The organism is Alkalihalobacterium sp. APHAB7 (assembly GCF_048323755.1).
Taxonomy (GTDB): Bacteria; Bacillota; Bacilli; order Bacillales; family Bacillaceae_F; genus Alkalihalobacterium.
On sequence record NZ_JBLWFS010000021.1, the window covers coordinates 1 to 57,671 of the forward strand.

At 36.3% G+C, this 57,671-nt stretch carries 35 protein-coding genes and 2 pseudogenes (1 of these 37 running past the window's edge); 6 read left to right on the plus strand and 31 right to left on the minus strand.

Going from position 1 to position 57,671, the window contains the following annotated elements; translation table 11 throughout:
• The 5 genes from ACNSTQ_RS17125 to ACNSTQ_RS17145 form a co-directional block, all read right to left on the minus strand.
• On the minus strand, window positions 1-525 hold a 525-nt coding region (locus tag ACNSTQ_RS17125), incomplete at its 3' end, for a sulfatase-like hydrolase/transferase (RefSeq protein WP_418201041.1).
• Between the two features lie 578 nt (window positions 526-1,103).
• Window positions 1,104-1,502: a hypothetical protein gene (locus ACNSTQ_RS17130; RefSeq protein ID WP_418201042.1), complete on the minus strand. Its 399-nt coding sequence runs from the start codon at window positions 1,500-1,502 to the stop codon at window positions 1,104-1,106.
• 152 nt (window positions 1,503-1,654) lie between these two features.
• Entirely contained in the window at window positions 1,655-2,035 is a 381-nt protein-coding gene (locus ACNSTQ_RS17135; protein WP_418201043.1) for an SH3 domain-containing protein, read from the minus strand.
• Between the two features lie 502 nt (window positions 2,036-2,537).
• Window positions 2,538-6,887, minus strand: coding sequence for an AAA domain-containing protein (locus ACNSTQ_RS17140; protein WP_418201044.1), 4,350 nt, complete (start codon window positions 6,885-6,887; stop codon window positions 2,538-2,540).
• Between the two features lie 368 nt (window positions 6,888-7,255).
• A complete protein-coding gene (locus tag ACNSTQ_RS17145) occupies window positions 7,256-7,753 on the minus strand; it encodes a hypothetical protein (protein WP_418201045.1) in 498 nt (165 codons plus the stop codon).
• 729 nt (window positions 7,754-8,482) lie between these two features.
• Between ACNSTQ_RS17145 and ACNSTQ_RS17150 the strand changes: the two genes are divergently transcribed.
• The 3 genes from ACNSTQ_RS17150 to ACNSTQ_RS17160 all read left to right on the plus strand — a co-directional run bounded on the left by ACNSTQ_RS17150 (window position 8,483) and on the right by ACNSTQ_RS17160 (window position 10,533).
• Window positions 8,483-8,695: a helix-turn-helix domain-containing protein gene (locus tag ACNSTQ_RS17150; RefSeq protein WP_418201091.1), complete on the plus strand. Its 213-nt coding sequence runs from the start codon at window positions 8,483-8,485 to the stop codon at window positions 8,693-8,695.
• 162 nt (window positions 8,696-8,857) lie between these two features.
• Complete coding sequence (locus ACNSTQ_RS17155) at window positions 8,858-9,340, plus strand: competence protein ComK (protein WP_418201046.1); 483 nt, start codon at window positions 8,858-8,860, stop codon at window positions 9,338-9,340.
• Window positions 9,341-9,453: 113 nt separating this feature from the next.
• On the plus strand, window positions 9,454-10,533 hold the full coding sequence (locus tag ACNSTQ_RS17160; protein WP_418201047.1) for a hypothetical protein: 1,080 nt from the start codon (window positions 9,454-9,456) through the stop codon (window positions 10,531-10,533).
• A 608-nt stretch (window positions 10,534-11,141) separates the two neighbouring features.
• Here the strand turns inward: ACNSTQ_RS17160 and ACNSTQ_RS17165 are convergent.
• From ACNSTQ_RS17165 to ACNSTQ_RS17190, 6 genes are all read right to left on the minus strand, one after another.
• Window positions 11,142-12,263, minus strand: coding sequence for an ATP-dependent nuclease (locus ACNSTQ_RS17165; protein WP_418201048.1), 1,122 nt, complete (start codon window positions 12,261-12,263; stop codon window positions 11,142-11,144).
• A complete protein-coding gene (locus tag ACNSTQ_RS17170) occupies window positions 12,232-13,017 on the minus strand; it encodes an AAA family ATPase (protein WP_418201049.1) in 786 nt (261 codons plus the stop codon). The genes ACNSTQ_RS17165 and ACNSTQ_RS17170 overlap by 32 nt, the downstream gene beginning before the upstream one ends.
• Window positions 13,007-14,605, minus strand: a complete 1,599-nt coding sequence (locus ACNSTQ_RS17175; protein WP_418201050.1) for an ATP-binding protein — start codon at window positions 14,603-14,605, stop codon at window positions 13,007-13,009. Before ACNSTQ_RS17175 ends, ACNSTQ_RS17170 begins: the two co-directional genes overlap by 11 nt.
• A 184-nt stretch (window positions 14,606-14,789) precedes the next feature.
• Window positions 14,790-16,403, minus strand: a complete 1,614-nt coding sequence (locus ACNSTQ_RS17180) for a hypothetical protein (protein WP_418201051.1) — start codon at window positions 16,401-16,403, stop codon at window positions 14,790-14,792.
• Between the two features lie 639 nt (window positions 16,404-17,042).
• Complete coding sequence (locus tag ACNSTQ_RS17185; RefSeq protein WP_418201052.1) at window positions 17,043-18,365, minus strand: LlaJI family restriction endonuclease; 1,323 nt, start codon at window positions 18,363-18,365, stop codon at window positions 17,043-17,045.
• 29 nt (window positions 18,366-18,394) lie between these two features.
• Window positions 18,395-20,032, minus strand: coding sequence for an AAA family ATPase (locus ACNSTQ_RS17190; RefSeq protein WP_418201053.1), 1,638 nt, complete (start codon window positions 20,030-20,032; stop codon window positions 18,395-18,397).
• Window positions 20,033-20,213: 181 nt separating this feature from the next.
• On the opposite strand from ACNSTQ_RS17190, the gene dcm reads away from it, so the two are divergent.
• Entirely contained in the window at window positions 20,214-21,383 is a 1,170-nt protein-coding gene (gene dcm / locus ACNSTQ_RS17195; protein ID WP_418201054.1) for a DNA (cytosine-5-)-methyltransferase, read from the plus strand.
• Between the two features lie 49 nt (window positions 21,384-21,432).
• On the opposite strand, the gene ACNSTQ_RS17200 is transcribed toward dcm, so the two are convergent.
• The 13 genes and pseudogenes from ACNSTQ_RS17200 to ACNSTQ_RS17260 form a co-directional block, all read right to left on the minus strand.
• Window positions 21,433-24,180, minus strand: coding sequence for a sigma-70 family RNA polymerase sigma factor (locus tag ACNSTQ_RS17200; protein ID WP_418201055.1), 2,748 nt, complete (start codon window positions 24,178-24,180; stop codon window positions 21,433-21,435).
• Window positions 24,181-24,201: 21 nt separating this feature from the next.
• Complete coding sequence (drmB, locus tag ACNSTQ_RS17205; RefSeq protein WP_418201056.1) at window positions 24,202-25,899, minus strand: DrmB family protein; 1,698 nt, start codon at window positions 25,897-25,899, stop codon at window positions 24,202-24,204.
• A complete protein-coding gene (drmA, locus tag ACNSTQ_RS17210; RefSeq protein ID WP_418201057.1) occupies window positions 25,896-29,420 on the minus strand; it encodes a DISARM system helicase DrmA in 3,525 nt (1,174 codons plus the stop codon). The genes drmB and drmA overlap by 4 nt, the downstream gene beginning before the upstream one ends.
• A 456-nt stretch (window positions 29,421-29,876) precedes the next feature.
• Window positions 29,877-31,151 (minus strand): McrC family protein, encoded by a 1,275-nt coding sequence (locus ACNSTQ_RS17215; protein ID WP_418201058.1) that lies wholly within the window; start codon window positions 31,149-31,151, stop codon window positions 29,877-29,879.
• 1 nt (window position 31,152) lies between these two features.
• Window positions 31,153-33,435: an AAA family ATPase gene (locus ACNSTQ_RS17220; RefSeq protein ID WP_418201059.1), complete on the minus strand. Its 2,283-nt coding sequence runs from the start codon at window positions 33,433-33,435 to the stop codon at window positions 31,153-31,155.
• A 147-nt stretch (window positions 33,436-33,582) separates the two neighbouring features.
• Entirely contained in the window at window positions 33,583-35,949 is a 2,367-nt protein-coding gene (locus tag ACNSTQ_RS17225; RefSeq protein ID WP_418201060.1) for an HNH endonuclease, read from the minus strand.
• Between the two features lie 277 nt (window positions 35,950-36,226).
• Entirely contained in the window at window positions 36,227-36,991 is a 765-nt protein-coding gene (locus ACNSTQ_RS17230) for a DUF6339 family protein (protein WP_418201061.1), read from the minus strand.
• 2 nt (window positions 36,992-36,993) lie between these two features.
• Window positions 36,994-37,839 (minus strand): hypothetical protein, encoded by an 846-nt coding sequence (locus ACNSTQ_RS17235; RefSeq protein ID WP_418201062.1) that lies wholly within the window; start codon window positions 37,837-37,839, stop codon window positions 36,994-36,996.
• Window positions 37,829-39,772 (minus strand): hypothetical protein, encoded by a 1,944-nt coding sequence (locus ACNSTQ_RS17240; protein ID WP_418201063.1) that lies wholly within the window; start codon window positions 39,770-39,772, stop codon window positions 37,829-37,831. The genes ACNSTQ_RS17235 and ACNSTQ_RS17240 overlap by 11 nt, the downstream gene beginning before the upstream one ends.
• A 175-nt stretch (window positions 39,773-39,947) precedes the next feature.
• Window positions 39,948-41,612: a DUF262 domain-containing protein gene (locus ACNSTQ_RS17245; RefSeq protein WP_418201064.1), complete on the minus strand. Its 1,665-nt coding sequence runs from the start codon at window positions 41,610-41,612 to the stop codon at window positions 39,948-39,950.
• A 127-nt stretch (window positions 41,613-41,739) separates the two neighbouring features.
• Complete coding sequence (locus ACNSTQ_RS17250) at window positions 41,740-44,109, minus strand: DEAD/DEAH box helicase family protein (RefSeq protein ID WP_418201092.1); 2,370 nt, start codon at window positions 44,107-44,109, stop codon at window positions 41,740-41,742.
• Window positions 44,102-44,428 (minus strand): phosphoribosyl-ATP pyrophosphohydrolase, encoded by a 327-nt coding sequence (locus ACNSTQ_RS17255; protein ID WP_418201065.1) that lies wholly within the window; start codon window positions 44,426-44,428, stop codon window positions 44,102-44,104. Before ACNSTQ_RS17255 ends, ACNSTQ_RS17250 begins: the two co-directional genes overlap by 8 nt.
• A gap of 334 nt (window positions 44,429-44,762) precedes the next feature.
• Window positions 44,763-45,491 (minus strand): annotated as a pseudogene (locus ACNSTQ_RS17260) (Fic family protein).
• A gap of 489 nt (window positions 45,492-45,980) precedes the next feature.
• Here ACNSTQ_RS17260 and ACNSTQ_RS17265 point away from each other — a divergent pair.
• Window positions 45,981-46,352, plus strand: a pseudogene (locus ACNSTQ_RS17265) (PD-(D/E)XK nuclease family transposase); the annotation flags it as partial.
• Between the two features lie 38 nt (window positions 46,353-46,390).
• Window positions 46,391-46,555: a hypothetical protein gene (locus ACNSTQ_RS17270; protein WP_418201066.1), complete on the plus strand. Its 165-nt coding sequence runs from the start codon at window positions 46,391-46,393 to the stop codon at window positions 46,553-46,555.
• Window positions 46,556-46,873: 318 nt separating this feature from the next.
• Here ACNSTQ_RS17270 and ACNSTQ_RS17275 read toward each other — a convergent pair whose 3' ends face one another.
• The 7 genes from ACNSTQ_RS17275 to ACNSTQ_RS17305 all read right to left on the minus strand — a co-directional run.
• Complete coding sequence (locus ACNSTQ_RS17275; RefSeq protein ID WP_418201067.1) at window positions 46,874-48,259, minus strand: M20/M25/M40 family metallo-hydrolase; 1,386 nt, start codon at window positions 48,257-48,259, stop codon at window positions 46,874-46,876.
• Between the two features lie 64 nt (window positions 48,260-48,323).
• Window positions 48,324-49,361 (minus strand): hypothetical protein, encoded by a 1,038-nt coding sequence (locus ACNSTQ_RS17280; protein WP_418201068.1) that lies wholly within the window; start codon window positions 49,359-49,361, stop codon window positions 48,324-48,326.
• 317 nt (window positions 49,362-49,678) lie between these two features.
• Entirely contained in the window at window positions 49,679-50,131 is a 453-nt protein-coding gene (locus ACNSTQ_RS17285; RefSeq protein WP_418201069.1) for a hypothetical protein, read from the minus strand.
• A 3-nt stretch (window positions 50,132-50,134) separates the two neighbouring features.
• Entirely contained in the window at window positions 50,135-52,159 is a 2,025-nt protein-coding gene (locus tag ACNSTQ_RS17290; RefSeq protein WP_418201070.1) for an AAA family ATPase, read from the minus strand.
• The gene (locus ACNSTQ_RS17295) at window positions 52,156-52,329 is read right to left on the minus strand and encodes a hypothetical protein (protein ID WP_418201071.1); all 174 of its coding nucleotides are present in this window, start codon (window positions 52,327-52,329) and stop codon (window positions 52,156-52,158) included. Before ACNSTQ_RS17295 ends, ACNSTQ_RS17290 begins: the two co-directional genes overlap by 4 nt.
• Entirely contained in the window at window positions 52,330-54,354 is a 2,025-nt protein-coding gene (locus tag ACNSTQ_RS17300; RefSeq protein WP_418201072.1) for a DEAD/DEAH box helicase family protein, read from the minus strand.
• A 3-nt stretch (window positions 54,355-54,357) separates the two neighbouring features.
• Window positions 54,358-57,671 carry the 3' portion of a sigma factor-like helix-turn-helix DNA-binding protein gene (locus ACNSTQ_RS17305; protein WP_418201073.1) on the minus strand. Its footprint extends 694 nt past the window's final position, so only the last 3,314 of its 4,008 coding nucleotides appear in the window; the start codon falls outside the window, past its right edge; it ends in the stop codon at window positions 54,358-54,360.

Below are 57,671 nucleotides of genomic sequence, written 5' to 3' on the forward strand. Positions count from 1 at the left end.
GCCATAGGAATCTAGCCGATTTGCATGTAAATAAAGCTTTTGCTTTTCGGGATCCGGGACCCCAGTTGTTGGGTTATAACTTAACATTGCATTATGACTTGCTGGAACGATTAGGTCCTCATCAGAAACATGCCATTTCCCTTTCCAAAACGTTCGATAACCTGCAGAACGAAAATAGTCACCTAGGGTTGGGACTGTATTGTTATCAAGCCAGTATACATCTGAATCAAAAGCTCCTTTCGCTGCACCTGTTGTTTGAGTGACCCCATGTAGGGATGGATACTGGCCAGTGTAAAGTGTTGTTCTACTAGGTGAACAAGCTGTACTTCCAATATAATGATTTAAGAATGTCATACCGTTTTCTCGTAGAAGCTCCTGTGTCTTCAAATGAGTTTTACGCCATTCTTTTAGAGCTTCGTTTTCATAAGTGGTTGGAAACCGTTCCTCATCAACAAGGATAATAAGAAAATTTGGTCTTTTATTATTTTCCGGAGAACGATCTCGGGGATATTTAGGTTTAATCATGTCACACCCTCCTATAGTACTAAAGTTATACTTCTGCTGTATCGTATGTAAGAGAACTGCAATATGACTGTATATCCTAAAAAAGAATTCTATATCCATAGCTGTACTCGTTCAACTAAGGTTTGATACGAAATCTACAGATTAACGCGTTTAGTAGCTTTTTCTACCAACTTTCCCCTTCCTATTTAAAACCTAAAGATGGCGATAGTTTTAATTACATGCCCACAGCTAGTATTAATCACACGGATCTAACGATTACATTATCGCGAACGTACCCAAAGTATTTGTTGTGTCACGAAGAGTAGGTTACTTTAAGTACAATACTTCACAAAGCAGATTATACTTTAACATAAATATCCAATTTAAAACTCATTAGGTCATTCCGAATCTCACTTTTTTGTTGCACAGTATGGGTCTACTACGAAATAAAGTGGTTCCCTCAAGGGGCTCATTCATTAATAACGCGGACGAAAAGGCGAACAAAAAAAGTGGCAAACGGCTCTTATTTTATAAGTGTGATTAAGGGTTAAAAATCTTGAAAGAGGGAGATTCGTTTTAAAGTCAAAAAAAAGCCTGTTTTAAGCAGGGGGGGTAATATAGTCCTGATCACGGATCCCTTCGATGACAAAATCTATTCGATATCTTCCTACCACTACTTGAGGAGTTACTTTGTAGCCACGGGCTAGGATCATTCGCAATACGTCTTTTTCAAATGGCGAATCGCATTTATCTTCAAGGTCTTCAAATTGTTCACTCGTACGATTTGGGATATTACAGTAACTTAATAGTCTGTATCTCAAATCATCAGGATTTAAATCTTCCAAATCTATCGAGTGATACAATCTCATTTGATTTTTTGCACGGCTAGCTGCGACATTAAATCGTTGTTTATCACTTGTTTTTGTCAGTGCCATGAAACGTCGTCTAGGAGCAACGATCATCGATAAAAAGATAATGTCGCGTTTAAAAAATGTCACTGTGACAACCCGATATTAATTCCCTTTTTTGTTGTACAAAAAAATGCGTTCCTGCTTTATTGCAGAAACGCTCCCGTTAGCAGAATAAGCCTCGGGAACCAAGACGACAAATCCTGCAATTGATCTTAAGAACTCTTTAGCAGCTCTTTTCGTTAGTGGTCGTTTACTTCTTTTACGTTTTCTTTAGGTACCCAACCTTCTTCTGAATTAGTTAGCCTTTTAACCCATATCCAACCATTAAGTTCCTTAGTTTTAATAAGCTGTTCATCAACATTAACCTCTAATTCTTTTGCAATATAATCCTCTAAGATCAATCCTTGCTTACCTTGAATATGAATAATTTGTTCGGGCACCCAACCCTCTAAATGTTTATCTTTAGTGTAACAATATATCCAGTTATTCCAACCTTCGTTACCTTCATACTTTTTGCTGATAATAACAGCCTGCCCTTTAAAAAGTCTAATTGGATTGGGATAGTTACTTATATGTTGTTTGGTTACTATATAAACATTTTTATATCTTTCATCTGCCATAATTGTCAGCCCCTTTATTTAACTTTCCTTTTAAAGCGGGGCCTGACCCTCAGTGCGGTAATACTTTACTGTACCGGGGGTCAGGCATTTTATAATAAGATACACAAGAACGTCTCTTGTGCTTCGGTCGTTTAGCGAAATAAAAGAAGCGAATGAAGTGTCCCCTTTGCTACAATTAGCAAAATAGTGACCTTCCATTGCTAAGGGGACTGAGAGGCCTCTATTTGTGAAAAATCGAAAATTTCACGATCGTAACGGACTGAGAGGCCCTTATCTAGCAAAATTGCGTTGGTTTTCACATGATTCATAGGAAATAAGGGCTTCTGAGTCCGCTAACACTTCTAGAATGGTAATTTTCATCAAAATAAGGGCCTCAGAGTCCGCTTAAAAATGTCACTGTGACAACCCGAGATTTGTCGAGAGGAACGAGGCAGTAATACTTTACTCTGTTTTACTACCGGTTTCGGTATACTTAAACTCCTGCCCTTCATTCTTTAACTCATTAAATAAGTCGGTCAACTGGTGCCTGATTAGAGGTGATCCCCATTTCATCTAACTTCTCCCACAAACTTTCCATCGCTTTTTCGCGGTTAAAATAGAATTCTCTACCTCGAACTCGCCAAAACTTCCAACCTGAGCGTTCAAGAGATTCTTGTCGTTGCATATCTTCCTCAAACTTTTCAGGGCCATGCCACCTCTCACCGTCACACTCTACAGCAAGTCGATCACGGATTCCTTCGATGACAAAATCGATTCGATATCTTCCTACCACTACTTGAGGAGTTACTTTGTAGCCTCGGGCTAGGATCATTCGCAATACGTCTTTTTCAAATGGCGAATCGCACTTATCTTCAAGGTCTTCAAATTGTTCACTCGTACGATTTGGATTTTTACAGTAACTTAATAGTCTGTATCTCAAATCATCAGGATTTAAGTCTTCCAAATCTAGCGAGTGATACAATCTCATTTGATTCTTTGCACGGCTCGCTGCGACATTAAAGCGTTGTTTATCACTTGTTTTTGTCAGTGCCATGAAACGTCGTCCAGGAGCAACGATCATCGATAAAAAGATAATGTCGCGTTCATCTCCTTGAAGAGTATATGAGTTACCACAAATCATTTTACGATCGACATACTCTTTTTCACCAAGGGTTTCTCGGATTCTAGACTCCAGCAGTTTCGCTTGTTTTTGGCCTTGAAGGGCAATAACCCCAAATGTTTGCCCCTTATACTTAGGATCTTTAACCATCTCTTTCATGTCTGCAACTATAGCGTCTATTTCTGGAACGTTAATATCCTTATCTTTTTCATCATTGTAGCCATCATTCACTTTAATAGCGGTAACTGGTGGATCCATCTTTTCTTCTTCTAACGGAAGCCGAAGCGGGATCATTTCACCACCATAACTTAGATCATTTGAGAATTGAATGATCTCAGGGACACACCGGAAATGTTCTCTTAACATGAGCTTTCCTTCTTTAGGGAAAGTTTGTTCAGCAATTTCATAAAGTGATATATTGCCGTCAAATAGATTTCCGTTCGGGATGCCATTAAGATACCTTCTCACCAATTCATGGACATCATCTAACTTTGTCCCGATATCAGTAGGACTGATTTGTTCATCATCCCCTACAACGATTACTTTTTTACCACGCATCAAAACGTTAATCGAAAACAGATCACATTGACTGCTTTCATCAAAGATGATGATATCAAATTTGTCATTGGTGACAGGGAAGTTTTCTAACACTTGGTTAACAGGCATGATCCAAACAGGAATAGCCGATTGGGCAGTTTTCATCTCATTCCGCGCATCTTTTAGATGTTGATGGGCGTATTTCCCTGTACCTTTACCAAATCGTTTAATATATGTTTTCCAAGCTGAGAGTGAACGTTTCTCACTTTCTGTGATTCGTTCAATTTGATTTTTCCAAGTCGATTGACTCACTATGTCTTGAATCAGCCTTTTCTGTTCTTTATGTTCTTCTTCGATTTGATTTTTAATTAGACCGACATTCATGTCTTTCGTTTCATCCAACCAAGTATGAAGTTTCTTTAATTCAAAAGCTTCTTCGTAATCTTCAGGAAAAGGAATGGTTTGCCCTACTGACATTTCAATCGATTTTCCTGTTAAAGGTAATAGACTCGCTAGGACATGTAAAATCTCATAAAATCGTTTTACATCCATTTGCAGTATTTCTAAATGGCCAAGTTTTTCTAATCGTTCACTCCATAAGACATCATCCTTGGTCTGAAACACAGTAATAAAGTCCTTCCATATCGGATGAGCACCTTCTTGATTTCCTGCCTTTGTAAGTTGTGCTCCTTCTTCATTAAACTGCTTTAGCCATTTCTCATATTCTACATATTGTAAAACGACTTCTAGCTCACCAGCTAACTGCTTATACGTTTCAACTGAGAATACATCGAGTTGAGACATTGTATATGGTTTGATTTCCTCTTTAAAGGATTCTATAGCATCTACTACTTTTAGTAAGACATCTAACTGTTGAATTTTTTGATCTAGGGCGTGCGGGAACCTTTCATCTTCAAGGTTAATCGTCTCCATTTGAACGTCCGTCATATTTCCATTAAAAACTCTCGCTGCCTCATCTCGTTTTTGTTGGTAACTTAAAAACTGTTCCAGCCGTTCAATGTCCTCAACTGTTCGGATCGACTCACCATTAAGAATTCTCGTTTCAAATAAATATTTGGTACGCTTTCCTTTGAACATAAAAAAGAGTGCATTTGGTTTCTTCCCTGACTGTAATCGCTCTTTTGCAATTAAAACATCTTCTGCCAGTTCTTGTCGTCCTTTATTAGGAAGATTTATTGTATGGGTTACAAGTGAATGATAGAGCTCAAACAACTCTTCATTTTTTGCCTTTAACTCAGAAAGTAATGTTCTCCAGCGTTCCTCTCTTTTACCACCTGCCATGCAATCATCTAAAATTAATTTGTACTCGCTATTGGAGAGAATACCCGCATTTTGATAGACTCCTTGAACATGTGTTAGTAAGCTTTTAATGACTTCCTCTTCAAGAGGAACGTTGTATTTCTGTTGTATTTGCCTTGTCGGTTCAACCGATTTCTCAAGCTCTTTCCCTTTTCTAATTAAATCTGTGAAAGAAGTAGCGCTGCGAATATCCTTTTCCACTTTTGGTAGAGCTTCTTTAACTAAGGATAAGTCCTCTTTTTGCAGTTTTCCTTTTAAGTGCCATAACTCTTTAAATTCAGGAGATGAAATCGGGAAACTCACATTCATTTCTACCTCATCGTATAACCACGTATAACTAATGGGCGATTCAGCCAAGCGCTTTGCTACATCATATTTGAAAAGTTTCTCACCTTTATATTCTAGAGGTGTTCCTTCTTTCTCGGCGTAGGTCCGCAAGTCATTTTTCAAACGAGCCTCATTTCGCTTACTTTGGTCAAGCAGGTCTTTATTTCTAGTCATTTCAGCCTCTAGCTTATGAACATCTAGTTCTCCTAACTTTTCACTTAAAGAGCGTATCGATTGCTCAATTTCTTGAAGAGATTCGCGCCCCCCACCTAAAACAGGCACACATAAGTCCCTAATATCTTTTGGAATTTTTGCTTTTAGGACTTTTAATGGACTCTCTTTCTGGCTCGTAATTAAGATCTTTTTACCTTGAGCAAGGAAATGCGACACTAAATTAGCGATCGTATGGGTTTTCCCCGTTCCCGGCGGTCCCTGGACCGATACCCCATAATTGTGCTCAATTCGATTGACGATTTCCTTTTGCTGCTCATTAGACTCCAGCGGAAAATACAGATCATTTGCTGAGAATTCTAGCCTGTCATTGTTTGCTTCAGAAGGGTCCCCCTCCTCTGCTTCTGACTGCTCACCGACAATGGCTTGGAGCGCTGGAGTCACCTCAAGGTCACCCTCTACAATTCCATTAATTATTTTTTCTAAATCATCCCGTAAAACTCGAACACTTTTTCTTCTTAATGAAAAGAAGCTTTCATCATAAATGGCGGGATGTTCATTTATTTCTATTTTAGAGTGGTCCTCAATAAATTTTCCGTTCGGGTCAAACAAGTGTATGTACTGAGTAAAAAAAGTATCAAGATTATCCAAAATCGAGGTGGTTTGAATACTTTCATTTAACTCATTTATTTTTTCTATGTTATTGAACCGGACACCAGAGAACATTTCACGTTCAACATTCGTAGCGACTTGTACTTGTTTAATAGAAATAATTCCTTTTTCTGCATCCAGTTCTAACTCCAATTTTGTTGTTAGTAAGGGGTATCGGATCGTTCCCACCTTTTCATCTGGATGTTGCCAACAAAAGAGCCCCCTAGCGAAGATAAATTCTAACGTTTCACCTTCTTTTTCTAATTGTTGAATGAGATCAAAGTACTGAACATAGAGATCATTCACTTTTTTCTTTTCTCGTAATCGTTCAGCCCAACTATTCCACTCATTTTCCCAACTTTCAAAAGCCGTGATCCTTTTTGGGTCTTCGGAAAAATCTATCGTTATTTCATTCTCATTTTCATCGAGTACTGTTTTCTCATTTAACCGCGTAACACTTCTCCGTTCATTTCGATAATCAAAATCGATCCAGCCACTTAATATCAGATCGGGCTGAGGAGGCGTTTCATCCTCTCGCGTAATGTCAGGACGATGAATTTCAAGAAACGTATCCTCATCCTCGCATTGATCAAATAAATAACAACCAGGTAGACTTTTAAATTCGGCGGTTGGCCAATTTTTTTCAAACTCTCTATAGTCTCTTGTTACTTTTCCTACTAAACTATTTAACGCCAGTAGGTATTCAAAGAAATTCTTTGCTTTCTGTTCCGTTCCATTTTGTGTCACATTCAAGCACCTCACAGTTACATCTATTACTCCATTTTACAACTTTATCCTTATGTTGGGAACTTTATGCTTTTTAAGGGTAAGAGTAGTATAAAATGTATCCAAACATTAATTAGTTTTAATTCAGTTATCGTGGAGTGTACTTAATGTAACTGGCAGTATTGTGGCAAAGAAAAACACTCATTATTTACTGCGAAGTAGACCGATACTGCGCAACTAATAAAAGTGAGATTTGGAAGAGTTTTTAGTTGGATATTTATGTTAAAATATAATTGAAATTTGTAAAATGTTAGTTGAATATCAAAACTTAGAGAGAAAATCCACATACTATTTAGAATAAATAATACGTGGATTTTTTATGTCCAATTTTACGGTTTTGGTAGTACTAGAAGTTGCGTCTGCATTGATGGAAGATGATCATGACATATAATATCAAAAATACCAGGTTTATCTGCTTCAAATTCAACTATTGTAAGCTCTCCTCGATTTACAACAAAATCAATATCATAGCCTGTAAGAGTAGAATGATGATGGTTTCCGTTTACACCAAAGATATGAAGTTCCACCTGCTCTCCTTCATAAGCAACAACTAACCCTGGTTCCCAGCGATATGTAGCAGCTTCCCAACGTCCATCTTCATCAGGCTCCTTTAAAATATAGCCTCCACCTTCTGGGAGCGGTGTGTCAGGGAAGGGAATGCTATTTGTTCCCCCTTTTGGCTCAATAGCAGTCATATGAATAATTCTTGTTTCTTTCTTTCCTTCCATTTTCGTAGTAGGTTCACTGCCACACCCAATTAAAGCTACAGATAATAATCCAAGAATAAATAAGAAACATAGCCTTTTCAAACGAATTACATTAAACATGAATAGTTCATCCTTTCCTCCACCTAATTATTTTTCCTTAATGCAACTTTATTGTACAAAGGAAAATATTAATAGTCAACTTATTTTTTCGAAGAAAAGAAAGCAGATAGATTTTTTGAGTAACATTTAGATACACACGGGAAGCTTGAACGAAAGAGTCGGAGCTGTGATAATGGCAGCTTCTTTTCCTTATTGCGCTATTGTTTGATATGAAAAAAATTGGTAGACAGATTGCTCAACATAGAAAGTCAAAGAAAGTTACACAGATGGGGTTAGCAGACCAGTTAGGCGTTAGTTATCAGGCTATTGGGAGCGAGGTGAAACGATGCCGGATATTTCAAAACTACCTGATCTAGCTAGAATATTTTGAGGTAAGCATTGATGAGATTCTTAATAATTCGGGGGTCTGTCCACCACTAGAGTAAAGTATTACCGTAGCGGGGGACAGGCCCCGCTTCTAGCTTGTAATACATCATTCACATATTTTCGTAAAATTTACAATTTCTTAACCAAACATGAACGATCGTTCATTCCATTCCAAACAGCATCGTTGCATAATAATAAAAGAAAATAAATTCGATACTTTTGAACTAATTTTGAGTTTTTTACATTTTCTTCCTCTACATGCACTATCGTTCATTCCGCTCCATTTAAACAAATTCAATAATTTGTTTAAAAAGGAGCTTTCACTTGAATAAAAATCCTATTCTGTATAACACGTTTGGAAAAGTGATTAAATTAATAAGAGAAACAAACAGGATGACACAACAGAAATTAGCTGAAGAGGCCGGCCTTTCGATACGATACATCATTGATATTGAAGGCGGTAAAAGAAACGTAACTATAGATGTACTCTATAATCTAGCAAGAGCACTCAATACTTCACCTAGTGCTATTCTCAATGAAGTAGATATAAGAATAAGAGAAGATTTGAAAAAATGAACCATGTGGAGTAGCGAGGATCTCCTACTCCCTCTCTTTTGTATAATTCATTTTTCTATAAAAGAATACTTTTTCTATAATTCAACATGCCGTTCATCGCAAACTGATTTTTACAAGTCAATATCCCCTTAAACAAAACCCCGAAAAAGGAGCCATCCAAAAATGACTAACATTATCCTCAATCATTACAAAATTAACAAAAACACCGCTGCCCTTCTCCCTGCCTATCACACCGACTATCAAACCACCGTCTGGGAAAACAACGGACAACGCTTTCATGTCAAAAAGACACCGCTTCAACTGATGAAAGCCGCTTGTTTAGAAGGCGGTGCCGATTTTGATGGCAGGCGAGCTGCGGTCACGCATAAAACAGGAATTACTTCAAAAGCTCCAATTCCAGTAGTCCCACAGGAGCAAGTGTACGCCTTCCCGACGCACTCACCGAAACTTCACGAATGCCACTGGCTCTTCTATCATCACATTCAAGCCATCCGTCGTCATCCCGAAATCCCAACTCATACATATATCATCTTCAAGGACGAGAGAGAACTGCTCCTGCAAGTGTCCTACCACACGATGGAACGGCAGCTGCAACGCACATCCTACTGCATCACCCGCTTCACTCCGTACCCGATCCACAACTAGAGCAACCGACTAGCCCCAGTACGACCCATCTCATCCTTAACACCTATCACCTATCTATCAAACTAATTACTAACTACTACCTACTATCCCCAAAACAATAAGGAGGCCTCCCCGTGAAATCCAGCCACAACGACACAATTACTATCAGCCAGTCTTTTCATTCGATCCAGCCCATTATTAAAACAATGAAACTACTTAGAACGCAAACCTTTCCGAAAAAGAAAACCTACCCAAACTCAGAACCAAACTTTACAAAAAATTTACATACGCACTCACCGTTTTCCACTCCTTCTCTGTATATACGTAATGACGGAACGATACAACGAGGGGGTTTTAAAATGAAATCAGGTCGTATTGAGCAATACAGATCATATAGTCAGTTTTCAACACTAGAAGAATTTAACGAATCTAACAAAATGGCACTGGACATCCACGGACACCATTTGACGAAAGGTGAACGAATTGCCTTTGATGTTCTCACTCGTTTTAGTGTAAAAGTACTGGGGGTTTGTAATGCACGTATTTGTAAATTAGTACAAGCCTGCCAAGATATAAAGGGTGGCATTTCTCGCTCTACGTTTGAACGAATGCTGAGAAAAGCCAGAACGTTGGGCATCATCTCGATCCTTCATACCGTACGAGAAACCGGCGGGTATTCACACAACGTCTACATTTTTAACCGCTTTGACACGCCCAACCACGAACAATTGACGTCGCGTAAAAACGACAAAAAACCTCAAATACCAACGGCTGATGAGCACAAAAAGGAGCCGGAAACTCATTTAGTTGAAACAAAAACATTAAAAGATAAAGATCTTCGTCAGAAACAGGTCAAAACGATCGATCAAATCAACATAAGCGATCTGGACCATTCGTTCGTTCCTGATCATATTCCTGCACCATTTGTGAAAGCCATCAAACCATTTTTTAACCGAGCTAAAGACATTTGTGGTCTATGGGATCGAGCCCAAATTGCCTATCGATCCGCTAAATTCCCAACCACTACTTCGATTGATTCGATGCTGCCAACCATTGTCCATGCCTTCAAACAAACCGTTTATCGGTATAAGCAAAAGCGGATTCAAACAGGTTTTGTGCCTTATTTTTATGGGACTGTGGCCAATTTGCTGACGGTGGAGAAACGAAAGATGATTGCTGAGGATACTCAGTGGGGATTGTGGTTGGAGGGATAATCTGTGTGTTGTTGTAGTATTAGAGATGACCACATTATCTTTCAAGCAATTCTTAAAGTGTAGAACCCTTCTTATTCTTCTAAGACGGAATTTTTGCATTTGGGATCATGCAGTTATCTCTTTCCGATCGGTTAGATTTATTTAAAGAGTGAAAAATTACAACAAAACTAGTTTAACGGTGAATTAAAACGTGGAAAGAACTACCTCCATCGATACTTGATATAATCTCGTAATTTGGTTTAATTCAAAAACCAGAGTGCCTTTAGAGAATAAGGCACTCTGAGATACTATTCGATACTGGTGGTCGGGGTCGATATAGGTCTTAAAATATTGATATTATAAGGTTCGGTTATGGTCGTGTGTAAAATTTGTGTAAAAATTTAAATTTGTTATGCAGGTGGACTGTATTTCACCTACTTTTTTAATACTCTTCTTGAATACTTATGTCTTGATATAAAAACGTAAAAATTGCTTTTGTTTCCCAACACAATATAAAAATTTATTAAATGCCACTACCAACATTTAAAGCACAATATGTATATTCGATTGATTAACCAACTTTTTTAAATTTCAACTAAGCTAACGATTAAAAATAAACATTAAAGAATTTAAAATCCGTTCGCTTTGATTATTAATTTTACAATTTCTTCAACTTTTTCTTTCAATTCATCATTAGGATGATCCCAATCCCAAGATAAAGTAACTTCCTTTGCGATAGCATTTTTGTTTTTGGACAAATCACTCGCTATTCTATTCAAATATTTAGCTTCAAGTTGTTCCCCACTCTCAAATCTATATAAAGATGAAAAATATTCATCAAATGAATCGTATTGATTAAATTCTCTTTCAGGAGAATCAACTTGAATAATATTTTTCTTTTCTCTTTTACCATCAATATCAACATAAACATATTTTCTGATAAATTTCTCGCTAAATATTACTTGCTTGAATAGTGCATGTGGTACATAATTCTCAATTTCCCTACCTTTAGTTACCCATGCTAAAAGGCTAGATTCACTAAATATACCTAATTCTTTCCTCTCTAGATTTATTCTTTCTATACTTTCAACTATATTAACCACTCTACTTTTTAATGAAGCATCCTCCTGTGCTTTGTCAGAATCACACACAACTACTGCATAACGGCTTGTACTTAACATGTCAATTTTTTCATCACCTAATATATCATAACTGGTTAAGTTAGCCCCGCCATACATTAAGAAGCTATAGTGCTTCCCCTCAATAAAATGTAATGAATTAGGTGTTAAATCTTCTATCCATTTCTTTATATAGATTCTATCACTAGGTCCCTCAACCCAAATGACTAAGTTAGTTTGTAATATTTGTGATGCTCTTATGCCTAGGTCATCCAATAGCGCATACTTTTGGATAATATTTTGACAAGGAACCATTATAGATGGGGAATTTCCTGAACGATAAACCTGATGTATGCTCCAATTATCATTAACTTGATCAATTAGTGATGAGGAATGAGTTGAAATAAAAAATCTATGATTGGAAAATCTATCTTCTATAATCTTAAGTAGTTGTATTAATGCGTCTGGATGAAGATTCCCTTCTGGTTCTTCGATAAAGATATTTAAACTTTTATTTCTGTTTAGGTACAAAAATGATAATAACATAAACAATTGTGATACTCCCGTGCCTAATTGGGTTAAATATGCACAAATTCTGTTATCACCTCGTTTCAAAAAAAAACCTAACCTCATCACGTGTTACATCTATTGAAACACTTTCTTCTAATAATATTGTTTTCAAACATTCTTCAATTAAATCTTTGTAATCCATATAGTCAGTAGCCATTGATTCATCATTATGCAACTCAATTATTTGTTCTATAATATCACTACCATCAAAGTCTGCTTCTTTTTTAGAAGCAGTTTCTCTATTATAATGCCTAATTGGATCAACAAAAATTAAACTTTCAAAAAACGCATTCCAATATTCTACCGTTTCATAAGGGTATCCAATCCCCTCTCTAGGATCAAGGTAACATTCATGCGATGAACAATATACCTTAGGTTTATTAGTCTCTTTCTCTAATAATGGAACTCCTTCTTTATTTAAGACTGATAAACAAGTTTTTGATTCTGATATATTGTGATTTGAAACTAAACGTATTGTTTCTAATTCATTATGAAGTGTAACCTCACCTAAAACTTGTTTACTTACTATGATATCCTCTAAGAGTAATTCACAGGAAATATCATCATTCAAATCAGCCCAAGTATCACGACTAGCAATTTGAATATCAAGGTTATTATATGAATCATAATCCATAGAATCATTTTGCACTTTATTTAATATAGTTTCTCTTAGAAAATATAAGTACTTAAATAAATTAGACTTGCCTGAATTATTAGGTCCGATGAATAAGTTTATATGCTTTAATCCATTAACAGAAATTCCATCCTCATTACTGTATGATCTCCAACCCTTTAAATATATTTCTTTAACTTTCATCAGAACTTCCTCTTTCTCTTGTAATCCATCCTGATACTATAGGTTCGGTTGTATAATTATTAGGCAGCCCTTGAGTCCATGATTCATGAAACTTTACATCATTACTTCTTGGCCATGGTGAAGGACTATCAAATAAAACTTTACCAGGTAAAAGAACCGCATCACCAGTAACTAACGCTTCCCGGTCCCTTAGTCCAGGTAAAACGTTTGATTGATTTCCAATTGTATCAGGTAATATCCTTTTGACCTTATTTTGGTCCAAATCACTTGTTAATCTCAGTGCAATAAAAGTACCACATTGGGAAAGTACTGTTGGTGAAACGTTCGATGGTCTTTGAGTTACTACTAATAAACTTAAGCCATACTTCCTACCTTCTTTGGCTATTTTTTCAATTCTCTCTAAGCATAGAGAATAGCTTGAAGACGACTCTTCAGGTATGTAAGAATGTGCTTCCTCTAGTACCAATGCAAGAGGTAAATTTTCAGGGTCCATGTCCCAGTACTTAAAATCAAAACAAAGTCTACCAAGAACACCAACACAAATTGATCTGACTTCTGCAGGTAACCCACTTAAATCTAAAACTGTTACGTATGTTTGTGTGTCTTCGATTATTCCTAAAAGTCTACTAAAATAATTTGAAAGTGAGAGTTGGTCTTCTTTAGTATTTTTAAGAAAGTAATACCTAGAATCATTATTAATACTTTGTAATTTCAATAAAAGTTTATTCCATGGATCTTGTTTTGAAGGCGTTAATGAACTAATTTCAGATTCTATTTTTTCAATTAATTTATCGATATCAAAAAACACGGGGCTGTCTACTGATATTTTATCTCTTAAGTTCTCACTCACAGTCTCTTGCTTTAGCTCTTCAATAAATGTTTTTATATTCATTTTTTGAGTTCCACCTGCATCTGGGTAATAAATCGCTAAAAATTCGTCTAAATCAAGAAACCAATAAGGCAAAGAAAATTCTGACCACTTTATAGAATTTACTCGATTAGACCACTGACCGCTGAATGCATTTTTATACTCATCATGAATGTCAAAAATCATAATTCTAGGATATGGGTAATCTCTCAGAATTGATTGTATTATTGTACTCAAAGTACTACTTTTACCACTTCCTGTTGTTCCTAAAATTGCAGCATGCCTTCCTAGTAATTTATCTAAATCTAAATATACATCACCTGCACCTCGCATAGAACGTTTACCAACTTTAAAAAACTTTTTATCTTCATTGTTAATCCCCATAATAGTGTTAATTTGTTCACCAGTTAAAAGATATGCTTCACATGCTATTGTTGGTAATTGTTCAACACCACGCGAAAATTTCTGTCTTTCATCTATACTTCCTACAACGGAAAGTTCCACCAATTTTATTTCTTCGTTTTTATTATTTTCCTCAATTGTTACTTTATTTACAATGCATATTGTATCCCCATGGAAATCTCCACAGTTAACAAATGATCCTACTTCAACATTTAAACGAGGAGAATCAATTTTAAGCTTTTCTGCTTTTATAACAATACTAATGCCATCCACACTTCTCACCTTACCAAAACCTTGTTCTCTGACTCTAAAACTCATCTTTTCACTCTCCTTTTTCGTAGTTTTACGTAATTAGAACAACCTATGTAAAATTATACAATAAAGGTTAATCATCAAAAGAAATTGCACTCTCTTTACAAAAAATCAAACAACCTCTAAAGGTGGGTTGGATAATGAAGGTGCCTGCCGTCAGAGGCATTGTCCTAAACCTTGAGCCCCCTAGTTATTCTTGAATACTTAATTCGATCTTTTTCTTTAATTCTGCTTTTATCGTTTTCTCATAAAACTCAATGAAATTTTTTATTGTATACTTAACAAGCTTATCATTTTGATTGAAAGAAATACCTTCACTTTTCATATAACTGATAACCTTCTGCAACGAAACAACTAGCGAATCATCTGATTGATTTTCTTTTATCCATTTTAAGATTACAGTCCGCCAAGCCTTTTTATCTCCATCGATATACAATTCACCTGAAATAGGCTGAGACAAAAGCAAGTCTCGAACCTTCTCTTTTTTCTTTTTATCGATGTTGTCCTCTGTTTTCTTATTGATAGTTACAGGAGGATTTTGTTGATAGATGTAATTACTATACTTGTAATACTTTTGAGAACGTTGGTTCCAATATTCAGGGTGTACTTCAATGGGCCTTAAGGCTGCTCTTTTAGCTCTTTCTTGCATTTCTCTTTCAACTTGTTCATCATCCAGCTCTTTAGCTTTCTGTCTTAGTTTTTGCATTTTTACTGCTTCGACTCTTAGTCTAGCCCTTTGCATTTCTTCCTCTTGTTTAATTCTTTCTTCCTCTACTCTAATTCTTTCTTGTTCTTCTCTTAACCGTTGTTGCTCTAACTCAAATTTTTGTTTCTTTTCAATTAGTACTTTTAAGAAATCATTTCTGAACTCATCCTCATTCTCATTTGAAAGCACAAAATGATTGTGATCAGCATTCATCGCTAATGCTCGAGCCAGAGGAATTTCAGATGATGATAGTTTATAAAAAGTGATATTTCGATCATTTTGTCCTATTGGTATGAAGCGAAAGATTGTGCATACCCTATTAAATACATCTACATAAGCAATATTTCTGCTATTAAACTCTTTAAAAGTAGACCCTGTAAATTGCGTGAAAAAGTCTAATAGTCCACCTTTCACATTTCGATCAAGGAATGTATCCCACTGGTAATCTTCATGTGTTTTACTAGTTATATAAGTTTCAGCAGTAAGTAGGGTTCCTTTATTCGTCTCTTCTATATATGAAAGCCAACTATAATCCACAAATGAAAAGGGCTTAAATCCTTCTTCCTTATAAGTTTTCATTCGTTTAGATAAATGGCGAGCGTAACTGCCTGAAGTTAACCCTTGGTCAATCGCTGTAAAATAATCAATCGCCCATCGTTCCTCAGAGTTAGGAAACTTTATGATAAAATCTGGAATAAATGAGAGCTTCTTTTTGTAATGGTATCCTCTCTCAATCTCAACATCGAAAAGCTTCAGCTCACCTTCTAAAATCTCTCGAAAGATTGTTAGACCGATATCTTTTTTAGATTTATCCTCCAGTTTAGAAACATGCTTATCGTAAGTCCTCGTGTTTTCAGAGTAAGAACATTCACTCTCATCATTGTGGCGAAAATAGAATGGTCTGCCTTCATCTTTAGTTAAATTCATATTTACTGGTTTGTTGCAACATAAACAAGTAAATGCACTCTTTTTTGAAAACACACGATAATTTGTTTCGAACCAGCGAACACTTTCCTGTCGATTTAAATGTTGTTGTTCTAGCTCTCTTCTTTTCAATTCAATGTTAAAGACTGAATTATGTAGATAGGCTGAGTCCAAGTCTCACACATCCCCTTCTAGTCCAATAGTATCTAAGAGTATTATAGCATTTTACAAGTATTATTTTTCCATTTTTAAATCAATATTGAAAAAGGTGAATTTTTAAACATAGAAGGATGAAGAAAATATGGGGATAAACATATCACTTTAAAAAGCACTAGTCCCTTATATCATGTAAAATTTTTAAAACACTTAGAAATCAACACTACTATTATTAAAGAAAAAAAGACTACTCATAATTTTTATATAAAAAATGTCACTGTACTGTGACAACCCGAGATTTGTCGAGAGTAACGAGGTCTGGGAGAAGGTAGGGTTGGGTCTGTTACTTCTTTCACTTCCTCTATGCAGTGGGAGTATTTTCAATGTTAACGAACTCAAACTATTTCAATATTTTTTACGCTATAGTAGTTGGGTGATAGTGGTGGAAAACAAAAAGCGTCTGGGATGAGCAACCGGGGTTAGTTATGTACTGAGTAAGTATAAGGTTTAAAAAATTCACTGTGACAACCCGATATTTGTCGAGTTGAACGGGGTTCGGAGAAGGTACACGGTCGGTTCTCTTGCTTCGTCCCCTAGCTTCCTGTTTAGTGAATTAAAAAGACCAGCATTCAAACACTACTGGTCGTGAAACAAAATTCAACTTAACGTAACATTTTTTTCTCTATAATCAAGATCATCAATAAGTGTCTTAACAAAATTATATTCTACTTTACGAATATAACATTTCATTGCCAATAATGTATTAATTTTATAAGCCTTTATACTATCAAACTCATCGTTATTCTCAATATTTACTTTCCCTATATATTTTATAGCCACTTCATCACTTGTCGGAAATAAAAAGGCATTTTCTACCTTTTTGATACACTTCGTTTGTTTCTTTATTATGGGATCGTTTGGCTTGAAATTTTCTGATTTAATATGATTAAAAATTGTTGAAGCATAAAACAATTGTTTTACAACATCATGCCATCCAGGTAAATTCATATCAGTATTGTAATACTTAGCATCCAAGACATACATTTTCTGTTTATTTAAAAACATTATATCTGGCCGTTGCGGTTTCACAGCAGCATTACTTTCAATTTCCCATTTAAGTCTTGGAATTGTCTGTCTTAACTTTTTATACTGATTTTTAAATATTTGACTACAAATAGCTTCCCAAACTAAATAAAAATATGGTGTAGCCAGTACTTCAAGTTTTGCTTCATTGTTTATAAGCTCAATTCCTGATAAAAAGTCTTTAATTAATTGAATAACAATTAGCTCCCTCTCTACAAAAGTACTATTTAACTCCATTTGTAGAAAGTTCACAGCATATCTAATATCACAAGGCATCTCAATTTTTGCTAATTCTAAGGGTATTCCAAGTAACCAACCATACTTCTCAACACTTTTATAGACACAATACTCGTGTAGTTTAATTAGTAAATTCTGCCGATCCCTAACCGTCTTTCTTGAAACAGTCTCTGTATAAATAACAGACTTTCCAGTAAAGAGTGGATTTTTCTTGTTAATTGTTGTTGACCAATTTGTATTTCCATTATATTTTTCAGAAGTTATTCTCATTTCCTTCATGAGTAAACCATTATTTATATAATCATTGATTAGACTGTAAGCAGTAATGATACTTTCAGTATTACCTCCATTATTTCCACCTAATAAGTTTACTTCCTCTAGAGATAAATGGGCACTATTTTTGTACTTGATTAACACCGATAATAGTATCTGAATGTTTTCTTTTAGATCTTTCTCCGCCTTCGGAATTTTATAACTTTTAGGAAAAATAATAATAAATGTATTGTTATAAATTAATAGCCCCGTTACTTTAAACTTAATCTTATTTCCTACTAAACTACATATCTCTCTATTTAACATCTGATTGACAAATTCACTTGGAAAGATATTTTTATACTCTTTAAATTCAACGAAGGTATTCAATACTGGTTTTAGTTCCATTAACTCATCCCACCATGGTTACCGATTTTTCACTCTACACCTATATCCTCCTGTATTAATTCCACTTCTTCCTCTAGTGCTTCCACTTCTTGTTCTAATAATTCTTCTAAATCACTCTTAATTTCTAATACATCTAAATTATTATAATAAGCTGAAACTAGTTCTGAGTAAGTTCTAATTCCTTCACTAAATAATTCCGTTCTCTTATACCTTGCAACATCGTCCCAAAGATATATCAACAGTTTTGAAGCAAAACTACTAGTATCTCCAATTTCTTCTGGGCTAATAAAATATGGTCCTATAAGACGGTCTTCGTTTACATCTAAGTTTTTTAGCTTGTTGTTTATTGCAGTCAATAATATTCTCCATTTATAATCCACACCAGCATATCTCACTAAACTATTTTCATGGGAAAAGCCACTTTCCTTTATTGCCATGTATTTAAACTTCCAACGTCTTTTAAAAGCTGAATCAAGTACGTACACACCTTGATCAGCACTATTCATTGTTGCAACAATATTCATATTTCTTGGGATAAATAACCCTTCTTCAAAAATAAATCTAACGTTTTGAATAGAACTTAAATAATTTTTTAGGTCCTCATTTGGGCTTATCTTATATTGACTTCTTCCATCGCTTTTCCGGTCTAACAATTGAAATATATCTCCAAAAACACTTGGTGCATTGGCCCTATTAACTTCTTCAATAAGTAAAGTGTACTTACTTTCTGGATTTAGAACTGCTTTTATTAATACATTTATAAATGGACCAGCAACATATTGATAGTCTATGACCGGCTCACCTCGTTGAAATTCATCCCCATTTATTCTATAAAGTTGCATAGGTTCAGCAACTCCCATGTTTAAGGAAATCGGTTTGTACAATGGGACTGGTTTATAACTGCCTACAAAGTCATAATAAGAATACTCTGAATGAAACACTACCCGTGTTGTATTAGAAAAATTATCTTCCAAGTATCTACTTTTGCCAGTTCCAGGTGCTCCATACACAATTAGATTTTCACCAGCAGTATTTGTGTTATTACGAAACTCTTGTTCTTGTAACCTTAACGCACTTTCTAATAATTGATCATTAGATGCCATATAAAACACAATGTAAGCGACATAGGATTGACTCACATTTACAAGACCTAGGAGGTGAAGTATAGGTGATACATGAAAGTCTGTTCTATCGACTGTTTTGCTACCGTACCACCACTCATAATCTGTAATAAATCTGCATAGATATTCTGCACTTTGTTCTTCTTCTTCGAAAAAATTATAAATTGCCTCTTTAATTTCAGGGAATTGTTGATCAATATCTTTACCTTTAAGGGACTTAATTTTATCCCAGAATCCTGTTATTGAATAATTATCTATCTGTGAAATTTGCTCTAATTTTTCCTTATATTTAATAAGCTCCATAGTATAATCAACGACAAATGTTGAAATGTAAAACCATTGATTAGGACAAAAGATTTTATTACCAGAACTAATACTAATCTCTGCCGAATGATCTAAATACCGTATTTCTGCATTTCTACTTTCTAAGACACTAGCAAATAATTCTTTAAAATCTCTAGTAAGCTTAAAATCCTCATTTATAAATTGAGTTCGATAATTCTCTCTTGAGCTATTCGCTAATTCATTTAAGTCTCTAAGAATCATAATAACCTCCAGAACATATATAGTTATATTTACTTATATAGTAGACAGATTAAACTACTAATATACTATTCCTTCCATTATATCTATATATTAGCATGATTGACAGACGAATAGATGTTTGGTATTGTTGTGTCAATAAGAGGACAATCATACCTCAAAAATACACATATGGGGTGCTAGAATGAAAATATCTTTACAAATAAAATCAAAGCGAGAAAGATTAAATATGACTCAAAAGGAATTTGCTGATGCACTAGGCATGGGTAAAAACGGTGATCGTACAATACGAAGGTGGGAAAATGAAGAGACTGAACCTTCACCAATTGAACTTCAAGCCATTCTTAATTTCCCTGAAGAACCACCCTTCCCAGCTCCTGAAAACCCTAAATTTAAAATGATAGATCTATTCGCTGGAATTGGTGGAATAAGACTAGCATTTCAAAATCAAGGAGGTAAATCTGTTTTCGCATCTGAATGGGATAAATTTGCATGTAAGACATACCGAGCCAACTTTGGAGAAGTTCCTGAAGGAGATATTACCTTAATTGATGTAAACTCTATCCCAGAACACGATATTCTTTTAGCAGGATTTCCGTGTCAACCATTTTCCCAAGCTGGGTTAAGAAAAGGCTTTGAGGATACACGGGGCACATTATTTTTCCATATTGCAAAAATATTAGAAACTAAGCGACCGAAAGCTTTTTTACTAGAAAACGTAAAACAGTTACGCGGTCATAATAAAGGACAAACATTAGAAAAAATTAAACAAGTACTAGATGAATTAGGTTATACTCTTCATATCAAAGTGCTAAGAGCAGCAGACTTCGGTGTTCCCCAAAATCGAGAACGTATTTTCATTGTGGGATTTCATAACTCCATTAATGGGCCAGAAATTCCATTCCAATTTCCAAAACCTACTAATATACAAACGCGAGTAGGTTCAATTCTAGAAGAAAAAGTTAACGAAAAATACACTATATCAGATAGACTTTATCAAGGTCACCTTAGAAGAAAAGAAGAACACAAAAAGAAAGGTAATGGGTTTGGATTTTCACTTTTTAATGCTGATAGTCCGTATACGAATACCATTAGTGCTAGATACTATAAAGATGGCAGTGAGATCCTTATAGAACAAAAAGGAAATAACCCTAGGAAATTGACTCCTAAAGAATGCGCTAGATTACAAGGTTTTCCAAAAGAATTCATCATCCCTGTATCTGATACACAAGCATATAGACAATTTGGTAACTCTGTAACCGTTCCAGTTGTAGAGTTGATAGCAAAAAACATGGTATCGGTAATAGAACCATACCTTCAAAGTGAAAGAAATAAATTAGAAGTATTGAATTAAAAAAGGGAAGGAATAAACCTTGGATCTAGGTTTATCCTTCTCTTTTATTTTAATCCTCTAAATAGGTAGCTAGATCATTTTTTATTGCTGATTTAAGTAAAATTGCTAGTGCGTTTTTTATAATTTGTCTTACCCTTTCCCGAGTAAGGTTATATTTTCTCCCTATTTCCTCAAGTGTATGTTCAATATCGTCCATAAAACCGTATTTCATCATCACCATTTCACGTTCACGATTATCCAATTGATTTAATAACTTCTCTAATTCTAATCGAAGGTCCTTTTGATCATAGCTAAACTCTAATAAACTTCCCCATAACAAATCTGAGTCTTCTTCAAAATCCAAATAAGATCGTTGATATTTCAGTTTTATATTATTATCATAATAATATTTGAATGTTTTTTCATCTATTAATTCAGCAGCATACCAAGGAATTAACAGTTGATTATCAATTTGTTCCCATTTGTTCTTCTGCTTTCTTAAGTACATTGAAAATTGTTCAAATGTCACGTAGTCTTGTCGTCTTAAAAAAGCATTAAGTTCAATACCATTACCTAACCCAGCATCCAGACATTCTTCTTTTGTAGGAAAACGTCCTTTTAGTAACAAAGTATCATTAACCAGTTTCTCCCAACCTCTAATTTTTTCAACCATATGCGCAGGCTGCCTAATAAGATTTTGCTGGTCATCAATATATCTAAGAACTTTACTAAGAACCCACCTTTTAGAATAATGTGCAAATGAATGAGAACCATCAAATTTTTTTATCGCTTTTAGCAATCCAAAAAAACCCTCTTGAACTAAATCCATTCTATCAATGGAATATGTTGCTCTTGATTTAGCGACATTACAAAGCATTTCAGAATAAGCATTTGTAATATTTTCAATTAATTCTTCTTTATTTTTACTCTCTTCTGCTACATTTTGAAACCGCACATTTTTCTGTTCATTTGACCATTTGTAAAAAATTGACCAAAGGCTAGGTAATTCATAATCTTCAGTATCATATTCATCAAAGTTCATTTCAATTAATTTTGATTGATCTTTTGTTGTTTCATTAGAGTTATCAGGATTTTCAGTAAAAAATTTTTTTGCATCTATAGGAACAGCTTCTTCTTCTCTTTCATTCCACTCTTCTTCGATAACTTCTACTTGTTTATCTTCCTCATCAACATAAAATCTAGATAGCTTTAGAATGTTTAATTTCCAATAACCCTTTTTATCAACGACTGGTTGGAAACATTCATTTTTACTTAAGAGGTTGTAGACAGTATTTTTGGTGGTTGTTCGAACTTTAGATACTTTGTCGACTAACATTGTCCAGTGCATTCCAGAAGGGTATGTAGATAATATTTCACAAATGAGGGTAAAAATTGACTTATTAACTTTCCTACTTTCTTCTACTAATCTCCCAATATCTAAATATCTGGCTTGCTCAGATGCATAACGTTCGTCAATTCCTACTCCATCAACTTTTACTTGGTTTTCTTTTAGCTCAATTCTTAATCTATGTCCTGGCTCAATCAGGTAATCTGAGAAAAAGTCATAAATACCATTTCCATAAAAATAAAAGCGATTATCTTTTTTTCCCCACCAACAGTCATAGGTAAAACCATCAATAATGATTTCAATTTTCCCTTTATTTGTTTCTTTAGCTTTAAAAAAATAACTGATTTCAAACGGTATTTGTAAATAGCCTTTAATTCTCTCAAAATAGGAAATGATAGAATATCCTATTAGATTATTACTCTTATCGGTTGAATTAATCGAAGTCTCTGTTTCTTTTGATGTATCAATATCTCCTACTAATTTTGAAGTCCCTTGTATATAATTTTCCTGTTCACTTTGTGCCATAAGTAAATCAAGATTATTAATGGTAGGAACAGAGTTCTTTACCGAATAAGTTGGGTAAATTGTGCTTTCAATATCAAGTGCTGGTGCGGCTTGATTAAATATCCACCGTCCTTTTGCAATACAGATAAACTCATTATGTAAAGCCAAATACTCCTCGACTGCTGCATAATAAATCTTAAATGCTGGATTATTGGCCTTAATATTAAAAATTCCAGGAATAATATCCCTCGTTCTAACTTCATCATTTGAATTTCTAATTTGTTGAAAAATTATTACACTTGATCTAGCTACTTCTTCCTTTACTTCAACTGGAATAATAATTTCAAAATTTTCCTCATTTTCTTCTTCCAGTTCGATCTGAATATGGTTCTTTTTGACAATAAATCGGGTATCAATATGTGGAGCAAAGATAGTATTATACTCATCCAGCTGATACTCTAACCGTACAACGGAGACAATCTCATTCTGATTTGCTGTCGATAGTCTTATCTTTTGCATATATTCAAAAACAAGGTCGTTTATTAATTCCCATTCCAAAAGCAGCCAGTAACTTCCTACATCAGTAAATCTAATATCACTATGTAGACCTTGAACAAGCTCATTAGCTTTGATATTATACGAGAATTTTTTAATAAAATCTTCTACTAAAAATGGTTGCTTTAATTGATGAGCAATTTGATATATTTCATCTAAACGTTGATCAATATTGTATTTAACTCCCCACAAGCCATTTTCATCTTCCTCAAAAAAAGACCTAGGTGCATTTAGGGCCATACCTACTAATTGATCAATAGGAAGAGAGTTAGAATGTCCACTTGTCCAATTATTATTAACAAAAACCAGTATTTCATGGAAGGGTAGTTTCCCTTTTGGGCTTTGGAAAAGGGCACGTTTTATTAAACTAACATTACTGTAAACAGGGCCTGATTTTTGACGGACATTCATCATTCTCACTCCTACTACTTTTTACAAATCAAAAAATCCTATTTCATTTTCTTCTGACTGGAATAAAGATAGACGATCTAACAATCGGTTAGACCACTCACATGATGTTTCAGCAACCAACTGACAAGCATGGCAAGCAGCAAGGTTTAAACTATTCTCTACTAAATTTTCACTTTCACTACATAATGGATCTGACGAACAAATTTTTGCTCGATTAATAGTTTGATGTAATAATTTATTAAACTGATCTTTTCTTCCCTGTTGGATAATTCCACCAAGTGAACCGTCTGAATCTGCAGACGCAGTATACAGTAGAATGCCACACATATCTGGACTTGCGTAAATTTTTTCTCGTATTGAATTGGATGAATATCCACTTGAAAGTGATAATTCTTGAATTAATGCATGGGACAAAGAATGTAAAAGAATAAATCGGGGTGAAAATTTATCATCCTCCTCCCAGCCTTTTTCTAGCCTCCAGTCTTGGTACCTTTTCAACAATGATTTATATCTACCATGTTCATTAACTTTTTCCTCCCATTCCTTTAATGAGTTTTCATTTAATTGAATAAAAATTCCTTCGCCTAACACTTCTACGGCTGGAAGCCAATCTTTATCAGTATTCGAGAGTTTTGAATAACCCACCTCCGATGTATCGTATGGATCAGGATAATCAATTCGCGTAAAACCTCTTAAAACCCTAACTTCTCGTAACCGGTGAGCAAGTACAATCCGTTCTACAAATTTTGAAATGGCAGAATGAACTTCTTCTTCCTCAATATGAAAATGCTTTGTTACTTTCTTGGTGTCCTGAAATGCTTTCCATTCTTCATAATGTATGTCTGTGCCTTTTTGTGACATTCGGTATTGGTCGATAATAGCTTGAAAGATTTTTTTAAGTTCTTGTTCGTTTGCTTCGGGGAATAATACATCTAAAATCAATTCAACGTTTTCTAATCCTCGCCGGTTAATGTTACTAAGAATTCTATTCCACTGACTACTTACCAACTGCTGTATATCATCAGTCCAAGGAGGAATAGATAAAGCACTAATGGTTGATGAAAAATAAACATTGGATGCCCCGCGTTGTAACCCCCTTGCTTTACGATCACATCCTCCAGATGTCCCTAACCAAGGACTATGTCCTTTACACTCAACATTAATTTTTGAAAAAGCACCTTTTTTTAATGCACCACCTAAATGATTATGGGCGCCACAACTACACCGTACAACGATGTCGTCTAATGAGGAGCTTTGTCCTCTGGTAATTAGACGGAGGCTAGGATTGGAGCACACGTCTTCCCCCTTATGACACCATTCAATCCAAGGAAAATCTTGTATATGTCCATTAGTACAAGATGATATAAAACGGGCAGGGTAAGTAACTACACCTTTTCCTTTACATGAACATACATATTGTCCTTTTTTATCTTTTTGAAAATCGGCCTTCAATGCTTTACATTCACTACATACTCTATATTTCGGAAATGAAATTGCAGGAATTCCTCCTCTATTTCCAAATGAACGTGGTTGACGAAATGATGAAACATTAAGTCGAGTTTGTAACCTCGGTTCTTGAACAATATAATAATCTTCAGGTCGATTGCTCCATTTATCTAGCCCCATAATCATGACTGAATCACTTCTAAAATCAACAATTGATCCTGGTCCAAATGTTGTAATTAATTGACTAGCTCTTACTCCTCCTGGAGACTTCATGAAAGTAATTCCTCCTCTTCATCTAAGTAATAAATATTCACTTCTGCTTCCACATCACGGAGGGAGTCCGGAACTAATATTGCACGATTAATTTCTTGGTTAATACCTTTAATCAAAACAGGTACATCACTTTTTGAATATTGATACTGAGAATACTCTAATTTTTCAGGATGTTCATCTACTCTGCCCATCCAGTATTTTATAATATTCTCAATCTCTTCTTCTATATTTCCATGATCAATTTTCTCAATATCACGACAACGTTGAACAATTACTGATTTTATTTCATCTAAATACTCATTATCTCCACTAAAAAATTCAGCATAACTATTCTTAAAAAGTGTTTCATCTAATTGCCGTAGCATACCAATTACAATAGCTGGCAAAGCCTTATCTCTAGAACGATGTGAGAATGGCGTAACACTTGTCGCTTCAACATATGTGTAAATTTTTGAGTGATACGATGTAAACTGTTCAAAGTGTGAAATATCTCTTGGTCGTGACCAATTATACATAGTAAAAACTAAACCAGGATATTTACGTCCAACCCGACTCGTTGCCTGAATATATTCAGATGTTCCTTTTGGCTGTCCAGTCACGACCATTAAACCAAGACGATCAATATCAACCCCTACTGAAATCATATTTGTAGATAATAAGACATCCACCGATCGTTTATTGGTATTAGGCTGCTCTAGTTTTGTTAATATATTAGGTATTTCTGTTGCTTGAATTCTACTCGTTAATTCCTCTGTATTTAAATATTTTCGATATAACTTTTCCTCTTTATTTTTCGCTAGATATCGAATACGATCTGGGATATCATCTTCTACTAGTCGAAGCGTTCCACCTAATTCTCGTAAACTATTAAAATATCCTACTAGTGTCCAGTACGGATCAACCTCTTCCTCCTGATTTCGATATGTACTCTGTAATAATGCTGAATAAAGTCTAACAGTAGAAGATTTCCCTGAGGTCCCAGGTAAATACAGGCCAACATATTTCCTCCCCGGTTTAACGGCCGTGGAAATTTCCTTTGAGAAAAACGAATCACCTGCATCAATTCCATAAGGAGGGAATTGGCAAACTTCACGATTAAAAACACCTTGTACTTGTTGACTAGCACCGCGAATTGTCGCCGTTGAAGCAACAACTTTAGGTCTAATATTATTTTCTTCCCATTCATGCATTGACAGATAATCAATAGCTGTCTCGTAAAGACCTACCATTGAACCTAATGGACCAGAAATTAAATGAAGCTCATCTTGAATAATAAGTTCTGGAGGAAGTAATTGATCTATTGATTTAGTCTCAGATTTTCCATATAAATCAGATGGACTATGTGACATGGCATGGTCTTCTCCAGCTCTTATAAATCCATGTCTTTGACAGTAACGATCTACCTTACCAAAAAGAGTAGCAATATTACCGTTCCAAGGAAGTCTAGCAAACTTATCAACAGTACCTATTAAAATGGAAGGGCACCGATAATAAATCGCTTCATCGACGGTATAGGTTGGGATACGATGAGCTGAGAAATAGCAACTACTATTACTACATAAAATTCTAAACACTTCGTTTTCAATTGAATAATTATCAGGTTTTAAAGCTTCACCACACCGAGGACAATGATGTAGTTGGATTGGATTCGCCTCATAAATTGATTTTCCAGATTGTAAGTCCTTTAGTGTCTCTTTTGCTTCACTCAGAGAGTTAGGTGTAGTTCCTCCACCAACCCATAAACCAATACTAAATTCTTCTGTTCCCCATTTCACTGGATTTTTACTTCTTAAGTATTCTGCTGCACAAATTAGTGATGCTGCTCTTTGAAATTGTTGTATAGTTAATAGCCGTAACGTATATCTCATTAATATAGTTGTTCCCGCATAACCTTCTATTCCTTTTTCTTTACCTCGTAATCTCCTTAAAGCTAAGACAAACGCAGCTAGTCCAAGATAAGCTTCTGTTTTACCTCCACCTGTCGGGAACCATAGTAAATCAGCCCAGTCACGTTCTTCACAAGTAGGATCAACAATGCTTTTTAGGTTTAACAATACAAATGCTAGTTGGAAAGGTCTCCATCTTCCTTCTAATTTTTCATTAATTTCTGGATCTTCAGTTCGTACACCAGTTTTACGGAAATCTTGTGCCCATAGAGAATAAGACCGTTGATAAAGCATAATCTCATTTGCAAATTTAAATGCCTCAAAGGCATCTGAATTAGTTGTTAGAATTTCAAGCCCTTCTCTCATTCTTTTTGCTGCTATTTTACAAGTTTCGATATGTATTTCTCGTTGAGCTTCGTATTCTTTTTCAATTTTTATTTCCTTAAGTCCATCAATCCAACTATCATATTTTTCAATCAGTGGAAGAAGTGAATGTTTCATTTGATGAGGATCATCAACATAAGCCAATACCTTCATTTCAAGACCTGTTAACTCTTTTATTTCCAAATGCTGAACAGCAGGTATTTCATAACTAGGTAGGAATGTTGTTGAGATTTTTTTTGCTTTTTGGAAAGTGAAGTTCTCCCATTCAACTGCACACCCATGGCCTACAGCAAATTCAGGTCGATCACGATATAATAATTTTAATGATTTAATATCATTATCATCAAGTTCTGAGTTAATCGGGGTATCTCTTCGTACAAATGGATAATTTTTCTCATTACCTTCTATTGATAGGACTGGTTGAAATACAATTTCTTCTACTGGGGTATTTGTTTTTGCTTCATATCTATTAACTAAAAAAATACTAAAAGAACGCCCTTGAGAAGTGTCTCTTATAATCCATTTTAATTGAATTTGATACTCGTCAATAAAGGTACCGTCTTGTTTGTTCTCAGTATGAATAATTAGCTGTTTCTGAACATTCGTTCGTTTGTATCCCTTTTTCTTTTCTATTTTTTCTTCATTGTAGATACCAAACGAAATATTAACTTTTACCGATTTACAGATTTCTGAAAGATGGCAGGTCAATCCAAGTGAGGATGGGTAAAAACGATTGACCTGTGTTTCTTCCTCTGCAACTTGCTCATCTTCATGACTTGTACTATCATCCTCTCTATCCATTTCATGTCCGTCCAAAATTTGAATTTCATTATTACTCGGGTATAACATCGCGCCAAGATAATACACATTTGGTCTTTCAAATAGTATTTCTTGCTCTTCACTTGGTCCAATTATATCCTTACGAACCTCTTCAATAAGGTTGTCACGTAAATCAGCTTTTCCACCGATGTGATACTTTGATAACTCTTCAATTTCAAGATGTTGTATTCCATTTTTGAGAATTTTCGATACTTTGAGAGCTTTTTTCTCCTCTTCTATGATACTGGTTAACCTCCATATATTCTCTTCGCTCTTTTGGAAGGAATTTTTATATCTATACAGTGTTCTCTCAACTTGATTTTCTACTATCGAAGGAGCTGATTTTCTTAATTCATTTGTAATTTCTTTTATAGTTAAACCTAACGGATTATTTATTAATATTACTTTAACTTTCTCACCTATTGGAGACATAACATTTACTCCTTTTAAATATATTTACTACACATATAAATACACCTAGTTAACTGTAAATTAATTTAACCTCCGAATTGCTAAAAGATTAAGTAAATAGTTCGACATCTTTTCCATTTTTCCTCCAATTCCAAACTTTTTTTTACAATCGTTTTGAAAAAGTCAGTTGAGAATTATAGAAGAAATAAAAAATTACCTATTAACCTGTAAGTATCATGGTACATTAATTAATTAGAATTTATAGTTAGTTCTATCTAATCCTTTACAAGTAATATTAGAAACAAAACACTTAAAGAGATTTTATTAAAATCAACTTATACATTTGTAAAACAAGTCATCTTCAATACAGTTAAACCATGTGTTATTTTAAACACAATCGACATCAAACATAATGCCCTCTACTTACCCCGGTTAAGTCTTCAGTAACTTACGAAAGATAAGCGAGGGCTGCATTAATTAGTCCACAAACAACACTGTCCTCATATACTCCTGCAACAATGCCCGGTTTTGATCTTGTTGCTTTAGTAAGTTAGCGAGCTTATTCAAGTTGATCGGCTTTAAGACAACCGTTGCCATTTGGTCATTGGTCATGGGATTGTTGAGGTTGATTTTTTGTGTGGTTGCTAAGTCGTTTTGCGATGGGTAGATAGTCGTCGATGACTTTTGGTCTCCACTGCTTAACGCATAAATGGCGAGCTGGTATAACATGTCGCGTGGGAGTGCGTTCTCCCATAAGTCTTTGTATTTAGCATCCGCTAGTTTCACGACTTTGTTATTCTTTAACAGCGCATAGTCAGGTCTTGGGGTTGGTGACTTTCTTCGTTTTGGATTATAGCCTGGTGCGTAATGGAACGTTTCGTGCAGTTTAAACTGTTCGCGTAACGAATAATAAGGCACAAAATCACGAATGAGCTTTTCGACAAATGCTTCAAAAAAGACGTTCATATCAAAGAGAAATCCATTCAGCTGGATCGGATGATCGGCCCCTTCAATTTCTAAGCCTTGCGCTTGATATAGTAACGTAATGATCTCCACAATTGGACGATAATGCTCAGACAATCGGTTAATACGGGTCTGCACTTGCTTTAATTGTTGTCTATTGAGGAGGATCGGTGAAATATACTCCTCTAGTTGCGAACACAGGCGCTGCAAGCTCTTCTTTAACTGATCGTCTTGGACCATTTGAATACTAAGCTTTAATCCGGCTAACAGCACTTGGTTGAGCAGATGATCTTCATTGCGTTCAAAATAAATGCTCGGCAGCGTCGTTTTCTGAAGATGTTTTTCTCTCACTAGTTGGTTAAAATCTAACCGTCCTTTGGGCGAGGACAGGTCTTCTTTTTTACGGACATATCCTCTTACCAGTTCTCTTCTTACTAAATGATCGGCGTAGCCATACAACTGAAAGATTAAGATATCGAAAAAAGGAAAAGTGTCGAGCTGGAAATCTGCTTGATTCACAATTTTTAAATCTTTGACGGAATAAGCATAGTTCAGCAATGTCATCAGCTCGACTCCTTTGATTTTCGGAGTGATCGTCAGCTGCAGGTCGCCGATGACGATGGTCCCAATAAAGGAGTTGGTCTGAATACTAAGTCCGTTTTTTAATTCGATAATTTCCAGCATCTTTTTTTCATTCAGCCACTGAACCGTTGCTTGTGCAGCCTCATCATTTGGTAAATCCTTCTCGGGAATAAGTACCGAGTCCCACTCTTTCATCACTATCTTCATCTTAATCGACCAACTTACTTTCTACATTCTCCTCTTGTTCCTCTTCGTCCAGCCCTTCATCTTCCGTTTCCGGTACTAGATGATTTTCCGTACTTAACTCTGGAGTCGGCTCTAATAAGGCATTGACGAGTGAAACGGTGCTGTCATCGGTGAATATGTCTGCTTTAATGGTCTTCTGTTTAACATCAACAATTGCAGATCCTAATATTTTGGCCATCGTCGCGTAGTCCCCGTAGCAGTATTCTTCGATTAACGGGATGATGTCTTCTTCGATAATTCGTTTGAACTTTTCATAGTTACGAATCGGCTTTTCTTTTTCTAAAAAGTACGCATGACCAATTTGTAAGTTTCTTGCATCTTGTCCTAAGTTCTCAACGATTCGTGCATTCAGTGCTTTTAACCATTCGCCTAATGGCAGGCTTTCAATAAGCACATCTTCTAACAGCGAATAGTCCGTCAACAATTCAATAAATCCAAAACGGCGGCGCAGTGCGACATCGAGTAAGGCAATAGACCGGTCAGCTGTATTCATCGTCCCGATAATGTACACATTTTTCGGCACTTGAAACGGTTCATTCGATAACGGTAAGATGACTTCTTTTCCGCGCTTGTTGCTTTCGATGATCGTAATTAATTCACCAAAAATACGTGAAATGTCCCCGCGGTTGATTTCATCAATAATAAGGTAAAAGCTATGATCAGGATGGTTGCTGGCGTCTTGACAAATCGTTTTAAAAATACCGTCCTTCAGCTTAAACACGGTTTGATCGTTAATAACAGTAGGCTTAATTCCTTCCATAAAATCCTCATAGCCGTAAGAAGGATGGAACGTACACATTCGCACCGTTCCTCTAGCCGTTCGATTTCCTTTGATCACCGCTTTTTGTTCTTCTGTCAGAGTGGCGAAGTTTTTGTTGTAAATTTCTCTCGCGGACAGCTCCGAGCATGTATGCTCTGCATGGTGAGTTTTCCCTGTTCCTGGAGGTCCGTATAGAATGACCTGACGTTTTCGGCTTAAAATTTTCTCGATTTTCGTAGCCATTCCTGTCAGTGGTTCCAGCTTCGTCGGAACAGGTATTGGCTCATGCTGTTCTTCAGCTAAGATTTTTTCAATCGCTAGTAAATTATCAATGTCTCGTAATTGATACGTCGTTGTTTGTAGGCCTTCGCTCGGGTTTGGCAGCTTCGTATTCGGTGTTTTTAACCAATCAACTTTGACCGTATGTGGAAAGTCCTTACCTTCAACGTATTGATACCCTCCGATGACTTTACCGATGCCTAAAACCGTTTGTCCTTCCGCAGCGACAATCACTGTCCCGCGATGCAGGCGAGTAAAAAACGTTACAATTTGCAGCGTCCATTTGCCAATCACTTGAGGCGTCTGGTCGTAATTTTCTTCAAGGATCGCGCGGATGTGCTTTTTCATTTCCGTTATTTTCATATCCTCAAATCGGCTCAAATCTCCTAATGCCGGCCAGCCGATCGCAATATGGCCTTCGATATACATTTCGTTCCAATAGCTCGTTGTACCAGAAGTCGTGCCCACACGGATATAATGATGCGGTCCACCGTAGAGTTCATTCAGACAATGAGTAAAATGATTGACCGGACACTCACATTGTCGTGCAATCGCCATTATTTGACCTGCCCAGGAATAAAGCCCGCCTTGTTCATTCGGCTTGACATGTATTTTGATTAACGCATTTTTTTGCCAATCGGCATTGTGAAAATCATCAATTCGTTCCGGAAATATCATATGATAATATTTATGAACCCAGCCGAGTTTCCCCATATTAAACTCTAGTTGTGCTTCAAGCTCCAGCTGTATTTTGATGTACGCATCCTCGTCAACCGGACCTTCCTTTGAGACGAGTTGGCCGATCATTTCAGCACCCTTTACGAGGTTGTCGCGAATTTTTATGGCCATGTCGATCGCTTGCTCTTGGTTTAGTTCAACTGGATCTTGATTGTACCCAGTCACCCACACACCGTCACTGCTTCTTTTAAACATAATATATTTAAAGGCACTCCCGCCTGAAATACTGCCGTATACTGTCGTCCGAAATTGATCATCATTTTTAAACTCTAGCCAATAAACTAAGCTATCGCGGTTGCCTAGATTAGATAAGGTCTCTAATAGTTCTTCCCCTTGAAGCCCCTTCAGTTTTTCTGGACCGAATTTTTCTTGAAAGAGACGATAGTCTTCTTGAAGCTCCTCTTGCGTTGGTACTTTCTTTTCCAGGAGCAACTTCTTACGTTTATCCATGATCTTTTGCAATAACATATGTACTTCTCCCCTTTGGCTGTAGTTTTTTGTTGTGATGGAGGTTCGTAATAACCTTTATTCCATTTACTAGTGTATTTTCTAGTATAGAGGAAAAAATTGACGTACCGTTCCCACTTTTGGGATTGGTGACTATTGAAGGATGATTTAGTCGTAAAAAATGACTTCTAATCGCTTCATAATGCCTAACACTTCTTCAATTAATTCATTCTCATTTCGGTTGGATAAAGCAAGGAATAAGTGGTCTAAGCTTTGTTCCACTTCGCGCTTTAATATCGTTTTATCAGTCGAAACAGGCTTTCTAATTTTTTTGTTTTGGTTCATCCGATAATTCGCTAAACACTTGGTAAACGCATGGCGGATATCCGCTGTTTCGATTGCTGGATGACAGGAGCTGCACAATGTGACGAGGTTATGCTTATGATTCACACCACCGTATTTTCTCGGGATTTTATGATGAACATGCAAGCCTTTATCCGAATCGCAGACCACACAAGCCCACCCGTCACGATCTTTTACTTCTTTTTTTAGTGTCTCAGTGAATGGCTGACTCCACACATTACTAAATAAAATTTGCCCGCCCTTTTGTTCAATCCGCTCTAGCACTTCTTGATGGGGTAGTATGATCATTTCAACAATCGTTAAAATCGCTGAAGCAATCTCATCCTCGTCGGCATTTTCCATCAGTTGCTCTTCTTCATCTTTTTCTTCTGGTTGATCAAAGACAATCTCTGATAAATCACAAACGTACTCTCGAAGAATAGCGAGATCCCTTCCACGGGACTTTTGCATTAGCACTTTCACTTTTTCATAGAATTCATGAACCGAGTCATTTCGCCAGCTTGGCAATTGCGTTTTAACAGAAGGTGGAATGTGTTTTCTCCAACTCGTGTCTTCTTTTTTCTCGTCTTCCCATTCATCGGTATCTTTTAACGCACCATATTTGTATTTCTCAATGACTTCGAGAGGATTTATAAAGTCATTGGTCGTTTGGTCATAGCCTTTTTCATACAGGTCTTCTAATGTTTGAATGATAAACTGTCGGTCTTCTTTGGAATTCGAGTAACGTAATTCCTCATCCGTGATTTCAGTAAAATCTATGCCAAGATCCGGAAGTTCTCTCATGTTTAGAATGTTCGCTAATTCAAAAATTCTTTTAATCTCATTCGTTGTTATTTCCTGAGTTTCTAGAAAACTGAGCATACTTTTTAAGTCTTCAATATCATAATTATTCAAATCATCTATCGTAACCGTCGCAAAATCGAGTTCACGGAACTCTGGAATGTGGTTAATCCGAGATTCCTCAACTATCATAAGTATGTCTTGTTTGATGCCGCGCGCTTCCTCTTCCTCTTCGTCTTCCAATAGGTCATCTTCTTCCTCTATTTGCGAGGCATTACCATATTTTTCATTCATTGCGATATGCGTTTCAATTGCATCTAATAGTAGAATGAGCTCCGTTTTCGATTGCTGCTCTAGTTGAAATTCATTTAAGTTCGTCAACTGAATGTTTCCTGCGATGGAAGTGAGATTATTTTCTTCTACCAAATTCATGATTTTACGAATCAGTTCTAAGTTTTTTGTTTGCTGTTGTTGATCCTCTACCATTCGTTCCGTTTGTTCTTCTTTGTCTTTCGTACTCGTAGAAACAAATGCGGCCAACGCGTCCAAAGGATCTTCTTCATAACCACTTTCGTAAAGTTCCTCTAATGTCTTTAAAAGTAACTGACGATCCTTTTTTGAAATCGTGTAACGGAAGTCATAGTCGGTCATTTCTGTAAAATGAATGTCTAGACTCGGTAATTTAGTGATATTCATCATCCTCACTAAATGATTAATCATCTTGATTTCAGCGCTTACAATTTCTTGTCCTTCGAGGACGTCGAGCATGGATTCCAGTTCATCAAGTTCATAATGGGCTAAATCATCGACTGTCAGCTTTGCGAAGTCGAGCTCACTGAACTCACGAATCCGATCGATTTCAAGATCCTCAGCTAACATTAAAATCTCATATTTGATTTTGTCTGCTTTTTCGTTATTCGGTTTCGACTCGGATTGTTGAAATGTCTGTAGCTGTTGGTCCAGGTGGTTTTGGATAGTCGTATGTAATAAGGTAAGCTCTTCCTTTGAATGTTTTCCTAGACGATTATGGGTTAAGGTGCCGAGATCTAGACTTACTCCTTCTATACGAGTCAAATTATTTTCTTCAACTAAATCCATAATTTTATTCGTCAGCTCGGTCATTTCTGCTTGTCTTTTAATCTCTTCCATTACCGGATCGCGGTTGCTTTGTTTCGCCTTTCCACTTCGGCTCGCCTTCTTCGCTAATAAATAATCGACAATTAAATCACGATCCATTTTCGTATATGTATGTTTTAAATCATTCATTGTTATTTCAAAAAAGTTAATCGATAAGTGTGGAATCGACTCCACATCTAACTCATCGACTAACTCTAGAATTAATTCTACTTGTTCATTCACGTCATAAACTTTGCTGTATTTTGAATTCGTCATGTTCAATCCCCTTTATGCAAGATCCATTTACTCAATTATCTCACAATTTTTCCTATTTAAGGGACCATACTAGACAAAACATTTACTACTATTTTTTTTACTTAATGATCTGGGTAAAAAGAAAACGAACCATGTTCGGTTCGTTTAACAGTAGGTTTATGTGTCTTAAATTGTAAAGCTCTTCTGTGAACAGGTACGGTTTTTGTACTTCCTTCGTTTAGTTACATTAAAAAAGCATAATGGACTGCTAACCAATCGTCATTTTACTACTACATTATCAAACTGAAAGAGTATCTGCTCCAACTCCAAAATGTTTATAAAGATGCTTGTCTACCATTTGCTCTACCTCATCAGATGTAAGCATGTCTAGGATCATTGCTCCACCCACTACGTTTAAATATTTGTTGGCCTGGACGAAATGGTCTCTTTTAATAGGTATCCCTTTTTCTTTAAGTTTGACTAGAGATTTTAATATCCCTTTTGTAATATTTCGATTGGACGTAAAGTTACTAGAGAAAAAGACTACGCATCTTGCAGAAAAGTCGCTATTGCAAAAGAACTCGGTTAGCCAGTAAGGGTTGTCCTTGTTTTCCTCATCATACGTCATATAACCAACCCACCATAAACGAGCCAGTATATGAACAAACAAAGAGCGTTTGTTACCATTTTTAAAAAATAAGGCTGTGTTTATGCGCTTGTCATTATGTTCTAGCAGTTCATTTTTTAGTCGATAGTAGGTGAACTCTCTTAACTGTAAATGAGCTAGTCCAGACCATAGCCTTTCCTGAGTTGCTTGTGAAACGGTAAGATCTTTTAAAGCATCATATAAGATTTTTACGTTTTCTTGATCACTCAGTAAATAGTTTTCATCCATATTTAAAGTAGGTATTTCAAAAGAGATATTCGACTCAAGAATTCTACCGTTTTCTTTAAAGTAGTCATTAAACCACTCATTGTTTTTTGTATAGTAATGATCCTTGTGTGCATCATAGTTAGAACGTAAGTCCATGAGTGTCTCATCGGAAATGAATTGTAGCTTCAAAACTAATCCTCCGTTCTATTCAGCTTTTCGATTTCTTCAAAGCTAGCTCTTAAAGGTTTTCGTAATACTAATTGGGCAGCTTGAAGTGGAGAGAGACTATCCGTCCCTACGTCTTCAAGCCTATAATTATTCTCCGCAAATATTTTATCTAGAACTTGGTACCACGTGTATTCATCCAATTCGCCCCTACTATCTCTTAGTTTAGAAAACACATAAACAAGAGCTGGCACAATAACGGTTGATAATATCGTGTTTTTGAGTCGTGAATTGGCTGTTGTAGCGTATTGGTTATATTCGTACTCAGGTAAGAGAATCGAAATGTTATTGGAATGGATATCAACATCCATATACTCTTTTTTTAATGACTTTGTCACCGTTATAATAGAAGGTAAATTTAGAAACTCCGTATGATCCTCAAATAAATTCATTTCAATGGCTTCACCAATCGCAATAAAATTACCTTTTTCAAATCGAACGGGTAGCTCCTTAAACCATTTATTTAATAATACATTCGTATAGTGTTCTATCGTTTCTTTTGCAATAACAAATGTATGAATTAGAATTTTGCCACGTAGCACATCGGAAGGGATTACAATTTCTATCTTATTCTCATTTGTTTCGTATGCTTTACGAAAACTCGTCTGCGGGCATTCAATATGCACTAAATATACAGCCGACTGGGCCTCTATCAATCTACTTATTCCTCTATTGTCTAGGTAAAAGTCCACATAAATTCGGACTTCTCCAAAGGATTCATCCACGTTTATAGCGGCTGTAAAACTGGAGCTAGTGTAATCATCATTATTCACATACAACACTGGGTATGGATACGATGAACTAATTTTCATATAATTCTACCTCCAGTACACAATAATCAAAATAATCAATTTCTACGTTGATCATAAAACTTTTGTTTGCTTTAATAGATTGGACGTAAACCGTATTCGAACTAACTTTCTCGACCGTAACATCTTTGTCATCAGTGGATGCATTCTTAATAGGAAGATCGTAGTTACTTTGTTCGCCCATTACTTTAAAGACTAATTTCCCATTCTCTAACGATTTTTTTTGTGAGATAAAAAACTTATATTTACCTTGGTTCTTGTCAATAGAAGCATATTTCTGCTGGATTTGAACTGGGTGTTTACTTGGTTTTCGTTCTTTCTTTTTATCTTTATCCCCATCCGTTTGCGGATTCACTTCATTTTGTCCCCCTGGTTCGGTTGTGCTACCACCGGCATCTCCTCCGTCACTATCATTTGCGGCACCGCCCCCACCTTCATCACCAGTTGGAGTAATTCCATAATTCCCCTCTAACTCTTGATCTAAATCTTCATGACGATCTTGTCCTTTAGTTTGCGCTCGTTTTTTTCGATCTTCTTTTACTTCTTTTGTAATAATGGATTTAATTGTTGAATTTAACGATTCTCGTTTTTTCGTGCCACTATCAGCCAGCAAGTTTTTATTTGGTAGAAAGTCATTTAATCCAACTGCATCCATCGAATCAGTAATTTTTTCTTGGAAGTACTCTTTCACTGTATTTCTTATAAAGCTCTTTAAGTCTCCGTAGATCTTTTTCGCTAATTTCGGGTCCTTTTCATACCTCTCCGAAGACCATTCATTATGAGCAGGGTTTTCCATTTGTTTAAAAACATTATTCATATGAGCCCCTGTAATCATTAGTAAACCTGTAAAAGAAATGCTTCCACTTATATTCTTTTGCTCAAAAATCATCATTCCAGTTTTCCGGGTCATTAAGACACGTCTATTTAAATCCTCACCATTTAGCAAATATAACTCCGCTTCTCCTTCTTCGAAGTGAATCCCATTCTTATATTCTCTAGCCGGGTATTTTATTTTGATCGTCTTATCCGAGATTAATAGATTAAAATAATTTTTTAGTACTCGGTTCTCCTCACTATCATCTAACTCAGCAATAAGTTCTCCTATGTTTTCATGATTAATTTCAAAATCATTAATCTTAACGACTAACTTTTTGTTGTATACCGTTATGAAGAAGTTAACTAGAACTGACTTTGTAACCTCTCCTTTCCAATTACCCTTTGGTTGGAAACCTGCAATATAAATATCTGTACCTGTCTCCTCACGAGTAAAGTCTTGGTCTAGTATGATGTCTCCAGGAATAGCTAACGATCTTTCATCAAAAGTAAAGTAACCATTTCCTAACGTAATTTGATCGTTATTCTTTTTGAACGACATAATATTTGCAACACCAATATAAGACTTATACCCAGAAATATCTAAAGAGGCATAAAACAACGTTCTTAGGTTCGAATTTAAAAACGGCGCAGATTTACCAATACCGAAGCTGCCACCAGAGCTTTCGTCTTTATTAGAAGATCCTGCTTCCTTAACTAAGGTACTCCAAGGCGAACCGATTTCTCCTTCTTTGGCCCCTTCTAACCCCTTTGTATTAAAATCACTAATTCGTAAAAATTGAATTTGTTGTTGATTAAATAACTTAAGCGCATTTTCAATAAAGTCTTCGCTTTTTTTATTTCTCCCATGCCATGTTTCCTTACACTGATGAAATACATCTACTAATTCTTCTTTATTTGGAAAACTCGTGCTATCAGCAGAAAAGCTTTTAAATTCAACCAAAACTGGTTTACTTTTATCTTTAACCGCATCTAATGAATTTTGGCAGATTTCTCTTGTTAGTGAGTCTAACGCATTTCCTCTAAACGTTTCTAATCCGGCATTATTTATAGAGTTGATTAAGCCACCAGTCGTAGCTGGAAAGTTCCAGTATCTATTCATTTCTATCCCTCAAATTCTTTTTCAGACTTACCTTTACACATTACTAATTCTATTTTTCTATATTACTATTCTACAAAAAATCCCATCAATTTCATATCGTTTCATAGAATTTGTCAGTTCCAATTTTGGAAGAAAAAAATACACCTCTCATGAAGAAGTGTATCTATCCTATATCTTAAATAAAATTTTTCCAAACTTGCTTAGCTATTGTAAATAGTTCTTTTTGACGTTCTTCAATTCGAGTCGAGTTCCATTCTTTGTAAGAAGCCAATTTTTTAGTCATCTCAATCTTGGATTTTTCATATACTTTTTTCTTATCATTAAACAATTTATTTTTAATTGACTTGTTGTACTCATCTGCTAGAAGAGTCAGATTCCCAATTCGATTAATGTATTTGTTGTGAATGTCTTCATGTACTCTCCATTGCCCTATATTTTTAGGCATAATGTGTTCCAAATGAATTTTCATATTATTAGGGTTAACAACTAACTCTCTTTGTTGGAAATCATTTATTTTTCGTAAAATAAACTTAGCTACAGGAGCACTTTTAATTGAACATACTTGAAAATGACTTTCGAATTCTTCATCGTTTAACATTTCTTTCTTGAATTCTTCTGCGATCTCATCAAAAGTCATCGGGGTAGAAGAAATCTTCTTTGCCACCTTAGCGAACAGTACTTCATAACGATTGGCTACTTTCCCCGCAATGACACAGTTTCGAACGATAAAACTTTCAATCGCTTCAACCACTTTTTTTATTTCTGCTTCTTCATAGGATCCATTGACTAGCGCAATCACGATAGGATAGTACGTACTTGCGTTGAGAAGCTTTAAGTTTACTAGATGTTGTTCGATTTCTTTATCTCTAAAAAAGGTTTCATTTGAGGGATCAACAAGCACTTTATAAACATTTAAGCTTTTGACTAACTCCCTTGCAAAGTTTAAACATTCACCTGATGTGGTTACCATACCTTTTAGATTTTTGTAAAGTTCTTTTTCCCGTGTGAAATCGTATTTTGAATTCCATATGGTTCTAAAATACTTCGTTAGGTCAATCCCGTCAGCACTTTCTTGCATTTTCAACCATTCATTTTTTACTTCTTCAATTAGATTGTCTGATGTTTTGAATAAATGATTCTTTAGTAGATCTGAGGTTTCAAGCTCTTTACCTCTCGCGTTAAGAGTTTCAAATATGATAAATGCTTCATTCATATCATCCGTCTCTACACACATCAAACTAAATTTATTTTTAAAACCATTATAATATTCGACTAATTTATTGTATTTATCCTCGTCTTCTAGATCCTTTAACTCCTCCAATAATTGGTCATACAGATAATCATAAGCCTCTTTAATTCGAATATGTGACGGTTCCGTAATCTCACCAGACACCGGAATTCCACGTTGAATAAAGTCTCTAAAGAAGATATTATCGATCTTACCTAAATGGAACTGAAGCTCGTTCTCTTCCTCGCTCCAACGACCAATAATTTTTAGACGAATATCCTCGACCTTATTTCTCGCCCCATCTCGATTCGTTGCTGTATAAATGTCATCAAACAGCTGCCTAATTACAGACAAAAATATAATCGACGTGGAACTACGTTGTTGACCATCAATAATATATTTCTTCTTATCCTCTTGATCATCGTGGATAACGACTTGTCCAAAGAAATGATTATCACGACTGTTCTCAACTAAGTCGTACAAATCTAACCAAAAATCCTTAATCTGTTCATCTCTTTCCCATGAATATTCTCGTTGATAATCTGGAATGTAAAACTTATCACTTATTAAAAACTGTTGAACTGTGTAAAAATTAAACTTCTTAATCGTCAAATTTATCTCCTACTTTTCAATAAATTGATGATTTAATTATACATGATTTTATTTTCAGAAGGTATTCTACAAGCATTAACCGAACTCTATTAATTCATAATTTCGATTAGATAAAAGGTATTCTAGGTTACTTCTCTTTCCGCTCAAAATAAGCATGCAGTCGATACTCACAAATCTCTTTCGTCCATTCATACAGCACTTCGTTGTGCTCCTCGGCCACATCAAATTCCGTTTTGAATACTCCATCTTCGAATGAAAGCAACCCTTTTGAACTGCCACTCCATTTCGTCATTGGCATATCGGCAATAAGTTTGGCTACTTTTGTTTCGTCGTAGTCCCACAGTCTTTTCCCTTGTTTGTCGGAAAAGTCGATCCGCTTCCTGTATTCTTTTTCCGTTAAGTAGTTATGGAAGTACGGTGCCACTTCTTCAGGTGTTACGGGACTTGTCCATTTCTCGAGACCGCAGCTTAACATATAAGATAGAACAACCATTTTATAGCTCTTATTCATACCTGTCCGCTCGACTTCTTGAAGCCATGTTTCGTAAGCTTTGAACACATCTTCTTCGGTTTCATGAAGCTCGTTGGCCCAATATAGGAAGCCCGCATACGATTTGAATTCCTGCTTGTAGTTGTTCGTATCGGCGTTCCCGTATAAATGCAACTCTAAATACGTTGGGCGCTTCCCAAGTTCTTGTTTTAATTCAAAATAAGCTTGTCGAAGTTGTTCTTTTCGCGGTTGGCGCTTTTTCCGAAGTTCATCTAATAGCTGAATGACTTCCATCTCGAAATTAATGAAACAGTTGGCCGGAACTTGAGGCACACTTGATGGTGACTTGGTTCTCTCATCGTCCTTGCGCGTATCGAGTAGACGTAATTTATTATCTGCGTTTCGATAATTTCCAATCAGATCAATAATCGTACAGTGCTCTTTTCCTTTAAACAACCGAAGTCCTCGACCGACTTGCTGCGTAAATACCGTTAACGACTCTGTTGGACGTACGAATAAAAGGGTATCTAACGAAGGAATATCCGTACCTTCATTGAAAAGGTTTACAGTAAAAATGACTTCCAGAACACCGGTTTCAATCATTTGAATGGCTTTTGCACGTCCGTATTCACTTCCATTCGAATGCAGACTTGTAGCTTTCACTCCGTTTTCCTTAAAATAATTCGCTAGAAATGAAGCTTGTCTAATCGAAGAACAAAAGGCAAGTGTTCGTGTTTGTTTATGCGTTTTCCAGGCTTCCAATATCTTTTCTGCCATCTCTTCCCTTAATTGCGCTGCTAATAATTCTTCATCGTCATATCTGGTTCCTAGCCACGTAATTTGTGAATAATCCGTTTCATCATACACCCCGACATAATTAAAAGGTGCTAACCACTGACGTTGAATGGCTTCAATAAAGTCAATTTGATAGGCGGTAATCCCAAGTAAAAATTCAGGCTTAAAATAGTCAAGAACACGTTGATACGTTTTTGCCGCTGCATGATGGAATTCATCGATAACAATGAGATCAAAGCTGTTAGGGTCGAACTTCTCTAAATGACGTTCGTTCGCTAATGTAAAAATCGACGCAAATACACAATCGGCTTCGCCTTCTTTTTCGGTTCCGCTATAAATACCAAACGTACGCTCAGGCATAATATGTTCAAACGATTTTTGGGCTTGTTTTAAGATTTCTTCACGATGAGCGACAAAGAGGATTCGCTTGTAATTTCTCGCAAAAAAGCCTGCTAAATAGGTCTTACCTAGGCCAGTAGCCATCACAACCATCGCTTTGTCGTAACCTTCTTCGACAACGTTATGTAAAGACTCAAGTGCCTCAATTTGTGAATGTCTTGGTGAGATGGTTCCGTATGACGCCGGTTCTTCAATAATGATCGCGGGTTCCTCATCATCAGCTGTTTGATTTAGCATTAACTCTACTTCTTCTGTTTTCGTCCACGTACGAACTAAATTCGGATGTTCCCGATGGTAATCTTCATACAACTTTTCGTATTCAACTATCGTTTCTTTGTTAACAGGAACGGTTTGTTCATTAAGGAAAAGCTTCATGAACTCATCTAGCGCTTGTTGAAATGTATCAGGAGAAGCTTTGGACTCCATCGCGACATTCCATTCGACCCCATGTGTAAGAGCAGACCGGGACATGTTCGATGAACCAATGATTAACGTCCCTTCATTTTCCTCATACTGAAACAAGTACGCTTTGGGATGAAACGCTCGACCATTGCTCTTCCACAAACGAACTTCAATGTTCGGATCTATTTCATTTATTTTTCTTAACGCTTCTGGCTGCGTCACAAATAAATAGTCACCTGTACAAACCTTCACTTCCGCTCCGCGATCTAATGCTTTTTTTAGTGGTTCTTCCAGAAGTTGTACACCTGACTTCATAACAAATGAGGTTAATATGTATATAGAAGAGGAGCGATCAATCGCCTCAACCAAATCCGAGATTAAACGGTCTGTTACTAACTTAATGTTACTCATCTTCCACATCAATCAGGAAAACTCTCTCCTGAAAACCTCCACGTTCTTCAGCTTTTTTCTTGCGGATTGCCTCGACTTCATCAAATTTGGCTCCGTGCACACTTGCGAGACTGTGCATAATTTCGAGCACATCAGCAAGCTCCTCCAAAGCTTGTCCATCTGTTTGTGCTTCTTCGTATTCAGCAATTTCTTCAGTCAACTTAATCTTTAGTTCTTTTATGTATTCAACCTCATCCAATTGTTTCGAGCGGTAACCCTTTCCTGCTGCTTGAATGATGGCTGGAATTTTATCACGAACAAGTTTATTGTAAATTGGCATAAGACAACATTCCTTTTTATGTATTATTTACCAGTTTACCATAGCGGTTTTATAGCGTGAAGGGAGTAGTTAAAAAGAACCATTCGTATAATTTCTGTCACAGGGACAACTCGAAATTTGTCGACGACAATGAACTATGGCATTGATATTGATACATAATAGTTTCAATTGATACTAATAAACAACTTAGTTACCTATTCGATTTCTTCCACATCCGAAGAAAAAAGTACATCCGAATTACGGAATGCACCTTCTATTAGTAATCAAAAAGGCTAATGCTCGAACCTCAATTCAAGCATTAGCCTTATTCTACTTTTCAGTTTCAAGATCAGACTTATTCAAATGCACTTAAATACAAATCTAGCGAATCCTCTACTTCCTTTGCAACCAACTGAATAAAGTTATCATAATTCTGTTGGGTATGCGCCTTGTCTAAAGCCTCGTAATAGTTTAACCGATTTTCAATTTTTATGACAATCGGTGGAAACCCATCTTTCATCAGTTCTAGATTTAATAACAACCGTGATGTACGTCCATTTCCATCAATAAAAGGGTGTATTCCTACAAATATTGCATGTAACATTGCCCCACGAGTAACTGGATGCATTTGAGTAGTATCCTGTTCTTACCATTTCAATAAATTACCTATTTCTTCTTTAATAAGAAATGGAGCTGGTGGTACTTGTTTAGCACCTGAAATAAATACTTGTTGGTCTCGATAAACTCCTGCATATTCATCATTAATTCCTTTTAAAATGAGACGATGTAAATTACTAATTTGCCATTCTGATAAGGGTTCTTCACGTTGGACAATTTCTTCCACATATGAAATTGCATCACGATGATTAATAACCTCTAAATGTTCACGCAACGTTTTCCCGCCAACTGTAATACCCTCGAGCACTACTTTCGTTTCCTGTAAGGTTAATGTATTTCCTTCAATTGCATTTGAATTATATGTCCATTCTAGTAGTAACTTTTCACGCAAACTCATTAGTGTGTACTTTGGGAATGGACGTTTGGCATCAAGAATCGCCTTTTTATGGTCAATTTGTTCAAACATTTTATCTCACCTCTTAGGAATCGAATAATACTTATGGGAGTCTACTGAGATTCCAGTAATTTTTAAACATGCAGTATTTGTCCAGCAAATTGTTAAGCTTAATCATAACAATGATAGTTAATTAATGGGTATTATAACAGAATTTATTAATTAACATCCCCATTAAATAACTGAAGGTAGGATAATACCGGTTTACTGTATAAGCTACTATAAAGCAATGCTATTAGTTCTAAAAAAATTAAATCTCTGGCGTTACCAAAGCGGTTTTATAGCGTGAAGGGAGTATTTAAATACGTTAATACGATGTCACTTTGACTACCCAAAACGCTCCTCGGCCTTGGATCGCCGGCAAATACGGTCGCTTCACCTCCTGTTCACCACCGAATTTTCGATTTCAATTTTAAAATAAAATTTACAAAAAATACATTTACCAACGTTTGATCGCTACATTGTAATTAGAACAAACATTCGTATAATGAGGTGATGAAAATGATAGAAGATACACTTGATCATGATCGTTGGTTTAAAGAGTTAATTACTACTTTTTTTGAAGAATTCATCTTAGCTTTTTTTCCTAACGTTTACGAGCACCTAGATTTTCAACATGTAACCTTTCTTAATCAAGAAGTATTTACTGATGTGATTAAAGGAAATAAAAGGACTGTTGACTTACTTGTTGAGACTAAATTAAAAGGTAAAAATTCATTAATTATTATACATATCGAGCCGCAATCCTCCTATCAGAAAGATTTCAATGATCGGATGTTCATCTACTTTAGCCGACTTTACGAAAAATATCGTCTCCCCATTGTTCCTATAGCGATTTTTAGTTATGATAAAGTTAAATCCGAACAAACGATTTCTTTCAACACATTCCAAAAGATGAGGTGAATCACATTATGGAACTGATGACTTCATGGGAGAAAAAAGGGTTTGACAAGGGCATTGAGAAGGTGGCAAAACAAATGCTTCTAAAAGGGTTCACAACGAAAGATATTCAAGACTTAACAAGCTTATCTCTTGAAAAAATTGAAAAGTTAAAGACACAACTAGATAAAGTGTAATATATGAGGGTCTGTTTCTAGGTTTGTTCGTAATAACCTCATGGGGAGACAGACCCTTAATTGTTTTTATTAACGTGTCACTGTGACTATCCAAATAATCTTGTTTCAAACTATGGTTTCACAGTTGCACTAGAGTGACTAATTTAGTGTTTAACTTCTTAGTCTTTTTTGCTTCCTTTTAACGCTTGAAGGGGAGTCTTAGCGCCAGTTAAACCGATAAAAGGCTTTGCCGTCCTTGGAAAAGCCTCGTTCAATTCTGGCAATTCCCACATCTCAAACCAACCTTTGGTGATTTTTCCTGTAAAAATCAATCCTTTACTAGTTCTTAACCAACACCTGTTGTTCTCTCTTTATCTCTCGTAAGACGGCTTTTAAGTTCTTTTCATTTTTCAATAGACCTTGTACTAGTTTAGCTGTGTTGTAGCACGCATCGACATTGAGAGTTTCCTGGTCTGTATGCTCATTCATGTAGCCAGCTGACAGGTTCACACTCTGGATGCCATGTTCTGCCCAAATTCTCGTATCACTACTGCCACCACTTGTTGTTGCCCAGCCTTTGAAGGCTTCTTTTTGAGCTACTTCTTCAATAAACGCACCATAGCGTGGGTGACAGAATGGCAAATATCCTCCGCATGAGGTGACAATATCTCCAGCCCCGCGACGATCAATGACAATCGCCGCATCAGTCCCCCATAAGAAATAGTTATCGACCTCACTGGCTCCAACTAATCCGCACTCCTCTTGAACAGTAAAGATAAACTTTACTTTCCCACTAAAAGAGGAAGGATGACTGAGGTATTCTGCTAGATGAAGAAGTACAGCTACACCCGCACGGTCATCCGCACCTAAAATACCTTTACTGCTCGACCACATGTTTCCGTTTTTTATGATCTGTCGCCCTGGCTCTATTTCAAAAACCGTATCGAGGTGGGCATTCATTAAAAGAACAGGTCCATTCCCACTCTTGTATGTTTTTTCAGCCAGTATATTTCCAGCCCGATCCACCGTAATATGATCGACAAATGGGGTTAGTTTTTCGCTAACAAACTTTCTTACTTGTGCTTCTTGACCACTCGTTCCAGGAATAGCTAGTAATTGTTCTAATAAATGATTAAAGAGTTGTTGTTTAATAAAATCGTATCCTTGTTCGAGCCAGCTCTTCTCTACTTCACTTAGTTTCTCAGCTAGGTCTAGCAATTCATGTCGCGCTAAATGGATCGATACATGGTAACTGTTTTGGCGTTCGCGGTAATACACTCTTTTGCATCCAAGAGCAAGTAATAATTCAGCCAACTCTTCCATGCTCTTTTCCTTATTTACCATCAAATGAGCTGGTCTTTTTCCATGACCATCACATGAACCTAATGTAGCAAAGCCAAGTCGGTTCAACTGCCTGACGATCCCACTAATGAACGTATCAAGTTCATGAACCTTTGATTGTTCATTACTCGGATTAAACCATAACCCTTCGCCTCTTCCACGATTTTTATAGTCTATTGCACTTAGAAACTGATCTTCTCGTACGACTGGACTAAATAGTGAAAGTACACCTTTTTCAAACGTATAACGAACATTAACCTTTTCTAGAGATTGAATAAGAAAGTTAACATTTTCGTTTCTTTCGTTTGTGCAATCAAACACACCATCTTCCTTTTCTACAAGTATCCACCCATGCCTTACGAATAATTGGTTCCACGTTTTCATCGTATCATCTCCCTTTCGTTGATAGCTTAAGTATCTCAAAAGGGCGATGACAGACCTGTCATTCCTACAAGATGAAACTGTCATCACTGCGATGCATTATTAAATACGGGACGAGTTGGTTGTAGTAATAGGCGGTTTCGCTCATACCTAATCGATTTTCGATGACTGGGGTATTGATGTCAACTTGCTTTAACTTCGCTCGTAAACGTATGACATTTTGCGTAAACGTGTTGGTCGGTATCTCACCATTTTCATCTGATTTCGAAAATAAATCGTACACATCGTGCTTTGTGACCTGGTGATTTTCGTTGCTATACAGTAAAAAATAACGTAACATCTCGGCTTGATTTTTTGTGAGGCGACATTCTTTTCCATTAAAGATTAGCAAGTGGTCCCGCCCTGTAAAGTCGAGGATGATTGTATGCTTAGCTTCACCCTTTTCTTCGCATTCCTCTTTCGTACAATACTGATTGTTTCCTTGTGTCACTAGTTGAAAGGCATGGTGCTCTAAGTATTGATCATTCGCTTTAATCAGATCGAAAAGAGGAGAAGTTTGATAGTTTGGTACTTCTTGTCTTTTTACAGAAGTTTCGAGCGTTTCGAGTTCCTCTTGGGCCTTTTGGGCAATAAACAAACCACAGTTGGCTAAATACAAATGACAATGATACAGCTGCTGCTTGTTCATTCGATACTCGGTATTCTCGTTGTTTTTTTGATAGTGAATCGCCTTTTGAAAATAATTTAGCGCAGAAGAATAGCTTTTCTTTTTATAATGAAGAAAGCCTAATCGATAATAAGCGATGGGCAACTGTTTCTCGTATCTTACGGCTTTTTTTAAACAGTTCTCAGCTGCATAATCATCTTTCTGGTAAACCGTTTTTAAGTACGTCCCATACTTTATTAAGTAAAAGATTAATTGCTTTTTAACTTTCTCTAAACTAAACGCATACTCACTGCTTGGCTCCTTCGATATGCTCCGGTAAAGAGCTTCATAAACGGAAATAAGCTTGGAAAACGTCCCCTCTTTTTCAGCGTCCTTCGCTTCGAGAAGTTCCTCTTCAAGATCAAGTAATTCTTCAATCGATTTATTCTTTAGTAACATGATCGTTCTCCTGTCATGAGATTTATCTTTTATAAACACACTATCAGCCTAATCACATGTAATAGCGATCGTTCTTTATTCGTAAAAAAATGTCTTCTAATACCCTATCACGTTTGCTTTTCGGCAAGCTTCCCATTTCGGATTATAAGGAGTTCACGTTCATTATCTCACAATTTTTCTTATAAAAGGGACGGTAAAAAATCAAAATAGACGTATGAAAGAAGCTATAGTAGAACATTAGAATTTCACGATTGTACAATAAAACCTCCTGCCATGTATATTCATAAAACATGGAGGAGGTTTGGTTGCAAGATTTATTAAAAAGGAACTTCTTTTGAGTCACCGTATATATAACTTAGCAAGTCCACTTCATACTCTTTGTAGGCTGGGTCCAGGTTATTGCCATCCCAGCGTCTACCGAATACTTCTTCAACAAGGACTTGCATTCCACCTTCTGCATACTCTTCTAAGCGTTTACGGGCTTTTTTTGGAAATTCTTTATCGTCAAAGGCTTCAATATTTCTTCCTAATTCCGAGTCACTTAAAATAATGGAATAGGCAGTGGCTTTCTGACGCGTGTTTAAGTAGTTGGTTCGAAGTTCACGTCCTCGTTCACCGATGCTACTCTTTTGGTCCTTTTTAAATCCTAAACTCGCACACAGTAAGAAGAGGTCCTGATACTTCACTTCAAACTTTGTATTGAAATAAAAATAGATTTCTTCGTATTTTTTACTTGTATATAGCAATGCTTGATCTGCTAGAAAGTCCATCGTTTACCCCCTTGTTGCCATTGATTCCGTGACTTCAATTGGCTCTATGATTGAGTGTCCTGGTTTGATTTGTTCAAGTTTATACCATTTTCCGAGCTTACCTGTGCTCTTAAATCGAATTTCTTCGGTTCTTGAAAGCTCCGTATCGGTTAAAAGAAGCACCCACTGGGACGTCAGGTTCGGAATATTATCAATTAGATGGTCTCGGTTATTTCCGCTAATCCGGCCGAACGGAGTATCCATGAACAATGGGAAGTTAATATCCTCCGACCCACCAGCAGCAATTTTGGCAAGAGCTGTAATAAACGATAGAGCAACGACTTGGCGTTGTCCTTGAGAGACGTCCTGTGTGATGTTGATGTTCTCCCAGTTCATAATATCGATTTCATATTTCTCGTTGATCTCAATACGGCTTACTAGGTCTTTATCTTTACGGTCGATGAGTGTTTTAAAGATTTGCGTCGTCTCGGTCGTAAGCTTCGCGCGCATTTCATCACTATACTCTTTAAAGACGCCTTCAAAGTTGTCCTTTAGTGTTTCGATATATTGTAAGATTTTAGAGTCAATTCGTAGACTTTCATTCTCTCTTAATAACCGTGAGAATTCCTTGTCTAACGCTTCCTTCTGTTTTTCTTTTTCATTGATTTGAAAATTAAGGTCGCGAACTTCTCCCTCTAAGCTGATGAGAAAAGCTTTCTTATCCTTCAATGATGCTTCTAGATTTTTCAAGTTTTCCTGTTCTTGTGCTTTGAGTTGGATATTGCCACTGTATTTATCAATTTCTTTGTCAATTTGCTCGATTTCATCTTTCAATTCTCTAAAGTCGCGAAGCTTTCGTTCAATAGACTGAACGATTTCTTCTTCACTCATCGAGTAGTCGTGGATACTAGATGTGATTTGCGAGATTAAAGGTGTCAGTTCGGATCGCTTAAAATTGTTTTTTAGCAACTCGATTTGAGTCAGGTGATCATTATTTTCCTTTAAGTCGTTCCCGCAGCAAGCGCAAACTAAGTCTTGAAGTGACTTTTCGATCACTTCGATCGGAATTAAGTCCTTTTGATCCACGAGAATTTGATCGAGGTAATTTTTCACGGATTGGTACGTATCCTTCATAATTAAGTGATACCCATTCGTGACAAGTTCCCCTTTAATCTCATTCTTTTTATCTTTGGCAAGACGAAGGTGGAGGTTCTTCTTTTCTTTTTCCGCTTCCATTTTTTCTTGAATGAGTTTGACTTCTTCATTTTCAGCCAGTTGACTTTCGATTCGCTCAATCTCAAGTGAACATGATGTTTTATTTTCTGACTTCAAACGAACGCGTTCTTGCATATCACTAATTTCGTTTGCGATGGCATCCATTTCATTTTGTTTTCTCGTTAAATCTAAATTTTGAGAAGAAGCGAGTACTCTTCTTTTCTCGGAGGAATGGAGCTTTTTTAAGATCGTAATAGCTGCTTCAAGCTTGTCTATTTGTAGAAGTTTCACGATCCCATTCTTTACTTCTTCTTTTACTTTTGCATCCGTTTTGGCCAGCGTTTCAATTTTTTCAGCGTCAAATAAGAAGAAGTCTTTAATGCTTTCATCGAGAATGCCATTCATAATCTCTTTCATTTCTTTTTCATCTGTTATTGGCTCCGCTGGAAAGTTGCCGCCTTCTTTAATATACAGCTCGGCATCCAGGATTTTTTCCGTAATCGTCTTGCCCGTCTTATACCCGCTCGCATATCGTCTAATCTCGTAAGCTTTGTCACGGTGCTCAAATTCGAGGTACACGGATGTATCAATCGGCATATTAGGATGTTCCTCTAAAGCTAGAAAGTTAACGAGGTGAATTTTTTCCTTTGGGTTGTCTTGTTGAATATGAGTGCTCCCGTACAAGCCGAACATTAACGCACGAAAGATCCCCGTTTTCCCTTTTCCGTTCTCCCCAAAGACGATCGTGATATTCTCGCTCCCGCTAGCAAACTCAATCGTTTGTTCCCCGTAAAATTGACGGAAATTCTTTAGAGTGATCTTGTTCAGCTTCATTGACCTTCCTCCTCTAAAACCAGCTCCCTGATTTCCTCACGAATCATTTCTTCAATACTGGCATGTGACTTTCTACCAGCCTCAAGATCTCGTAATAATAGTTTAGCAATATCACTGAGTTCTCCTGGAAACTGATTAATTTTTTTCTCTAAGTCTTTATTAATACTCATTTATATAGCCCCCATGTTCTCTTGAAATTCTTTATACACTTCCCACGGTAATTTATCCATTAAATACTCAAGAGCGTACGTTTGTAGTTCACGTCCTACAATGTCTCTGGCATTGTAATTATTGATCGCAAATCTAGAAAACTCTGCAAACCTCGGGATCTCTTTTGAAGCAATCGATTTGTACATTTGATCGCTCGCACCTGTTGGTAAAACGATAAAGTCATAAATTTCTGCAATATTTTTTCCTGGATACGTACGCAAAATCCGGCCACGGCGTTGAACAAATTCACGCGGATTCGATGTACTCGCTAAGAAATATGCGGTCTTTGTGCTCGGCACATCTACACCTTCGTCGAGACATTTAATGGCTACAAGGATCTGGATGTTTCCTTCAGCAAATGACTTTAATAGTTGCATACGATCTTCAAGATTGACCTTTGAGTCAAACCGGTGTACACGATAACCGAGCTGTGACAATTGGTTCGTAATGATGTCTACTTCACCAGGCGCACAATACACGAGTGTGTGCGATACACTCTTCCGGTCCTTTTCTTGAAAGATAGAAAACAGTTTTGCTTTTTTATTTTCTGCTTTACTTAAGATCAGGGCCCGTTTTCGATTGATCTCACTAATTTCCTCTTGGTCGGGTTGATCAGATCCATATAAGTGAATGAGTCGTTTCGTTAAACGCTCGTACTTTTCCATTTCATCGTCAGTTAAATTCGTGATAAAAGGATCATACGTGTATTCCGTTAGAGCGCCGTTCTGAATCGCTGTTTTCATATCGTATTCATAAACGGTATCTCCAAAAAAGTCAGTGATAAAGCGTGTTCCATCCTCATCCCACCAGCGATCTGGGGTAGCAGAGAGTCCAAGTTTCGCTTCCATTCCTGTGAACTTATGATTTCTTAAACTATTTACACCGAAATAGTGACATTCATCGGCAATTAAGAAGCTTTTTCCTTTTAACTTGTCGATTAAATCATTAAATTCTTCCGATGCTGCACTTCGGTACGTCGTGATGACCACATGTTTTTTGATCATGCTAATATTAAAGTCTCTCACATCGGTGTGAAGTTTACCTGCCCATACTTTCTTATTCCCGTAACATGACGTAAAACTACTAAAACCAAGGAGTTGGCAGTTATCTTCCCACTGTTCGACCAGATGTGTAAACGGAACGATGATCACGAGAAAGATCCGCCCATGCTGCTTATAAAACTCATTGGCAATCATCAGACTTGTGATGGTCTTACCCGTACCCGTCGCCATTTCTAAAATACCAGTCCAGTTATTTTGTATAACTGCCTTTATGGCCTCCTCTTGATAGGGACGTGGTTTAATTTCAGTCGGTTTGATAGGTTTTCGCTCCTTTTTGTAGCCTTTTAATTTTTCCTTTAAAATGTCTGGCATCTCGATGATCGTTAGGCCGTTTGTCGTGTTGTTCCACAGGCTTTCAAAATCGTTCACCATGTCCGTGATCCGCGCGTGGTCATGGTCTTTCCAAAAGACATCAATCTTTTCAAAATTGTCTCTGATTCCACCGACGGTTTCATTTGCAGATCCAGAAAATGATAGTTGATGACCAAACCCGTCATAAAAGATGCCGAACTTCTCATGATAAAGGCTATTGTTATTCGTAAAAGCAATCTTGAGCTCCAATTTATCTTCGTAGATCAACCAAGCTAAAAGATTGAGTGTATCTTCACGGATCGTCTCCTCACAAATTTCGATTTCTCGTAGAAGACTTCTAGCTACCACATCGTATTTCGCTTCATACCCTAGCTGAACCGCTTCGATGTCTTCTTTTGTTAAGTGGGGATTGGCAATTAAGCGGATTTTTCCTTCTGAGTCTAAAAACTTCTCCAGTCCTCTAGCCAAAACGGCAAGACTCCCACTTGTAAAGTAACCGACTGCTCGGTCATACCGAATGGACTTTTCTAGCACCTTACTGTAAAAGTCAGCATGAATTTGATCCACATCAGATCGGTATTTAAATTTCAGTTCTAAATCTTTAAACGACATCCGTTATCCCTTCTTTACTGTAACAATCCCTAGTTCATCAAAGTGTAGGCGTTCGCTTGTCTTAATTTCGTATGGTAAGACTTTTTTGTGCATATATTCCTGTTCACGCACGATTCCTTTCTCCATTAGAAATTCATAGATCGCAATTTCATGGAGATTACCTTCGTATTCATTTTCGAGGACGTAAAGGATCAAATCTTCAAATGACTGAATGGAACTATCTTTTCTAACGACAATCACCTTGTCATAACGATAATCATTGAATGTCTTTTTCACTTGGCGAAATCCGCAGCGTTGAAGGACACTTTGCAACAGATGAGGATTCCAGCGAAAACCAATGTCAGGTAATTTGCGACGGTAGCCTTTTAAATGACTAAGTGAAAGATATTCTCCGTCACCCATCTTTTCTCTGACGTACGTTTCAATTTCAGCAAGCTCAGCTTCATTGACTTGTAATAACTTCGCAGGATATAACTGATCCATATCGGTCTCAACGAATATTTCATTATCAAGAACCCGCTTAAGAAAGTTCGTAACCATCATCTCTTTATATCCATGCTCATAGATGAACTCCTTGATTTCTTGCCTTGAGGTTTCACCCGTGAAATGAGCTTCAATGACTTTCTCGAAGCTGTCGAGTTCAAAGCCTTCTATATATAAATAGTTTGTATGACCTTTCACTGTTGGTTTAAACAGTTTAATAATCGCTGGTAGTTTACTTGGATCATCAATGTTCTTATCCCTTAGGATCTTAGACAGCTTACGATCAAACATCATATCTTTATACATGGAGTTGGCTGTTGCATATCCCTTTTTGAACGATTGATCGAAAAACTCAAGAAGCATAGCCTTTTCATTCGTCTTTATGTTTAATTTGTCAACAAGGATTGCACTCTTATTTCCCCAGCCAATCATTTGATTAGAATTATTTATCGCAATATCTACTTTAAACAGTGGGCTTACTACCTCAAGAAGTTGATCCTTCGAGCAAATACCACCATGCTTTTTCATATAAGCTACAAGCCGTTCCTCAACACTTTGTTTTGATTTTTTATTCTTATAAATGTTGAGTGTGTTCCCTTGGCCAATCATATACTTTTCGTCCAAATAACAACGGATGAGGGAGTATAAGTGGATTTTGTTATGAACATGATGTTGTTCAAGGAGGCCTTGAAACTTTTCATAAACTTCTTCCACATTTATAATTTCTTTTTTTCGATCAAACTGCTCATCAATATAAGATTCGATCTTTGATAGGATAGAAGGGTCAAAGTTTTCTCTATCAAAATATTGAAATGTCGCTCGGTCCACTAGAATTAGACTTTCCACATCTCTTATCCGCGCTTCAATGGAACGAACGGTTTTAGAAAGCTCAAAATTCATATGTTGCATTGCCAATTCGTGAAGGTATAATACTCCTTCTTCATCAATTCGTAATGGCTTTTTAATATAATGCCTAAATAAATAGGTTAGAACATGAGTAATTTTCAAGCGATGTTTAGAGTAAATATCCCCGTATTTGTGATAGTAATTATTTTCTACTAAGCTATTTAAAATTTCCATCCCTATATCTTCAATATTTAAATCCTTTAACTGTTCTTCAACCGTCTGTCGATATTCCGAAACATGAAAGGAATCCGGGAGTTCTTCAATACAATCTTCAATGACTTTAATATCAACTTTAGCCTCTTCATCAATGAAAAAGAATTCGAGCAAATGATAATACTTAAAGTAAAGCTTTTCTTGTATCAACAAATGAACTAAAAATTGATTTTCATGACCGACGAGATCAACAAGTTCACCTTTTTTTAAAAAAGATTGATGTTTTGCCACTAGTCGAACACCCGTTACAAATCGCTCTCTCCCTAGATGAGTAACGACTTTCCTAACAACACCTTTTCCAATCTGTCTAACTCTCTCCCTCGTCACCCCTAACCGGCTTCCTACCTCTTCTAGCGTTTCTTCATATCCATACCGATGCTTCAATACGAGGTACTCACGATCTGTAAAAACGGTTTTAAATTTTTCAGCAATATCTCTTGGGTGCTTTTGAATTTTAAGACGGTTAGACAGGTCGAATAAGAGATGCGGTTCAAAAGTGTCCTGCAAGTCGGAGATCCTATTCCCTTCAATATCTTTTATTTTCAGATTACTTTGTGACGTCGACTGATACCCATAGAGTTCTAATACCTGACCCACTGGCATTCCTTGTATCGTTTCGAAAATGTCGCCACTCTCAAATACGATGGATTGAGTTTCTGATGACTCAACATAAAAGTCTAGCAATTGCCTTAATTGGTCAACCCGCTTCATCGAAACGTTCTTATAGCTACTGAACATTTGGAGATGACGTGTCTCGAGTTGCCCAAGTGTATGAATACCCTGCTCCTCACAAAACTCACGAAAAACATCATGTTTTTTGTCATTAAAAGTAGTACGGATGGTCTGCGATGCGACAGATGGTCTGATGTTTAAAGGTTTCGAATTTTGCACCCTTGCAGCTTGAATACGTTGTTTTACAGCTTCGTACTTACCAACCCCTACACCTCTCATGTCGAAGTATTTTTCTAAGTGCTTACTTGTTACTTCAAAAATCGTCCGAATTTTATTTTTCTTACAGTACTTTCGGAAAGTTAAGTACGTATTCTCACTAAAAAGTTCCTCTATTAGTACGGATAATATTTCTGAGCTAGGTATAGTTTCTTCCAGTTCTTGTCCTGACATAGGAGTTGAAATTGGCTGATTCGCTAAATGAAGATACTCTGCCACTCGTGTTTTAACCGCTTCGACTTTCCCAATTCCCACTCCCTTAATATTGCTATATTCCGTGTAATGTTGCTCTGTCAAATCAGAAATCGAATAAATTTTATTTTTTTTACAAAAAACACGAAATGTCATATATTTTTCTTCAGAAAATACTTCGTTAATAAAAAATGTTTTTGGCTGAGGTTGTACATTATTTTCAGCAATTGTACCGTCCATACCCAATTGATTCTTTAAGAAATGCACTCGTTTGATGACGGCGTCAACCTTTCCGACACCAACGCCCCTACGGTCACCGTATTCCTGAAAATGATGTTCCTTTATTTCTTCTAATGTTGTAATATGGTTTTTCTTACAGAATTCACGAAATGTCCGATACGTGTTGTCCTCAAAAGCCTTTTCAATTTCGTTTACGGGTGAATGGATTATAGAATAAGTAGTTGTTTTAGAATGATCCGTTCCTGACGTAGGATCTACTCCTGTATTCAGATTCAATCTTTCTTTAATGATCGTCAATCGATTAGATCCGACCCCTTTTTTAGCTGCATATTCTT

Excerpts from the sequence above, each read along its gene's own strand:
- ACNSTQ_RS17135 (WP_418201043.1), bottom strand. The coding sequence starts at position 2,035 with ATGGCAGATGAAAGATATAAAAATGTTTATATAGTAACCAAACAACAT.
- ACNSTQ_RS17145 (WP_418201045.1), bottom strand. The coding sequence starts at position 7,753 with ATGTTTAATGTAATTCGTTTGAAAAGGCTATGTTTCTTATTTATTCTT.
- ACNSTQ_RS17155 (WP_418201046.1), top strand. The coding sequence starts at position 8,858 with ATGACTAACATTATCCTCAATCATTACAAAATTAACAAAAACACCGCT.
- ACNSTQ_RS17165 (WP_418201048.1), bottom strand. The coding sequence starts at position 12,263 with ATGAGGTTAGGTTTTTTTTTGAAACGAGGTGATAACAGAATTTGTGCA.
- ACNSTQ_RS17170 (WP_418201049.1), bottom strand. The coding sequence starts at position 13,017 with ATGAAAGTTAAAGAAATATATTTAAAGGGTTGGAGATCATACAGTAAT.
- ACNSTQ_RS17175 (WP_418201050.1), bottom strand. The coding sequence starts at position 14,605 with ATGAGTTTTAGAGTCAGAGAACAAGGTTTTGGTAAGGTGAGAAGTGTG.
- ACNSTQ_RS17185 (WP_418201052.1), bottom strand. The coding sequence starts at position 18,365 with ATGGAACTAAAACCAGTATTGAATACCTTCGTTGAATTTAAAGAGTAT.
- ACNSTQ_RS17190 (WP_418201053.1), bottom strand. The coding sequence starts at position 20,032 with ATGATTCTTAGAGACTTAAATGAATTAGCGAATAGCTCAAGAGAGAAT.
- dcm (WP_418201054.1), top strand. The coding sequence starts at position 20,214 with ATGAAAATATCTTTACAAATAAAATCAAAGCGAGAAAGATTAAATATG.
- ACNSTQ_RS17200 (WP_418201055.1), bottom strand. The coding sequence starts at position 24,180 with ATGAATGTCCGTCAAAAATCAGGCCCTGTTTACAGTAATGTTAGTTTA.
- drmB (WP_418201056.1), bottom strand. The coding sequence starts at position 25,899 with ATGAAGTCTCCAGGAGGAGTAAGAGCTAGTCAATTAATTACAACATTT.
- drmA (WP_418201057.1), bottom strand. The coding sequence starts at position 29,420 with ATGTCTCCAATAGGTGAGAAAGTTAAAGTAATATTAATAAATAATCCG.
- ACNSTQ_RS17215 (WP_418201058.1), bottom strand. The coding sequence starts at position 31,151 with ATGAAGATAGTGATGAAAGAGTGGGACTCGGTACTTATTCCCGAGAAG.
- ACNSTQ_RS17220 (WP_418201059.1), bottom strand. The coding sequence starts at position 33,435 with ATGTTATTGCAAAAGATCATGGATAAACGTAAGAAGTTGCTCCTGGAA.
- ACNSTQ_RS17225 (WP_418201060.1), bottom strand. The coding sequence starts at position 35,949 with ATGACGAATTCAAAATACAGCAAAGTTTATGACGTGAATGAACAAGTA.
- ACNSTQ_RS17235 (WP_418201062.1), bottom strand. The coding sequence starts at position 37,839 with ATGAAAATTAGTTCATCGTATCCATACCCAGTGTTGTATGTGAATAAT.
- ACNSTQ_RS17240 (WP_418201063.1), bottom strand. The coding sequence starts at position 39,772 with ATGAATAGATACTGGAACTTTCCAGCTACGACTGGTGGCTTAATCAAC.
- ACNSTQ_RS17250 (WP_418201092.1), bottom strand. The coding sequence starts at position 44,109 with ATGAGTAACATTAAGTTAGTAACAGACCGTTTAATCTCGGATTTGGTT.
- ACNSTQ_RS17255 (WP_418201065.1), bottom strand. The coding sequence starts at position 44,428 with ATGCCAATTTACAATAAACTTGTTCGTGATAAAATTCCAGCCATCATT.
- ACNSTQ_RS17270 (WP_418201066.1), top strand. The coding sequence starts at position 46,391 with ATGGAACTGATGACTTCATGGGAGAAAAAAGGGTTTGACAAGGGCATT.
- ACNSTQ_RS17275 (WP_418201067.1), bottom strand. The coding sequence starts at position 48,259 with ATGAAAACGTGGAACCAATTATTCGTAAGGCATGGGTGGATACTTGTA.
- ACNSTQ_RS17280 (WP_418201068.1), bottom strand. The coding sequence starts at position 49,361 with ATGTTACTAAAGAATAAATCGATTGAAGAATTACTTGATCTTGAAGAG.
- ACNSTQ_RS17285 (WP_418201069.1), bottom strand. The coding sequence starts at position 50,131 with ATGGACTTTCTAGCAGATCAAGCATTGCTATATACAAGTAAAAAATAC.
- ACNSTQ_RS17290 (WP_418201070.1), bottom strand. The coding sequence starts at position 52,159 with ATGAAGCTGAACAAGATCACTCTAAAGAATTTCCGTCAATTTTACGGG.
- ACNSTQ_RS17295 (WP_418201071.1), bottom strand. The coding sequence starts at position 52,329 with ATGAGTATTAATAAAGACTTAGAGAAAAAAATTAATCAGTTTCCAGGA.
- ACNSTQ_RS17300 (WP_418201072.1), bottom strand. The coding sequence starts at position 54,354 with ATGTCGTTTAAAGATTTAGAACTGAAATTTAAATACCGATCTGATGTG.